At 68.4% G+C, this 40,633-nt stretch carries 39 protein-coding genes and 3 pseudogenes; 16 read left to right on the top strand and 26 right to left on the bottom strand.

Annotation, left to right across the window (positions count from 1 at the left end; translation table 11 throughout):
* Window positions 1-259 precede the first annotated feature (259 nt).
* Window positions 260-859 (bottom strand): TetR/AcrR family transcriptional regulator, encoded by a 600-nt coding sequence (locus JWP83_RS23110; protein ID WP_297735348.1) that lies wholly within the window; start codon window positions 857-859, stop codon window positions 260-262.
* 85 nt (window positions 860-944) lie between these two features.
* Here JWP83_RS23110 and JWP83_RS23105 point away from each other — a divergent pair, with 85 nt between their 5' ends.
* The 11 genes and pseudogenes from JWP83_RS23105 to cydC all read left to right on the top strand — a co-directional run bounded on the left by JWP83_RS23105 (window position 945) and on the right by cydC (window position 12,330).
* Window positions 945-1,673: a GDSL-type esterase/lipase family protein gene (locus JWP83_RS23105; protein WP_297735346.1), complete on the top strand. Its 729-nt coding sequence runs from the start codon at window positions 945-947 to the stop codon at window positions 1,671-1,673.
* A gap of 63 nt (window positions 1,674-1,736) precedes the next feature.
* Window positions 1,737-2,135: a DUF6069 family protein gene (locus JWP83_RS23100; RefSeq protein ID WP_297735343.1), complete on the top strand. Its 399-nt coding sequence runs from the start codon at window positions 1,737-1,739 to the stop codon at window positions 2,133-2,135.
* Window positions 2,136-2,323: 188 nt separating this feature from the next.
* Window positions 2,324-3,427, top strand: a pseudogene (locus tag JWP83_RS23095) (IS1634 family transposase); the annotation flags it as partial.
* A gap of 134 nt (window positions 3,428-3,561) precedes the next feature.
* A complete protein-coding gene (locus tag JWP83_RS23090) occupies window positions 3,562-3,867 on the top strand; it encodes a DUF3303 family protein (protein WP_297735338.1) in 306 nt (101 codons plus the stop codon).
* A gap of 189 nt (window positions 3,868-4,056) precedes the next feature.
* A complete protein-coding gene (locus JWP83_RS23085) occupies window positions 4,057-4,341 on the top strand; it encodes a DUF488 family protein (protein ID WP_297735335.1) in 285 nt (94 codons plus the stop codon).
* A gap of 25 nt (window positions 4,342-4,366) precedes the next feature.
* Window positions 4,367-5,695, top strand: a complete 1,329-nt coding sequence (locus JWP83_RS23080; protein WP_297735332.1) for an adenylate/guanylate cyclase domain-containing protein — start codon at window positions 4,367-4,369, stop codon at window positions 5,693-5,695.
* Window positions 5,696-5,725: 30 nt separating this feature from the next.
* Complete coding sequence (locus JWP83_RS23075) at window positions 5,726-6,322, top strand: HdeD family acid-resistance protein (RefSeq protein ID WP_297735329.1); 597 nt, start codon at window positions 5,726-5,728, stop codon at window positions 6,320-6,322.
* Window positions 6,323-6,414: 92 nt separating this feature from the next.
* Complete coding sequence (locus JWP83_RS23070; protein WP_297735326.1) at window positions 6,415-7,887, top strand: cytochrome ubiquinol oxidase subunit I; 1,473 nt, start codon at window positions 6,415-6,417, stop codon at window positions 7,885-7,887.
* A gap of 25 nt (window positions 7,888-7,912) precedes the next feature.
* On the top strand, window positions 7,913-8,953 hold the full coding sequence (cydB, locus tag JWP83_RS23065; RefSeq protein ID WP_297735323.1) for a cytochrome d ubiquinol oxidase subunit II: 1,041 nt from the start codon (window positions 7,913-7,915) through the stop codon (window positions 8,951-8,953).
* Between the two features lie 62 nt (window positions 8,954-9,015).
* Window positions 9,016-10,629, top strand: a complete 1,614-nt coding sequence (cydD, locus tag JWP83_RS23060; RefSeq protein ID WP_297735363.1) for a thiol reductant ABC exporter subunit CydD — start codon at window positions 9,016-9,018, stop codon at window positions 10,627-10,629.
* A pseudogene (cydC, locus tag JWP83_RS23055) lies at window positions 10,616-12,330 on the top strand (thiol reductant ABC exporter subunit CydC). The gene cydD and the pseudogene cydC overlap by 14 nt, the downstream one beginning before the upstream one ends.
* On the opposite strand, the gene JWP83_RS23050 reads toward cydC, so the two are convergent.
* The 10 genes from JWP83_RS23050 to JWP83_RS23005 form a co-directional block, all read right to left on the bottom strand.
* On the bottom strand, window positions 12,243-13,637 hold the full coding sequence (locus JWP83_RS23050) for a phosphatidylglycerol lysyltransferase domain-containing protein (protein ID WP_297735320.1): 1,395 nt from the start codon (window positions 13,635-13,637) through the stop codon (window positions 12,243-12,245). The pseudogene cydC and the gene JWP83_RS23050 sit on opposite strands and share 88 nt — an antisense overlap.
* A gap of 145 nt (window positions 13,638-13,782) precedes the next feature.
* A complete protein-coding gene (locus tag JWP83_RS23045; protein ID WP_297735317.1) occupies window positions 13,783-14,658 on the bottom strand; it encodes an acyl-CoA thioesterase II in 876 nt (291 codons plus the stop codon).
* Between the two features lie 22 nt (window positions 14,659-14,680).
* Window positions 14,681-16,099: a pyruvate kinase gene (pyk, locus tag JWP83_RS23040; RefSeq protein WP_297735314.1), complete on the bottom strand. Its 1,419-nt coding sequence runs from the start codon at window positions 16,097-16,099 to the stop codon at window positions 14,681-14,683.
* Window positions 16,100-16,162: 63 nt separating this feature from the next.
* Window positions 16,163-16,516 carry a DUF2752 domain-containing protein gene (locus tag JWP83_RS23035; RefSeq protein ID WP_297735360.1) on the bottom strand — a complete coding sequence of 118 codons (354 nt, stop codon included), beginning with the start codon at window positions 16,514-16,516 and terminating at the stop codon, window positions 16,163-16,165.
* A 212-nt stretch (window positions 16,517-16,728) separates the two neighbouring features.
* The gene (locus JWP83_RS23030; RefSeq protein ID WP_297735311.1) at window positions 16,729-18,582 is read right to left on the bottom strand and encodes a prolipoprotein diacylglyceryl transferase; all 1,854 of its coding nucleotides are present in this window, start codon (window positions 18,580-18,582) and stop codon (window positions 16,729-16,731) included.
* Window positions 18,579-19,394: a tryptophan synthase subunit alpha gene (gene trpA / locus JWP83_RS23025; protein WP_297735308.1), complete on the bottom strand. Its 816-nt coding sequence runs from the start codon at window positions 19,392-19,394 to the stop codon at window positions 18,579-18,581. The genes JWP83_RS23030 and trpA overlap by 4 nt, the downstream gene beginning before the upstream one ends.
* Entirely contained in the window at window positions 19,391-20,653 is a 1,263-nt protein-coding gene (gene trpB, locus JWP83_RS23020; RefSeq protein ID WP_297735304.1) for a tryptophan synthase subunit beta, read from the bottom strand. The genes trpA and trpB overlap by 4 nt, the downstream gene beginning before the upstream one ends.
* Window positions 20,654-20,703: 50 nt before the next feature.
* The gene (gene trpC / locus JWP83_RS23015; RefSeq protein WP_297735301.1) at window positions 20,704-21,522 is read right to left on the bottom strand and encodes an indole-3-glycerol phosphate synthase TrpC; all 819 of its coding nucleotides are present in this window, start codon (window positions 21,520-21,522) and stop codon (window positions 20,704-20,706) included.
* Window positions 21,523-21,620: 98 nt separating this feature from the next.
* The gene (locus tag JWP83_RS23010; protein ID WP_297735298.1) at window positions 21,621-22,304 is read right to left on the bottom strand and encodes a TIGR02234 family membrane protein; all 684 of its coding nucleotides are present in this window, start codon (window positions 22,302-22,304) and stop codon (window positions 21,621-21,623) included.
* Window positions 22,297-23,835, bottom strand: a complete 1,539-nt coding sequence (locus tag JWP83_RS23005) for an anthranilate synthase component I (protein ID WP_297735295.1) — start codon at window positions 23,833-23,835, stop codon at window positions 22,297-22,299. The genes JWP83_RS23010 and JWP83_RS23005 overlap by 8 nt, the downstream gene beginning before the upstream one ends.
* Window positions 23,836-23,929: 94 nt before the next feature.
* On the opposite strand from JWP83_RS23005, the gene JWP83_RS23000 reads away from it, so the two are divergent.
* Complete coding sequence (locus JWP83_RS23000; protein WP_297735292.1) at window positions 23,930-24,394, top strand: peroxiredoxin; 465 nt, start codon at window positions 23,930-23,932, stop codon at window positions 24,392-24,394.
* Between the two features lie 82 nt (window positions 24,395-24,476).
* Here JWP83_RS23000 and JWP83_RS22995 read toward each other — a convergent pair whose 3' ends face one another.
* The 3 genes from JWP83_RS22995 to JWP83_RS22985 form a co-directional block, all read right to left on the bottom strand.
* Complete coding sequence (locus JWP83_RS22995) at window positions 24,477-25,586, bottom strand: ionic transporter y4hA (protein WP_297735289.1); 1,110 nt, start codon at window positions 25,584-25,586, stop codon at window positions 24,477-24,479.
* A 65-nt stretch (window positions 25,587-25,651) separates the two neighbouring features.
* Entirely contained in the window at window positions 25,652-26,479 is an 828-nt protein-coding gene (locus JWP83_RS22990; RefSeq protein WP_297735286.1) for an SAM-dependent methyltransferase, read from the bottom strand.
* Between the two features lie 7 nt (window positions 26,480-26,486).
* Window positions 26,487-27,374 (bottom strand): AraC family transcriptional regulator, encoded by an 888-nt coding sequence (locus JWP83_RS22985; RefSeq protein ID WP_297735284.1) that lies wholly within the window; start codon window positions 27,372-27,374, stop codon window positions 26,487-26,489.
* Between the two features lie 60 nt (window positions 27,375-27,434).
* Between JWP83_RS22985 and JWP83_RS22980 the strand changes: the two genes are divergently transcribed.
* Window positions 27,435-28,976, top strand: coding sequence for a serine/threonine-protein kinase (locus JWP83_RS22980; RefSeq protein ID WP_297735281.1), 1,542 nt, complete (start codon window positions 27,435-27,437; stop codon window positions 28,974-28,976).
* Here the strand turns inward: JWP83_RS22980 and hisI are convergent.
* The 8 genes from hisI to hisD all read right to left on the bottom strand — a co-directional run bounded on the left by hisI (window position 28,973) and on the right by hisD (window position 35,478).
* Complete coding sequence (gene hisI, locus JWP83_RS22975; RefSeq protein WP_297735278.1) at window positions 28,973-29,320, bottom strand: phosphoribosyl-AMP cyclohydrolase; 348 nt, start codon at window positions 29,318-29,320, stop codon at window positions 28,973-28,975. The genes JWP83_RS22980 and hisI overlap by 4 nt on opposite strands.
* Window positions 29,317-30,102 (bottom strand): imidazole glycerol phosphate synthase subunit HisF, encoded by a 786-nt coding sequence (gene hisF, locus JWP83_RS22970; RefSeq protein WP_297735357.1) that lies wholly within the window; start codon window positions 30,100-30,102, stop codon window positions 29,317-29,319. The genes hisI and hisF overlap by 4 nt, the downstream gene beginning before the upstream one ends.
* Window position 30,103: 1 nt before the next feature.
* Window positions 30,104-30,916, bottom strand: coding sequence for an inositol monophosphatase (locus JWP83_RS22965; protein ID WP_297735275.1), 813 nt, complete (start codon window positions 30,914-30,916; stop codon window positions 30,104-30,106).
* A 4-nt stretch (window positions 30,917-30,920) separates the two neighbouring features.
* The gene (gene priA / locus JWP83_RS22960; protein ID WP_297735272.1) at window positions 30,921-31,664 is read right to left on the bottom strand and encodes a bifunctional 1-(5-phosphoribosyl)-5-((5-phosphoribosylamino)methylideneamino)imidazole-4-carboxamide isomerase/phosphoribosylanthranilate isomerase PriA; all 744 of its coding nucleotides are present in this window, start codon (window positions 31,662-31,664) and stop codon (window positions 30,921-30,923) included.
* Between the two features lie 82 nt (window positions 31,665-31,746).
* On the bottom strand, window positions 31,747-32,364 hold the full coding sequence (gene hisH / locus JWP83_RS22955) for an imidazole glycerol phosphate synthase subunit HisH (RefSeq protein ID WP_297735269.1): 618 nt from the start codon (window positions 32,362-32,364) through the stop codon (window positions 31,747-31,749).
* The gene (gene hisB, locus JWP83_RS22950) at window positions 32,361-32,984 is read right to left on the bottom strand and encodes an imidazoleglycerol-phosphate dehydratase HisB (protein WP_297735354.1); all 624 of its coding nucleotides are present in this window, start codon (window positions 32,982-32,984) and stop codon (window positions 32,361-32,363) included. The genes hisH and hisB overlap by 4 nt, the downstream gene beginning before the upstream one ends.
* Before the next feature lie 2 nt (window positions 32,985-32,986).
* Entirely contained in the window at window positions 32,987-34,123 is a 1,137-nt protein-coding gene (locus tag JWP83_RS22945; protein WP_297735266.1) for a histidinol-phosphate transaminase, read from the bottom strand.
* Window positions 34,120-35,478, bottom strand: a complete 1,359-nt coding sequence (gene hisD / locus JWP83_RS22940; RefSeq protein WP_297735263.1) for a histidinol dehydrogenase — start codon at window positions 35,476-35,478, stop codon at window positions 34,120-34,122. The genes JWP83_RS22945 and hisD overlap by 4 nt, the downstream gene beginning before the upstream one ends.
* Before the next feature lie 89 nt (window positions 35,479-35,567).
* Here hisD and JWP83_RS22935 point away from each other — a divergent pair, with 89 nt between their 5' ends.
* Complete coding sequence (locus JWP83_RS22935) at window positions 35,568-35,990, top strand: nitroreductase family deazaflavin-dependent oxidoreductase (RefSeq protein WP_297735260.1); 423 nt, start codon at window positions 35,568-35,570, stop codon at window positions 35,988-35,990.
* Window positions 35,991-36,319: 329 nt separating this feature from the next.
* Here JWP83_RS22935 and JWP83_RS22930 read toward each other — a convergent pair whose 3' ends face one another.
* Window positions 36,320-37,348 (bottom strand): alcohol dehydrogenase catalytic domain-containing protein, encoded by a 1,029-nt coding sequence (locus JWP83_RS22930; protein WP_297735257.1) that lies wholly within the window; start codon window positions 37,346-37,348, stop codon window positions 36,320-36,322.
* Window positions 37,349-37,388: 40 nt separating this feature from the next.
* Between JWP83_RS22930 and JWP83_RS22925 the strand changes: the two genes are divergently transcribed.
* Window positions 37,389-37,955: a TetR/AcrR family transcriptional regulator gene (locus JWP83_RS22925; protein ID WP_297735253.1), complete on the top strand. Its 567-nt coding sequence runs from the start codon at window positions 37,389-37,391 to the stop codon at window positions 37,953-37,955.
* Here the strand turns inward: JWP83_RS22925 and JWP83_RS22920 are convergent.
* Window positions 37,938-38,357 (bottom strand): SRPBCC family protein, encoded by a 420-nt coding sequence (locus JWP83_RS22920; protein WP_297735250.1) that lies wholly within the window; start codon window positions 38,355-38,357, stop codon window positions 37,938-37,940. The genes JWP83_RS22925 and JWP83_RS22920 overlap by 18 nt on opposite strands.
* A gap of 84 nt (window positions 38,358-38,441) precedes the next feature.
* Between JWP83_RS22920 and JWP83_RS22915 the strand changes: the two genes are divergently transcribed.
* A complete protein-coding gene (locus tag JWP83_RS22915) occupies window positions 38,442-39,308 on the top strand; it encodes a helix-turn-helix transcriptional regulator (RefSeq protein WP_297735247.1) in 867 nt (288 codons plus the stop codon).
* A 78-nt stretch (window positions 39,309-39,386) separates the two neighbouring features.
* Here the strand turns inward: JWP83_RS22915 and nadC are convergent, their stop codons facing one another.
* Window positions 39,387-40,241, bottom strand: a complete 855-nt coding sequence (gene nadC / locus JWP83_RS22910; protein WP_297735351.1) for a carboxylating nicotinate-nucleotide diphosphorylase — start codon at window positions 40,239-40,241, stop codon at window positions 39,387-39,389.
* 2 nt (window positions 40,242-40,243) lie between these two features.
* Window positions 40,244-40,633, bottom strand: a pseudogene (locus tag JWP83_RS22905) (L-aspartate oxidase); the annotation flags it as partial.

Below are 40,633 nucleotides of genomic sequence, written 5' to 3'. Positions count from 1 at the left end.
ACCGCCGCTGCTTGACAATCAACTTCCAGGGATGTCTTGGCTCACGTTTCGCGTTCTGGCGTGGCTGTGCGTGGTGGACCTGCGCATTCGTGTTCTGATTCGGTGGAATTTGAACACTAAATTCGGGCCGTAAGCTGCGTGGCCCCGAAAAGCGATTCCGAGCGTCAGTTCGCCAATTTTGGGGTCAGTGTTGATGGACTGGATCGGTTATTTGTGAGTGCTGATGTCCATTCGGCGGTTGTTGGGCAGCGGTGGCGGGCTACGACGGCGCGGCGAGCCCGCTAAGCAGGGTTTGAGTGAGTGCAATTGCGGTGCGGCCGCGAGTTTCGTCGTCCATCGGTGTATCGGCGAAGCGGCTCAGGAACGCCTGCTGGAAGCACGCGCCGAGCAGGAGGTCTGCAGCGGCGCGGGGGTCGGCGTCGGCGCGTAGGCGACCGAGGCTCTGTTCGGAGGCGACGTAGTTGGCGACGGCGTCGCTGACGTGGTGTGGGCCGGCGTTGCGTTCCTGCACCGCGGCGCGGTGGGCTGCTAGCAGGTGCGGTTCAGAGAAGACCGCCGCTGCCATCACGAAGGTTTCGTGATAGAAGCCCAGTGCTGCTAGCGAGATGTCCTGAAGTGTCTCTGTCACCGAACGCTCGCCGACGCAGTGCTCGAGGCGACCCAACACAGCACCCAACGTGCTCGGCACACGTTCGGTGAGTACGGCCAGAAAGATGTCGGTTTTGTCGCGAAAGTGCTTGTATAGGGCGGCTTCTGAGTAGCCGGCTTCCTTGGCGATCTCCTTGGTGGTCGCCCGGGCTAGTCCCCGCGTGCGCATAACGTGCGCGGCGGCGTCGAGCATGCGGTCCCTGGTGCTCACACTGACCTCCATCTTGACAAGTTAGTGAGTGCTCACCAATCATAGTGGTTGGTGAGCACTCACTAACCGTCGAGAGGGATGCACGATGCCCCCATCCGCTGCGCGACACGTCGTCTGCCTCGGTGACAGCCTTACGCGCGGGCAGGTCAGCGTTGACTTCGTCAAGATGCTGCGCTCACGCGATATCGGCCAGCAGGTACGCGTGACCAATGCAGGCGTCAACGGCGACCTTGCCTACAACGTGCTGCAACGACTCGACTCGGTGGTCGAGCTACGACCCGATGTGGTGTCGGTGCTCATCGGCACCAACGACGCCAACGCCAGCCTGTCGGAAAAGAACGTCCGAATGATGACGCGGATGAAAAATCTGCCCAGCCGACCGACGATCGAGTGGTACCAGGAGAACCTCACGGCGATCGTCGAGCGGCTCATGCGAGAGACCCTTGCGGAAATCGCCCTGATGTCACTTCCGGTCCTCGGCGAAGAACTCGGCTCACCGTCCGTGCTACGGGCCGCGGACTACAGCGCTGTGGTCAAAGACGTCGCCGAAACACACAACGTGGCCTATCTGTGTCTGTACGAACGCCAGATCGCCTACCTGACCGCCGCAGGATTCACACCCGGGATCCGGTTTCGTGACGGTCGCGTCCTGTCCGCCAGCGCCGCGATACAACACTTCGTGCTGCGTCGCTCACTGGACAGTATCTCGCGTCGTCGTGGTCTGCGGCTCACCACCGACCTGATCCACCAAAACACCACGGGCGCAACCATCATCGCCGACCTCATCGAGGAGTTTCTCGCGCAAAGGGCCTGACCAATGCCGAACCGACCACCAGAGCCCACCCAACCGATCTGCACTCGAAAGCTAGGAGCCACCATGCCTGACCTCGCCACGTCACCGGTTCGACTGGCGGTCCGCCGTTGCACCGCCATCATCGTTGCCGGCCTTGCCACCGCTGTGATCTGGGTGATCGGCCGTTTCGCCCACACCAGCTACATCGCCGTGACACCGCTCGGTACCCGCGAGGTCACCCTGCTGCTCACTGTGGCTGCAACCGTGACAGCCGGATCAGCCGGATGGCTCGTCCTGGCAATCCTGGAGCGCTACTGGGCAGATCCACGCCGGCCCTGGATCGCACTGGCACTCGTCGTACTCGCGCTGTCGATAGTCCCGGTCTTCATCACGCCCGCAGCTATTAGCACGCAGGTGGTACTGACCATCCAGCACTGCGTCGCTGCCGCCGTGCTCATCCCCGGCCTGCTCCGTAGACACTGACCCGCCCACACGCCCGACGACCGCGCCACTCCGATCGAATGACCCCAACATTCACGAACAACGTAGCTCGTTTCCACCTACCGACGACGTCCAAATATCGGGGATAACGGCCGCCAAGACTCGCGTTCAAAGCCAGCGCGCCCGTGGCCTACGTGCGTACCGTGAAGACCGCCTGTGGGGCGACGGCGGTGCAGATCGTGTGGTCTTGGCGGCGGGGCTCACGTTCGATCGAACACATCGGCTCGGCGCACGACGAGATCGAATTGGCCGCGCTGAAGACCGCGGCTGCTGCGCGGCTGGCCGGCGAGCAAACGGAATTGGACCTCGGGCTGTCCCAAGGGGTTCGGCCCGACACGTTGCCGATCACCTCCTTGCGGATGACCCACCTGTGGGAAGCATTGTGCACGGCCTACCGGGTGTTGGGGTTCGAGTCGGTCACCAAGGGTGACAGTGTGTTTCGCGATCTCGTCCTCGCCCGCATCATCGAACCCACCAGCAAGATCGACGCGGCTCGGGTGCTGGGCGAAGTCGGCGTCGAAGCAGCCTCCTATGCCACCCTTAAGCGCCGGCTGCCGGCCTATGCCACACCTTCCTGGCGGCAACCGCTGGCCGCAGCAACGGCCCGGCACGCCCGGCTGGGGCCAGCATCTTTGGTGCTCTACGACGTATCGACGCTGTACTTCGAAACCGATGCCGGTGACGGGTTCCGGGAGCCGGGATTCTCCAAGGAACGCCGCCTGGAACCCCCGATCACCATCGGTTGCTGACCGATGCGACCGGATTCCCGCTCGCCCTGGAAGCGTTCGAGGGCAACAAGGCCGAGACCGCCACCGTGCTGCCGGTGATCAACGCCTTCAAGAAGGCCCACCAGTTGACCGACGTGACCGTCGTGGCGGACGCGGGGATGATCCCCGAAGCGAACCAGGTCGCGATCCAGGCGGCGGGGTTGTCGTTCATCCTCGGCACTAGGGTCCCGTTTCTGCCCGGCGTGGTCGGCGAGTGGCGCGCCAAGCACCCCGATGAGGCCATTCCCGATCAGCTGGTGCTCACCCAGCCGTGGCCTTCCAGCAGCAGCGAGCGGGTCCGCGGCATCCCCGATCGGGTCGTGCACTACCAATTCCGTCACGACCGGGCCCGGCGCACGCCACGTGGCATCGACGAGCAGATCGCCAAAGCCCAACGCGCCGTGGACGGTAAGGCCCCGGGTAAAACGCAACCGGTTCATCACCTTGACCGGGGAGACCAAGACGGTCAACCGGGACCTAGAGGCCAAGGCCCGAGGGTTGGCCGGAGGTACAGCACCAGTTGGTTGACTTCCAATCCATTGACTGCTGCTCAGGGTCCTTTGGCACTAGCGTGCAGCAGCAGTCGGGTCTTGGCTTGCCTTTGGCTAGACAGTCACAACGCACAAACAAAGGAGATTTTCATGAAGTACGTCTTGGAGTGGCGCGTTCGTCCGGGTATCGGCGGTCAGCAGGCCGAAGCCGACACGCAGCGCGCATACGACCTCTACTCGAAGTGGCAGCCCAAGGTGACGATCCTGCAGTTCGTCGGCCGCATCGATGCCGAGGGCGGGTTCATGGTCTGCGAGGCAGACAACCCGGCCGACATCCTCGAAGGCACGTCCAAGCTGGCGAACTACGTCCAATACAAGTGTCACCCCGTGGTCGATGTGGCCGAATGGGTGCAGGCGGGTCAGGAAGGCATCGGGTTCCGCAGCAGCATCAGCTGATCCTCGTCAAAAACGCCGCCAAATCCGCTGGGCGGCGTTTTTGCATTTGCGCTGGCAGAGCGATAGTCATGACCGATCAGCCCGACGACTGGCTGGCAGCCGCGCGCGAGCGCAACGGCTGCGCGACCCACTGCAGCTAATTACCTCGGCCCTGTGAAGTCAAAAGCATCGGGGTTTTAAGCACCGTGGTTGCCGCGCAAGGCGCCGGGCCGGCCGCGGTGCGTTAGGCGCTCGCATACCCGCACGCCGGCCTTCCAGGCGGCCTACCAGCGGCTGCTGCACGATGCCGATGCCGGCAACGTGGCCGTGATGTGTGGCGAACCGACCTGGTGGCGCTGTCATCGGCTTATGATCGCCGACCTGGCCCCGCGCGACGGACACCGGGTGCAGCACATCATGCCCAACGGCTCGCTGGCGCCACACCACCCGTCGGACTGCCTCACCCGCGATCTTGACCAGGCAGCCGACAAATGACGAGGTCAACGGTTACGCTTTGAACGTGGTGGCGAAGAAATGCGGAGCCCCACCTCGCTCGGATGGCTCGTCGAATCGCCCGGACTGCGTAGCCGCGGTGCGGGCGCAAACCCGCGACCGCAATCAGCACTACGCCGCCAGCGCGGCGCGCCGGGCTCGGATCCTCACCATCACCGCGTGGCTGGCCGTGATGGTGAGCGCGAGCTTCGTGCTCGTGCAAATCCTCACCGGTTCCTGGTCGTGGCAGGTCAGCTCGATCAACGTCGCCGCCGCGATGGTCTTCGCCTTCGTTCCCTGGCTGCAGCGATTCGGGGAACTGGTTGCGCCGCTTACCTTTCTCGGCGCGGCCTACGTCTCGATATTCGCCAGCTGCCTTGACGTCGGCACCGCTTCCGGATCGCAGTTCTTCTTTCTGGTCGGCGCCTGCATCGTCGTGCTGCTGCTGGGGATCGAGCACATCGTGTTGGCGTCCGCGCTGGCGGCCGTGGCCGCCGGCCTGATCATCACGGTCGAGTTCCTGGTCCCACGCAACACCGGGCTGCAACCGGCCTGGGCCACGTCGACGGGCTTCGTCATCACCGCCGTCTCCAGCGTCGTGATGGTGGTCGTGACGGTGTGGTTCGCCCTGCGCGATACCGCCCGCGCCGAGGCGGTCATGGAGGCCCAGTACGAGCGGTCGGAGACGCTGCTGGAAAACATGTTGCCCGCCAGCATCGCCGAGCGCCTCAAGGAGCCCGGCCGCAGCGTCATCGCCGACAAGTACGACGACGCCTCGGTTTTGTTCGCCGACATCGTGGGATTCACAGAACGCGCCAGTGGCACCCCGCCCGCCGACCTGGTGCGCTTCCTCGACCGTTTGTACGGGGCGTTCGACGCCCTCGTAGACAAGCACGGCCTCGAAAAAATCAAGGTCAGCGGCGACTCGTACATGGTGGTCAGCGGCGTCCCGCGCCCGCGGCCCGACCATGCCCGCGCGCTCGCGGATTTCGCGCTCGACATAGCCAATGTCGCAGCGGGACTGAAGGATCCGCACGGCGAGCCAATCCCGCTGCGGGTGGGCATGGCCTGCGGGCCGGTGGTCGCGGGTGTCGTCGGTTCTCGCCGGTTCTTCTACGACGTCTGGGGCGACGCGGTCAACGTCGCCTCCCGGATGGAATCCACCGACTCGGTGGGCCGCATCCAGGTGCCCGAGGCGATGTACGCGCGCCTCAAAGACGAGTTCGTGCTGCAGGAGCGGGGCAGCATCGACATCAAGGGCAAGGGCCCCATGCGAACCTGGTATCTGATCGGCCGCAAAGCAACCGAGGAGCCCACCGACGTGCGTGCCGAGGAACCGCGCACCGCGCGCGTCTGAGCCGAAAGTCCCTATCCCCGAGACCGCCGATTGTGTCAGACTGCGGCCATGCAAACCACTCCTGGAACCGCCCCCGTTCCAAGCCTGTTGCCGCACTTGTGGAAATCCGCGCTGGTATCGGGAATTCTGTCGGTGATCGTCGGCGCCGTGATCCTGGCGTGGCCCGGAATTTCCATCCTGGTCGCCGCCGTCGCGTTCGGTGTTTATCTGTTGATCACCGGTGCCGCGCAGGTGGTCTTCGCGTTCAGCCTGCATGTTTCGGCGGGAAGCCGGATCTTGTTGTTCATCGGCGGTGCCGCGTCACTCATCCTGGCGGTCTTGGCCTTTCGTCATTTCGGTCAGGGATACGCAGTCCTGTTGCTGGCCATCTGGATTGGCATCGGGTTCATCTTCCGTGGGGTGGCCACGACGATTTCGGCCATCAGCGATCCGGTCCTGCCGGGGCGGGGCTGGTCGATTTTCATCGGCGTGATCAGCCTGCTCGCCGGGATCATCGTCCTGGCGTCGCCGTTCCCCTCGATCGTCACCCTGGCGATTGTGGTCGGCGTCTGGTTCGTGGTCATCGGCGTACTCGAGATCGTATCGTCGTTCGGCATCCGCAAGGCGTCCAAAACACTCAGCGGTTGAGGCCGCACGATATTGCCGGTAGCGCGGGCCCAAGCCGTTCTACTACACTCTGTCGTAGCTGTTGAATCAGCTCCGCAGTAGGGAGATGGCAGATGAATGTCGTCGATATTTCGCGGTGGCAGTTCGGCATTACGACCGTCTACCACTTCATCTTCGTGCCGCTCACCATCGGCCTGGCTCCCCTGCTAGCGATCATGCAGACGGTGTGGGTGGCGACGGGCAACGCCACCTGGTATCGGCTGACCAAGTTTTTCGGCAAGTTGTTCCTGATCAACTTCGCCATCGGGGTGGCGACCGGGATCGTCCAGGAATTTCAATTCGGGATGAACTGGAGCGAGTACTCGCGGTTCGTCGGCGACATCTTCGGCGCGCCGCTGGCGATGGAGGGCCTGGCCGCCTTCTTCTTCGAATCCACCTTCATCGGGCTGTGGATCTTCGGCTGGAGCCGGCTGCCGCGGCTGGTGCACCTGGCGTGCATCTGGATCGTCGCCATCAGTGTCAACGTGTCCGCGTTCTTCATCATCGCGGCCAACTCGTTCATGCAGCACCCGGTCGGCGCGCACTACAACCCGGCGACCCGGCGCGCCGAGCTGAACAGCATTGCCGCGCTGCTCTCCAATAATACTGCGCTGGCAGCGTTTTCACACACGGTAAACGGCGCCTTGCTGACCGCCGCGACATTCGTTGCCGCGGTCAGCGCGTGGTGGCTGGTCCGTTCCCGCCATCCCGCCGCCGCCGCACCCGCCGCCGAGTCGGACACCCGCACCATGTTTCGCCCGGCCGCCATCCTGGGGTGCTGGGTCGCGCTGGCCGCCGCCGTCGGCCTGTTCTTCACCGGCGACCATCAGGGCAAGCTCATGTTCGTGCAGCAGCCGATGAAAATGGCGTCGGCGGAATCCCTGTGCGACACCCAAACCGATCCGGATTTCTCCATCCTGACGGTCGGAAGGCAGAACAACTGCGACGGCCTCTACCGTGTCATCGAGGTGCCCTACGTGCTGCCGTTCCTCGCCAAAGGCCGAACCAGCGGCGTCACGTTGCAGGGCGTGCGCAACCTGCAGCAGGACTACCAACAGCGATTCGGGCCAAACGACTACCGCCCCAACCTCTTTGTCACCTACTGGTCGTTTCGCGCCATGATCGGGTTCCTGGCCATTCCGGTGCTGTTCGCGCTGGCGACGTTGTGGTTCACCCGGGGCGGCCGGCTACCCAACCAGCGATGGTTCCCCTGGCTGGCGCTGCTAACCATTCCCACACCATTCCTGGGCAACATCTCCGGGTGGGTGTTCACCGAGATGGGCCGCCAGCCGTGGATCGTCGTCCCGAACCCGACCGGCGACCAGCAGGTTCGGCTCACCGTCCGCCAGGGCGTGTCTGATCACGCCGTCGGCATGGTCGCCACCTCCCTGGTGACCTTCACCCTCGTCTACGCGGTGCTCGCGGTCATCTGGTTCTGCCTGCTCAGGCGCTACGTCGTCGCGGGACCGCAGGAACACGACGCCGAACCGGCACCGCCCCGCGCGCCCAGCGACGACGAGGTGGCGCCGCTTTCGTTCGCCTATTAGGGCCAACCTGGAAAGGAGCTGACCGATGGGAGGGCAGCAGTTGTGGTTCGGCATCATCGGGATGCTGTTCCTCGGTTTCTTCATCCTCGAGGGCTTCGACTTCGGGGTCGGCATGCTGATGGAACCGTTCGCCCGCGTCGGCATGGGCGAACCGGAACTGCATCGCCGCACGGTGCTCAATACCATCGGGCCGGTGTGGGACGGGAACGAGGTCTGGCTGATCACCGGCGCCGCGGCGATGTTCGCCACGTTTCCCGGCTGGTACGCCACCATGTTCTCGGCGCTGTATCTGCCGCTGCTGGCGATCCTGTTCGGCATGATCCTGCGCGCCGTGGCGATCGAATGGCGTGGCAAGGTCGACGACACAAAATGGCGCGGCTGGGCCGATTTCGGGATCGCCGCCGGGTCGTGGCTGCCCGCCGTGTTGTGGGGCGTGGCGTTTGCCATCCTGGTCCGCGGGCTGCCGGTGGACGCCGGCGGCCACGTCCACCCGTCGATCACCGACGTGCTCAACGCCTACACGCTGCTGGGCGGTCTGGTCACCGCCGGGCTGTTTTTGATGTACGGCGCGGTGTTCGTCGGCCTGAAGACCTCGGGCACGATCCGCGACGACGCCCACCGATTCGCGGTGTGGCTATCGCTGCCGGTGACCGGACTGGTTGCGGCATTTGGGCTTTGGACGCAGCTGGCGCACGGCAAGGGCTGGACCTGGGTGGTGCTGGGGGTCGCGGTCGCCGCGCAGCTGGCGGCGGTGTCGTTGGTGTGGCGGCGCGCGTCCGACGGCTGGGCTTTTGCCTGCACCGCCTTGGTGGTCGCGGCCGTGGTGATTCTGTTGTTCGGCGTGCTGTATCCCAACCTGGTGCCCTCGACGCTGAACAGCCAGTGGAGCGTGACGATCTACAACGCCTCGTCGACCCCATACACCCTCAAGATCATGACCTGGGTGACGGCCATCATGGCTCCGCTGACGGTCGCATACCAGGCGTGGACGTATTGGGTGTTCCGGCAACGGATCTCGGCCGAACGGATACCGCCGGCCATCGGCCTGGCGAGGCGTGCGTCCTGACCGGGAAGGACGCGGCAAGGCGGGCGCCCCTGGACCCGCGACTGTGGCGGGCATCGACCGCGTTGCGTCGCTACCTGCTCGCCGCGGTGGGCTGCGGAGTGATCATCTCGGGCTGCGCGGTCGGCTCCGCGATCGTGCTGGCCAGCGTGGTGGCGCGCGTCGTCGGCGAGCCCTCGGCGCGTCACTTGGGCAGCTGGCTGGGGCCCCTGTCAATCCTGTTGGCGCTGTGGGTCGTTCGCACGGTCACGCACTGGCTCCAGGCCCGCCTGGGTCAGCGCGGGGCCAGCGCGGTCATCGCCGACCTCAACGGTCAGGTGCTGGCCGCCGTGACGGCCCGGCAGCCAACAGAACTCGCCGCGCAGCGTGATGCCGCCGCCGCCGTGGTCACCCGCGGCCTGGACGGGTTGCGCCCCTACTTCACCGGGTACCTGCCCACCCTGCTGCTCGCGGCGATCCTGACCCCGGCGACCGTCGCCGTGATCGCGGTCTACGACCCCGAATCGATGGTGATCGTGGTGATCACCCTGCCGCTGATACCGGTCTTCATGGTGTTGATCGGGCTCGCGACGGCCGACCGATCGGCGGCGGCGCTCGATGCGATGACGACCCTGCAGGCCCGGATCCTGGACCTGATCGCCGGCATCCCGACGCTGCGCGCGCTGGGCCGCGGGCGCGGTCCGGAACACCGGATCGCCGAACTCGCTGCCGCCCACCGACGATCGGCGATGGCGACGCTGCGGATCGCGTTCCTGTCGGCGCTGGTGCTCGAATTGCTCGCCACGCTCGGCGTGGCACTGATCGCGGTCGGCATCGGCCTTCGCCTGGTGTTCGGCGAGATGACCCTGGCCACCGGCCTGACGGTGCTGCTGCTGGCGCCTGACGTCTACTGGCCGCTGCGCCGCATCGGCATGGAATTCCATGCCGCCCAGGACGGCAGGACCGCCGCGGACAAGGCGTTCGCCCTCATCGGGGAGCCGGCCGCGCCACCGGCGCGAAGCCAGGCCGTGCACTCCCGCGGCAAACGGATCCGCCTGGAACACCTCAGCGTGCTGGGCAGAGACGGCCACGCGCCCCGCGATCTCACCGCGACGATCGAACCCGGCCGGGTCACGGTGCTGACCGGGCCCAACGGCGCCGGCAAGAGCACCACGCTGCAGGCCATCGCCGGGCTCACCGCGCCGTCCTGCGGCCGGATCACCGTGGCCGGAGCCGACGTCGCCGACCTGGACCGCACCGCGTGGTGGCGGCAGCTGTCCTGGCTCCCGCAACGTCCGGTCCTGGTCCCGGGCACCGTCCGTGACAACCTGACGCTGCTGGGAAAGCTCGACGATCTCGACGAGGCCTGTGCCGCATCGGGTTTCGACGCGGTGCTGGCCGAGCTGCCCGACGGGATGGAAACCGTGCTCGGCCGCGGGGGCGTCGGGCTGTCGCTGGGCCAGCGCCAACGGCTCGGCCTCGCCCGGGCGCTCGGCTCGGCGGCCCCGGTGCTGCTGCTGGACGAGCCGACCGCGCATCTGGAAGCGCGCACCGAGCGGCGGGTGTTGCGTGCCATCGTCGAGCGCGCGCGCTCCGGCGCGACGGTGGTCGTCGTCGGCCACCGCGAGCCCGTCGTCGCCATCGGTGACGGGGTGGTGGAAGTGGCCGCCGACGCGGAGGTCCGTCATGCCACGGTCTGATCCGCCGTCAGACGCGTTCACGCTGCTGCGCCCGCGGGTGCCGCGGATGCTCGCGGCCGTCGCGCTGGGCGTGCTGTCGCTGGGCAGCGCACTGGCCCTGGCCGGGTTTTCGGCGTGGCTGATCACCCGGGCCTGGGAAATGCCGCCCGTGGTGGACCTGTCCGTCGCGGTCGTCGCGGTGCGCACGTTCGCGATTTCGCGGGGCGTGCTGCACTACTGCGAGCGCCTGGCCACCCACGACACCGCGCTGCGAGCGGCCGGCACCGCCAGGGCGCAGATCTATCACCGCCTCGCCCGCGGGTCCGCGGCGACGGCCTTGCGCCTGCACAGCGGTGAGCTGGTGGCGAGGGTGGGCGCCGACGTCGACGAGCTGGCCAACGTGCTGGTGCGCGCCGTGGTGCCGATCGCCGTCGCGGCGGTGCTCGCGCTGGCGGCAACCGCAGTTGTCGCGGCCATTTCGCCGCCGGCCGCCGCGGTGCTGGCGGTCTGCCTGCTGATCGCGGGCTATGTGGCCCCCCGGCTCGCCGGTAGAGCCGCCGTGACGCTGGAAGAGGTTGCCCGCCAACACCATTCCGACCGCGACACGTCGGCGATGATCGCCCTCGAACACGCGCCGGAGCTGCGCGTCGCGGGCGCGCTGCCCGGCGTCATCGCCGATTCGCAACGCCGCCAACGCGCCTGGGTCGACGCCCTCGACGCCGCCGCCAGGCCGGCGGCGATCGCCGAGGCGATGCCGACCGCGGCGATCGGGGCCAGCGTGCTGGGCGCGGTGGCCGCCGGGATCGGCCTGGCGCACACGGTTGCGCCCACCACGCTGGCCGTCCTGATGTTGTTGCCGCTGTCCGCTTTCGAGGCGACGACGGCGTTGCCGGCCGCCGCCGTCCAGCTGACGCGGTCGCGCATCGCGGCGCGTCGCCTGCTCGACCTGGCTCCCCCGGACCGCCCGAAGGGCCCCGGCGAGCCGGCACCCGCCGGAACCGTCCGGCTCAGCGCCGATGTCCGTTCCGGTCACGCGGATTCGGCGCGACCAAATCGGGTGGAGCTCGACCTGCCACCGGGCGCCCGGCTGGCCGTCACCGGCGCCAGCGGTTCGGGCAAAACGACGCTGCTGATGACGCTCGCCGGGCTGATGACGCCGCTGGACGGGCGGGTGCTGCTGGACGGAACCGACGTCGGCCGCTTTGACGAAGACGAATTGCACAGGGCGGTCGGCTTTTTCGCCGAGGACGCGCACGTCTTCGCCACCACGGTCCGCGACAACCTGCTGGTCGCCCGCGGCGACTGCCACGACGACGAGCTGACCGCGGCGCTGGATGCGGTCGGCCTCGGCGGGTGGGTCGCGAGTCTGCCCGAAGGCCTGTCAACGGTGTTGACCGGCGGCGCTCACGCGGTCTCGGCGGGCCAGCGCAGGAGGCTGCTGCTGGCCCGCGCCGTGATCTCCCCCGCCCGAATCGTGCTGCTCGACGAGCCCACCGAGCATCTCGAAGCGACCGACGCCGAGCGGATCCTGCGCGACCTGTTGGGCCCGAAGCCGCGGCTGCTGTCCGCGGACCGGACCGTGGTGGTGGCGACGCACCATCTGCCCAACGGGATTGGCTGCCGCGAACTGCCGCTCAGAGGTGTCGCCGGCGCGGCATGAACTCCAGCGTCAACAACACGAACACCAATGGGACCAGCTGGGTCATCGAAATCACCGCGTAGCGCCGGGCGTCCATCGCGTGGAACTTGCGCACGTAGCGGTACAGCGACTCGAGCGCGATCAGCGGGTCGAGGATATGGATCAACCGGTAGAAGACGCGCTGGACCCGACCGCGATCCTTGTCCTCGAAGATCTCGGGGAACGCCGCGAACGAGAGCGATACACGCTGTGCGCCCGCTTCTTTAGCGGCCATGATCATGTCGACGCTGAGCCGCTCGTCGATCCCGTTGGGGGCCCCGCGGCGACGCCACGGGACGTCAAGGCTGACGTCGCTGCCGCGGCCGGCGGTCGCGTACCGATGGAAGCCCTGCACCCGCCCCGAGGCGTCTCGGGCGACGATCAGCCGTATTCCGGGGATCCGCCCCTCCAGCACGCCGTCGAGGTTCATGTAGAAGCCGCGATCATGGTGGGCGCCGCTGGGCGAGGCCCGCACCACGTCCGTCAGCTCGGCAAGCAGTGTCTCGTCGAGTCCCTGCTCGTCCACGATCTCGGTGGTGATGCCGAAGTTGTGGGTGCGCTTCACGGCCTGCCGCAGGTTGCGGAACTTGCGGCCCACCATCTCGAAGCCGGCCACGTCGACGACGACGTCGCGGCCGATCGGTATCGCCCGCAGCGATTGTCCGATCACCGCCGGGTCCTTCCACAACCCGAGTCGGCGTTCGCTGCAACCCACCACCGCGATCCGCCAGCCGTGTGCACGGCACATCACGGCGAAGTCGGCGACCAGCTCCGGGAACTTCTCCTCGTCCCCGACGGGGTCGCCGCCGACCGCGGCGTATCCGAGCCGGGTCCGATACGCCAGCCCGGCGGTGCCGTCCGCGGTGAAGTGGTAGCACTTGCCCGTCTGCATGGCGAAGGGGGCCAGCGGGTCGTCGGCGCTGGCATCGATCAACGCCCAAATGCGGGGCAGGTTCTCGGGTCGCGGATGCGCCGTCGTCGGCCACATCAGCACCGCCCCGGAGCCGACGATCAGCAAATCACCGAGCAGGTCGAAGGACAGCACGTGCGCGCCCAGCCCCGCCACCACGAAAAGCGCCGCGGCGGCGGCGTGCATGGCCGTCACCGGACGGCCCAGGAAGATGCCGCGTGCGATGAACGCCACAGCGCCCAGGACCGTCAGCGACCAACCCAGCCGGTCGGCGTAGTGCCAGTACGGCTGTTGGTGGTGGCGGGCCAGTATGACGATCAGCCAGCCCGCCGCGCAGAGCAGGGCCAACGCCCCGATCCAGCGGGCTGCCAGTGAATCGACGTGGACAACGACGCGTTCGCGCGCGGGGGGCTTGGCTGCGAGGTCGACCGGTCCGTTCACTCTCACCTCCCGATGCGATCAGTCCGACTGGGCGGCGTAGTCACCGCCACTCGCACCGAATACCCGGCTGATCTCAACCTACGCCCGATCACGGCCCTGTCTGACCGAAATCGGACGGTTGTCCGGCGGGTATCCCGTCACCTGTCTATCGGCGCGAGGGCGGAAAGTATTTCACCAGGCCTTCCTGCACCACCGTGGCGATGACCTGGCCGGAGTGGTCGAAAAAGTGCCCGGTGCCGAGCCCGCGCGAATCCGCGGCCACCGGCGACGACGTCGAGTACAACACCCAGTTGTTGAAGTCGACCTGCCGGTGAAACCACACGGAATGGTTGGCGGACGCCGCGAAGATCCGGTCGTAACCCCACGACAGGCCGTGGGTGGTGATGACCGAGTCCAGCACCGTGGTGTCCGAGGAGTAGACCATCGTCGCGGTGTGCAGCACGGGGTCGTCGGGGACCGCGCCCAGCGCCTTGACCCAGACCCTGTTGTGGGGCAACCGCTCGCCCTTGTCGCGCATCACCCAGGACGGGTCGTTGGTGTAGCGCCATTCGATGGGCTGCAGGGCGTTGACGAAGTGCGGGACGGTCTCCTCGTAGCCGCGCAACAACTCGCCGATAGATGGCTGCGTGTGCGGCGGCGCCACCCGCGGCGGATCGACGGAGTGCTCGAGGCCGCGGCCGCCCGACATGTAAGAGATCAGCGCAGACGACAACAGGACGCCGTCCTGCACCGCGTCGACGCGCCGGTTGGCGAAGCGCCGCTCGTCGCGCAGCCGCACCACGTGGAATTCGATGTCCTTGGCGGTGTCTCCGCCGTTGACGAAGTGCACCGACAGCGCGCTGGGCGGGAGACCGTCCCGGACCAGCGTGCGGCTGCTGGCAACGAACGATTGCGCCATGAGCTGGCCGCCGAAGGTCCGCATCGGGTTCTTGCTGGGATGGGATCCGGCGAACCGATCGTCGGAGATGCGGTTCAGGTCGAGTATCGCCAGCAGTTCCTCGAAATCGTTGCCAGCCGGCACGGGCCTGCGCTCCCCCTGTCGATTAGACGTCGTCCTCCCCGATCCGGTGCACATGGATCAGGTTGGTCGACCCTACTGTGCCAGGTGGCGCGCCCGCGACGATGACCACCAGGTCGCCGCGCTTGTAGCGACCGAGCTCGAGCAGCGACTTGTCGACCTGGCGGATCATGCCGTCGGTCGACGTCATCATCGGGACGATGAACGTCTCGGTGCCCCACGTCATGGCGAGCTGGCTGCGCACCTCGGGCCAGGCGGTGAAGGCGAGCAGCGGCAGCGGGGTATGCAGGCGCGCCAACCGCTTCACCGTGTCGCCGGACTGGGTGAACGCGACGAGTGCCTTGGCGTCGAGACGCTCACCGATGTCGCGGGCGGCATAGGAGATCACTCCGCGCTTGGTGCGCGGCACGTGCGTCAGCGGCGGGGCGGCCGTCGAGTTCTCCTCCACCGCGCACACGATTCGCGACATCGTCCGGACGGCGGCCAGCGGATACTTCCCCACCGAGGTCTCCCCGGACAGCATCAGCGCGTCGGCGCCGTCGAGCACGGCGTTGGCGACATCGGACGCCTCGGCGCGTGTCGGCCGCGAGTTCTCGATCATCGAGTCCAGCATCTGGGTCGCCACGATGACCGGCTTGGCGTTCTCCCTGGCGATCTGGATGGCCCGCTTCTGCACCAGCGGAACCTCTTCCAGCGGCAGCTCGACGCCCAGGTCGCCGCGGGCCACCATGATGGCGTCGAAAGCCAGCACGATGGCTTCCAGGTTGTCGACGGCGTCGGGCTTCTCCAGCTTGGCGATCACCGGTACCCGCCGCCCGATCGGATCCATCACCTCATGCACCAGCTCGACGTCGGACGGCGAGCGCACGAACGACAGTGCGACCAGGTCGACGCCCAGGTTCAGGGCGAAGGTCAGATCCTCGATGTCCTTGTCGGATAAGGCGGGGGCGGAGACGTTCATGCCGGGCAGCGAGATGCCCTTGTTGTTGCTGACCGGGCCGCCCTCGACGACGGTGCAGACCACGTCGTCGCCCTCGATGGCGTCGACCACCAGGCCCACCTTGCCGTCGTCGACCAGGACGCGGTCACCGACCGTGGCGTCCTTGGCCAACGTCTTGTAGGTGGTCGAGACCCGGTCGTGGCTGCCTTCGCAATCGTCGACGGTGATCCGCACCGTTTCGCCGTCGGCCCAGTACGTCGACCCCGTCGCGAAACGCCCGAGCCTGATCTTCGGGCCCTGCAGGTCGGCGAGCACACCGACCGCGCGGCCGGTGGTGTCGGAGGCGGCCCGCACGCGGTCGTAGGCGGCCTTGTGATCGGCGTAGTCGCCGTGACTGAAGTTCATTCGGGCGACGTCCATTCCGGCCTCCACCAGCGCCAGAATCATCTCGTCAGAGTTGGTTGCAGGGCCAAGGGTGCAGACGATCTTCCCGCGTCTACTCACGGCGCCCCAGCATAGTCGTGCGGCGCGGCGGCAGCCCGAGTTAACCGATTCGACGGACGGCGGCTACCCGCTGAGGACGGTCGGGACCAACGGAAAACCGGGAAGGTTACGCAGCACCGTCCAGGCGATCGCCGCGACCATGACGGTCACCACCGCCGGGATCGGCAGGACCGACCGGCCGTTGTGGCGGCGAACCAGGATCCATCCGGCCAGCATCGGGATGCCGACCAGTAGGAAGACGTTGTCGTTGACGGTGGCCATCAGGTCACCGTGCAGCAGGTCATGCGTCATCCGGAGGCCACCGCACAGGGGGCAATTCCAGCCGGTAAGCAACTTGAACGGGCACAGCGGATACACCGAATTCACGTTGTGCGGGTCGACCAGGCCGACGTAACCGAGCGCGCCGGCCAGCAACACTCCGGTGCCCGCCGCGACGGAAGTGCGATGACGGTGCCGGCCGTGCTGACGACTCAGCCCCGGCGTCCCCGACGAAGGATTAGGTTCCATCGCGCAGCTGGTCAGTCACGTTTTCAGCATGCCAGATCCCGTGCTAGTCCGCCGAACGTCGACTAGTTGCGTGCAAAACCGCAGATTTCGCACAACGAGTCGACGTTGGACGAGTTGGCCCGCTATTGGCCCCGTCTGTTCCTCAGCCGGAAGCTCAATCTCCGCCTGGTTGAGCCGGCGTCATCGGCGGAGGTTGCTTCGGCGGCCTCGTCGGTGTCGGCATCTGGCTTTGCCTCCGGCTCCGCTTCCGCGTGGTCGTCCTCGTCGCCGTCTGGTGCGGACTCTTCCGCGACTTCCGGCTCCGGAGACTCCGATTCGGCCTCCGCCGCAGCAGCCTCCGCGTCGGCGACCTCGGGCTCGGGTTGGAGCTCTTCGGCTTCAGGCTCGGCGGCTTCAGCCTCCGCAACCTCCGTCGCGACGGCCTCAGCCTCCGCCGCCTCGGGCTCCGCAGATTCAGTTTCGACGGCCTCCGCCGCAGCAGCCTCCGCGTCCGCGACCTCGGGCTCGGGTTCGAGCTCTTCGGCTTCGGGCTCGGCGGCTTCAGCCTCCGCAGCCTCCGTCGCGACGGCCTCAGCCTCCGCCGCCTCGGGCTCCGCAGATTCACTTTCGACGGCCTCCGCCACAGCGGCCTCCGCGTCCGCGACCTCGGGCTCGTCGGACTCCTCGGCCTCGGCTTCCGCGGCTTCGGCCTCGTCGGTTTCGGGCGCTTCGGCTTGGGCCTCGACGGTTTCGGGCGTTTCGGCGACGACCTCGGCAGTTTCGGGCTCCGCGACCTCGGGCTCCGCGACCTTGGCAGTTTCGGGCTCCGCGACCTCGGCCTCAGCGACCTCGGCCTCAGCGACCTCGGCCTCGACGGTTTCCGGCTCGTCGGCCGTCGGCTCAGCGACCTCCGCCTCAGCGGCCTTCGCTTTTACGGTCTCGGCCTCCGAGGCTTCCGCCCCCGCGGACTCCACCGGACCCGACCGCATCCGCGGTATCAGCCTTTTCGCCGTCTTCCCTGCCGCCAAAACCGCGGCCACCCCGGCCGCGGCCGCAACCGAAGCGCCGGTTATCGGCTCGGGTTGCGGCTCGGCTTCTGCCTTGGACTCCGGCGCTTCCTCGGCACCGTAATCGGTGCCGTGCAGGCTCGCGGGGTCTTCGCGGCCCTTCGGCGCCAGGATGACGTACACCACGGCCCCGATGAACACGAACGTCGATGTGAAGACGTTGATCCGGATTCCGGCGATCTGTGTGGCCGTGTCATTGCGCAGCAGCTCGACGCCGAAGCGCCCGACGCAGTAGGCGGCAACATAGAGCGCAAAGAGTCGCCCGTGGCCGAAGTTGAACCGTCGGTCCACGTAGATCAATGCGACGAAAATCAGGACGTTCCAGATCAATTCGTAGAGGAACGTGGGTTGCACGACGAACGCGACCTGACCCGTCGAGACGCCGTCGAGCGAATGCGGGTCGACGTATCCGGAGGGGTCGCGCCGGTAGAAGATCTCCAAACCCCACGGCAGCGTGGTTTCCCGACCGTAGAGCTCCTGGTTGAAATAGTTCCCCAGCCGACCGATCGCCTGCGCCAAGACGATTCCCGGTGCAATCGCGTCGGCGAAGGCCGGCAACGGAATTCCGCGACGCCGGCAGCCGATCCACGCGCCGACGCCGCCGAGGGCCACCGCGCCCCAGATGCCCAGGCCGCCATCCCAGATGCGCAGCGCCGCGCCGGACCCGGCGCCACCCGGGCCCCAATAGGTCCGCCAGTCCGTGGCCAGGTGATAGAGCCTGCCGCCCACCAATCCGAACGGCACCGCCCAGAGCGCGATGTCGTAAATCACGCCGCGCTGCCCGCCGCGGGCCTCCCAGCGCCGGTCGCCGATCACCAGCGCGACCACGATGCCGGTGATGATGAACAACGCATAGGCGCGAATCGGTAACGGCCCGAGGTGCCACACCCCCTGCGGCGGGCTGGGGAAATAGGCGAGCACCTTCGTCACGAGGCGGCCGCCCTCTGCCGCACACCGACGGCCAGTTCCTCGGTCAGTGCGCGCAATGCCCGCAATCCGCCGTCGCCCAGCGCCGACACCAGCGCGGACCCGACGATGACTCCGTCGGCGTAGCTGCCGATCTGAGCGGCCTGCTCTCGCGACCGCACCCCGAGGCCGACGCCGACGGGTATGTCGGACACCGCCTTTACCCTGGCCACCAATTCGGGCGCGGCCTGCGATACCGCGTCGCGCGCCCCGGTCACGCCCATCGTCGAGGCCGCGTAGACGAATCCGCGCGACGCCTCGACGGTGGTGACCAACCGCTGGGGCGTCGAGGACGGCGCCACCAGGAAGATGCGATCCAGCCGATGTTCCTGCGACGCCGTCAGCCACTGCCCGGCTTCGTCGGGAATGAGGTCGGGAGTGATCAGGCCGTGCCCGCCAGCCGCCGCCAGGTCCCGCGCGAAAGCGTCAACGCCGTAGTGCAGCACCGGATTCCAGTACGTCATCACCACCGCGCGCCCGCCGGCCGCGCTGATCGCCTCGACCGCGGCCAGCGTGTCCCGGACCCGCACTCCCCCGTGCAGCGCGGCCTCCGTGGCCCTTGCGATGGTCGGGCCATCCATGCCCGGATCCGAATACGGCACGCCGACTTCGATGATGTCGCAACCGGATTCGACGAGCGCGATCATCGCCTGCACCGAGGTGGGCACGTCGGGGTAACCGGTGGGCAGGTAACCGATCAGCGCCGCGCGATTGTCCTTGCGGCAGGAATCGAAGGTCGGCCCCAGCCTGCTCGCTTCGCTCTGTTCGACGGTCACTTCTCGCCGGACCCCAACAGTCCGAACCACTTCGCGGCCGTCTCGACGTCCTTGTCGCCGCGCCCCGAGAGATTCACGACGATGACGGCGCCCTTGCCCAACTCAGCGCCGAGCTTGACGGCGCCGGCCACCGCGTGCGCGGATTCGATGGCCGGGATGATGCCCTCCGTACGGCACAACAGGCGGAATGCGTCCATCGCCTCGACGTCGGTGATGGGCCGATATTCGGCGCGTGCGGTTTCCCGGAGCCAGGCGTGTTCGGGGCCCACGCCCGGGTAATCCAGACCGGCTGAGATCGAATGGGATTCAATGGTCTGGCCGTCCTCGTCCTGCAGCAGGTAGGAGAACGATCCCTGGAAGGCCCCAGGTGAACCGCCGGTGAATGTCGCCGCGTGCCGGCCGGTCTCGACGCCGTCGCCGGCCGCCTCGAATCCCACCAGGCGCACGCCGGGATCATCGATGAAGGGGTGGAAGATCCCGATCGCGTTGGATCCGCCGCCCACGCAGGCCGTGACCGCATCGGGCAACCGGCCGGCCTGCGCCTGGATCTGAACCCGGGTCTCCAGGCCGACGATGCGCTGAAAGTCACGCACCATGGTCGGAAACGGGTGCGGGCCCGCCGCGGTGCCGAAGCAGTAGTACGTGTTGTCGGCGTTGGTGACCCAGTCCCGGAACGCCTCGTTGATGGCGTCCTTGAGCGTTTGCGAACCGCTCTCGACGGAGACGACCTCGGAGCCCAGCAGCCGCATCCGGGCCACGTTGAGCGCCTGGCGCGCGGTGTCGACCGCGCCCATATAGACCACGCAATCCAGCCCGAGCAGTGCGCACGCGGTGGCCGTGGCCACGCCGTGCTGGCCGGCTCCGGTCTCGGCGATCACCCGGGTCTTGCCCATTCTCTTGGCCAGCAGGGCCTGGCCGAGCACATTGTTGATCTTATGAGAACCGGTGTGGTTCAAGTCTTCTCGTTTGAGGAAGATTCGCGCCGAGCCGGCGTGCTCGCCGAGCCGGGTGGCCTCGTACAGCGGTGACGGCCGGCCCGCATAGTTGGCCTGCAGCTCGTCGAGGGTGTCCAGGAAGTCCGGGTTGACGCGTTCCTTTTCGTAGGCGGCGGTGACTTCCTCGATCACCGCCATCAGGGCCTCGGCGACATAGCGGCCGCCGAACACACCGAAATGGCCACCCGCGTCGGGGTCGTGGCGGGTGGGTTCGGCGACGGCCGCACTCGAAAGCGGAAGCTCCGGGCGGGATAGACCTACCATCACCAATGCTCAACGAGGGGACGGCTCATCGGGTTCAACGTTTCGAACGTTTAGCGAGCCGGTTTCGGACAGGACGGATGGGTGCCCGCGGTCACCAGATCGGCGACCGCCGCGCGTGGGTCACCGCTTTTGACCAGACCTTCACCGACCAGTACGGCGTCGGCGCCGGCGCCGGCGTACGCCAGCAGGTCCCCGGTGCCGCGGACACCGGATTCGGCGATCCTGATCACCTTGCTGGGCAGCCCCGGAGCGATGCGCGCGAAGCAATCCCGGTCCACCTCCAGCGTCGTGAGATCGCGTGCATTGACGCCGATCACTTTGGCCCCGGCCTTCAGTGCCCGGTCGGCTTCTTCCTCGGTGTGCACTTCGACGAGCGCTGTCATACCAAGCGATTCGGTGCGGTCCAGCATCGCCGCCAGCGCCGACTGTTCCAACGCGGCGACGATCAGCAGCAGCATGTCGGCGCCGTGTGCGCGCGCCTCATGGATCTGATATGGCTGCACCACAAAGTCTTTGCGCAACAGCGGAATTGAGACGGCGGCCCGCACCGCATCGAGGTCGTCGAGCGAGCCGTTGAAACGTCGTTCCTCGGTCAGGACGCTGATGATGCGGGCGCCACCGTCTTCGTAGGCCTTGGCCAGCTTTGCCGGATCGGCAATTGGCGCCAGTGAACCCGCCGACGGGCTGGCGCGCTTGACCTCGGCGATGACGCCGATGCCGGGCTCGCGCAACGCGGCCATGACGTCCAACGGTGGCGGCGCTGCCGCGGCGGCCGCCTTGATCTCGGTCAGGCTGACAACGGCTTCGCGCGCGGCAACGTCGGCTCGGACTCCCTCGAGGATGGAGTCAAGCACGGATGCCGGACTCATGCCTGTCGTTCCTTCCCACTGCCATCCCAATGTCGCTCGGTTACTCAGCCGATTTCGATGACGTCAATGAAGGGTAGCGACCGTCGCCTCGCGGCCCGTCACCGACCCTCGATGTCAGACTCGCGGGCCCCATCTGTCGGGTCACGTCCCTCGTCAAGCGCATCCCAAATCATCCGCTCCGACATCTCCGCCTTATCCGGCGTTTGCCCCTCCAGCATCGCCCCGTGATCGCTTTCGCGTAGCGCATTCGATCGACGGGTCGCGGGCGCCGCGTATTTCGTTACGCTCTCGCGCGCCGAGCTGGGCTCCGAAGCCGACCGCATCAACAAGACGGCCGCGGTCAGCGTGCACGCCGCGGCGGCCACGGCGACGCCGGCCCCCCAGTAGTGCCGTTCGCTTCCGACCAGGAACATCACCGAGATATGCGCCAGTTCGGCGCCGCGCGCGGCCACGTCCGGAACCACCCACAAACTGATCCCCAGGTAGCCGACCGCGAGGCTGGCCGCGGCCAGCAGACCCGCCAGCACCCGCAGCCGCCAGCCGCGCACCGCGAGTGCCGCGACGGCGGTGGCCAGTATGAGGAGCGCCAGCGGCAGCAGCGCCGTCGACCAGGAACCGCCGGACAGGGTCACCTGCTTCGGGGGGCCAAGCCCGTCGAACGAGCGGATCACCACCCACGGCAGCCGCGACGCCACCCACAACCCCCCCGCGGCCACCACCAGCAGCAGTTGGGCTATCACGATCGTGAGCCGGCCCGGCCGGGCCCGACGGGAATCAGCCATTGCTGCCCGGGGGCGGAGGTGTCAGCGTCTCGGCGGCCGCGATCGCGTTGAGCACCGCCCGCGCCTTGTTGGAGGCCTCGGTGTATTCGTAGGGGCCGTTGGAGTCGGCCACCACCCCACCACCGGCCTGGACGTAGGCGGTGCCGGCGCGCATCAACGCGGTGCGGATGGCGATCGCGAAGTCGGCGTTGCCGGCGAAGTCGAGGTAACCGACCACGCCGCCGTAGAGGCCGCGGCGCGTCTTCTCCACCTCCTCGATCAGCTCCATCGCCCGCACCTTGGGTGCGCCCGAGAGCGTGCCGGCCGGGAAGCAGGCCGTCACCGCATCCAGCGCCGTGCGGCCCTCGCCGAGCCTCCCGGTCACCGTCGACACCAGGTGCATGACGTGGCTGTAGCGCTCGATGTGGCTGTAGTCGTCGACGCGCACGGTGCCGGGAGTGCAGACGCGGCCGAGGTCGTTGCGGCCCAGGTCGACCAGCATCAGATGCTCGGCGCGTTCCTTGTCGTCGGCCAGCAATTCCTTTTCCAGCAGCTGGTCCTCTTCGTCGGTCTGCCCGCGCCAGCGGGTTCCGGCGATCGGGTGCGTAGTGGCCCAGCCGTCGGCGACGGTGACCAGCGCCTCCGGGCTGGATCCGACGATCGAAAAGTCCGTTGTCCCATCGCTATTCGGCACGTGCAACAGATACATGTAGGGGCTCGGATTGGTTGCCCGCAGCATCCGGTACACGTCGATGGGATCGACGTCGGTGTCCATCTCGAAGCGCTGCGAGGGCACCACCTGAAACGCCTCGCCCGCCGCGATCTGCTCGACGAGGTAGTCGACGATCTTGCCGTATTCCTCGACGGTGCGCTGCGACCGGTGCCGGGGCTCGGGCCGGCCGAACGTGGCGACGGTCGACGGCAGCGGCTGGCCCAGCGCGGTGGTCATCACGTCCAGCCGGGCCATCGCGTCGTCGTAGGCCTCGTCGACCCGCTCGTCGGTGCCGTTCCAGTTCACGGCGTTGGCGATCAGCGTGATGGTGCCCTCGTGGTGGTCGACGGCCGCCAGGTCGGTGGCCAGCAGCAGCAACATGTCGGGCAGCTGCAGGTCGTCGACGGCCAGTTGGGGCAGGCGTTCCAGGCGCCGCACCAGGTCGTAGGCGAAGAAGCCCACCATGCCGCCCGACAGCGGTGGCAGCCCCGGCACGGCGGCGGTGGCCAGCAGCTCAAGAGTGGCCCGCAATACCCGCAGCGGGTCGCCTCCCGTCGGCGCGTCCTGCGGCACGGCGCCCAGCCACACCGCTTCGCCGTCGCGCACGGTCAGCGCCGACGGTGCCCCCGCCCCGATGAAGGACCACCGCGACCAGGACCGGCCGTTCTCGGCGGACTCCAGCAGAAACGTGCCGGGCCGGTCGGCGGCGAGTTTGCGGTAGGCCGACAGCGGGGTCTCGCTGTCGGCCAAGACCTTGCGGGTCACCGGGACCACACGATGCTCCGCGGCGAGCTGGCGGAACTCCTCCCGTGAGGTGCCGGCGGCGAGGTGGGTGTGCACCGACCCATCTTCCCAGACGTGGGTCGGCGGCTCGCGAGCGTAACGTGACTGCGCTTTTCCGCACCGAAATTCGCAGTGGCGTTACGCTCGCGGAATGAAAACTGGTGACACCGTGGCCGACTTCGAGCTCCCCGACCAGACGGGAACGCCGCGCACGCTCAGCGCCCTGCTGGCCGACGGGCCCGTGGTGCTGTTCTTCTACCCCGCGGCGATGACGCCCGGCTGCACCAAGGAGGCCTGCCACTTCCGCGACCTGGCCTCCGAATTCACCGCCGTCGGCGCCAACCGGGTCGGCATCAGCGCCGACCCCGTCGAGAAGCAGGCCGAGTTCGCCGACCTGCGGAAGTTCGACTACCCGCTGCTGTCGGACACCGAGGGAACCGTCGCCACACAGTTCGGCGTCAAGCGCGGTCTGCTCGGCAAGCTGATGCCGGTCAAGCGCACAACGTTCGTCATCGACACCGATCGCACGGTCCTCGACGTGATCTCCAGCGAATTCAGCATGGACACCCACGCCGACAAGGCATTGGAGACCCTGCGGGCGCGGTCTTCCGCATAGCGCCTCCGCCCTGCGCGAGCAGACACAAAAGCGCCCAAAATTGCACGATTTTGGGCGCTTTTGCGTCTGCTCGCGGTATCCGTCAGGGGATGATCGCCAAAAACACGTAGGCGGCGAGCAACACCAGATGCACCTCGCCCTGCAGCCGGGTCGCCCGCCCGGGCACCACGGTCAGCATGCTGATCACAACGGTCAGCGCAAACAGCACCAGCTGGGTCGGACCCAGGCCGAGCACCAGCGGTCCTTTCAGCCACACGCTCGCCAGCGCGATGGCCGGGATGGTCAGCCCGATGCTGGCCATCGCCGAGCCGTAGGCCAGGTTCAGGCTGGTCTGGATGCGACCCCGGCGCGCCGCACGCACCGCGGCGAGCGTCTCGGGCAGCAACACCAGCATCGCGATCACCACGCCGACGAACGTCTGCGGGAATCCGGCCGCCCTCACCAGGCGTTCGACGGCCGGCGATTCTTGTTCGGCCAGACCCACCACCGCAACCAGGGCGACGAGCAGCAGCACGAGGCTGATCAGCGCCGACGGGGCGCTCGGCGGATCGGCGTGGCTTTCGTCCTCCTCGAACAGCCGCTTTTGGCCCTTCTGCGCGATCGGCAGGAAAAAGTCGCGATGCCGAACGGTCTGGGTGAACACGAACAGCAGGTAGAGCAGGAGCGAGGCGACCGCGGCGAAGATGAGCTGACCGGGCGAGAACTCCTTGCCCGGGTGGCTGGTGGTGAACGCGGGCAACACCAGGCTCAGCGTCGCCAGCGTCGTGAGCGTGGCCAGCGCGGCCCCGCTGCCCTCGGCGTTGAACAGCGTCACGCCGTAGCGCCGGGAACCCCACGACAGCGACAAACCCGCGATCCCGTTGGTGGTGATCATCAGCGCGGCGAACGCGGTGTCGCGGGCCAGGGTCGCCGCCTCGCTGCCGCCGGACGCCATCAGCTCGACGATGAGGGCCACCTCGATGACCGTCACCGCGCCCGCGAGCACCAGCGACCCGAACGGCTCGCCCACGCGGTGCGCGACCACCTCCGCGTGTTGGACCGCGGCGAGCACTGCACCGATCAACAGCACGGCCTGCAGGGCGATCAGTGCCGGTCCGAGGTGCTCGCCCCAGGTGGCCGTCAGCACGACGACGGCAATCACCGGCACCTCTGTGGTCCAGGACATCCGCGACAGCCGTTGCCGTTTTAGCATCGCCCGCCATTCTCACCGAAGACGTGCGCCGGCGCCCGACGGGCGACCCTCGACTCAGGCCCTATTCAGACCTTTGTCGCTGCCACGAAGTAGCCGCGCGGCACGCCCGGCACGTCCAGCGGAACGACCGGGTGCTCCCACCGGTGCCACCGACTGCCCGGTTCGGCCACATCGGTGACCACGGTGGTCCAGCCGCGGCCATCGACTAGCGCGGCGGGCGTGTCGGTGCCGAACGTCCACGGCGCCCCGAGCCGCCGCATGAATTGCTGCGTCGACTGCAGGAACGGTGCCTCCAGGAGCGAGCGTCCGATCACGTTGTACAACAGCAAATCCCCCGGGGCAGACAACGCGTCGATGCGCGCAAACAGGGTGTCGACGGCCGGCGCCTCGATGTACTGCAGCAATCCCTCGACCAACCACGCCGTCTTCGCCGATGAGGTAAACCCTTGCGAGCGAAGCGCTTTCGGCCAGTCCTCGGACAAGTCGATGCCGACCGCGACGCGCCGGCAGCGGGGCTGCGCATCGCCCAGTCGCTCGTCCTTGGCCGCGATCACCTGCGGCTGGTCCACTTCGTAGACCGTCGTGGCCGGCCGCCACGGCAGGCGATACGCACGCGCGTCCATGCCCGCGGCCAGAATCACCACCTGCGACAAGCCGTCGCGCTGCGCTTCGAGGAGCGCCTCGTCGAAAAAGCGCGTGCGGATGGCGATCTCGGCGGGTGACTGTCCGGTCGCGGCGACCGAGTCGGCCAGCAACCGTCGGCCGTCGTCGCCGGCCAGCCGTTCGGCGAACGGGTCGGCGAAAAGTGGGTCGTCGCGGTCGGCTTCCGCGGCGCGCACCGCCGCGGCCAGCAATCCGGTGGCCGCTACCGCTTGTTTGGTTTTGTCGTCCATGCGTCGATCATGACGCCGCGGCCGCCGGCGGTATTGGATTTTTGTGCCGCTCGACCGGGACGTGGCTGGGCAACACGAGCCGCTGCCGACCGTATTGCGTCGGAGTCAACGCGGTGAACGATCGGAACTCGCGGACGAAGTGCGCCTGATCGAAATAGCCGGTGTCGGCCGCGATGCGCGCACCGCCGGCCGCGCCCGCGTCGAGGTGGCGCAGCGCCGCCTGCAGCCGACGCACCCGCGCATACGCCTTGGGCGCCAGGCCCACCTCGGCCCGAAACAGCGCGATCATCCTCTTGGTCGACAATCCCGTCAGGCGACGCACGTCCGCCATTTGAACGGAGGGGTTGGCTTCGACCGCCGCCAGCGCGGCGGCGACGTCGGGGTCGCGACCAACGGAGAACCGCGCCCGCGACAGCAGAAAGTCTTCGAGGATGCCGAACCGGGCGGCCACCGACGGGGCCGCGATCAAGCGCTCGTGCACCTCCCGCCCGCTGCTCCCCCAGATTTCATCGAGGCCGACGGCCACGTCTTGCAAGTCGCCGAGCGGAATTCCGAGAAACGGGAACGCGCCCCCGGGCCGGAAGTGAATCGCCATGGCGGGCTCGTCGGCCGCGATGTCGGTGACGTACGACGCGCGATGCGGTCCGGTCACGACCGCGGGCGGAACCGTCAAACGGGTGTGGCCGTCGGCGGTGTAGAAGTCCAGTTGCTGCCGCCGCCCGACGTCGAAGACGATGGTCACCGCGCCGCGCGGCAGCGCTCGGCTTCGATAGTTGGACCCGCTGTGTCGCCAATGCCCGAAGAATTCGACGTGGTCGCCCAGGGGCGGCGGCGGTCTATACAGCGAGGGCCGGTAGTGACCCCCGCGCGCCAATTCCGGTTGACCCAACACCACGGGCAAGTCCTTCCCCGTTAATCCCACAAGATGCGGCCGCGGCCTCAGTAACATGCTCACATGCCAGAAAGCGGCGGCCGTCGCGAAGACCTGACCGAGGGGCAGGTTTTCGCTGGATACACGATCATTCGGCGTCTGGGGACAGGCGGCATGGGCCAGGTGTATCTGGCGCAGCACCCGCGGCTGCCCCGCCGCGATGCCCTCAAGATCTTGCCCGGCGAGCTGACCGCGAACGACGAATTTCGCCGACGCTTCAACCGAGAGGCCGACCTGGCGGCGAGCCTGTACAACGAACACATCGTCGGCATCCACGACCGCGGTGAATACGACGGGCAACTGTGGATCTCGATGGACTACGTCGAGGGAACCGACGCCGCGAAACTGCTGCGCACCAGGTACCCGTCCGGGATGCCGAAAGCCGATGTGGTCGAGATCATTTCGGCCGTCGCCGACGCGCTCGACTACGCCCATTCGCGCGGGCTGCTGCATCGCGACGTCAAACCGGCCAACATCCTGCTGACCGAGGCCGGCCCGCGGCGACGGATCCTGCTCGCCGACTTCGGCATCGCCCGCGAACTGGGTGACATCAGCGGCCTGACCGCGACCAACATGCTGGTGGGCACCACCGCGTACTGCGCACCCGAACAGCTGCAGGGTCTCGATGTGGACGGGCGGGCCGACCAATACGCGCTCGGCTGCACCGCGTTCGACCTGCTGGCCGGGTCCGCCCCGTTCCGCCACTCCAACCCGGCGGTGGTCATCACGCAGCATCTGTCCGCGCCGCCGCCGAACATCAGCGAGCGCCGGCCCGAACTGGCCGACCTCGACGGCCCCATTGCCAAAGCGCTGGCCAAAAAACCCGACGACCGCTACCCGACGTGCACCGATTTCGCGGCGGCGCTCGGCAGCCGGCTCAACACCGCCCGGTCGGAGGTCCCCGAGATGACCGCGGGCCCGACGGAGGTCATCCCGGCACCGACGGCCGCGATCTCGAAGCCCAAAAGCGCAGCGCCTCCCAAGGCGGGCGGCGGCGGGCGGGGACCGGCCATCGCGATCGCGGCGCTCGTCGCCATCGCCATGATCGCGGCGGGCGCCTACTTCGGCATCCGCACCCTCGGCGGCCGGTCCAGGCAGCAGCACCACACCAGCGCGCCTTCGGCGTCGGTGGCGCCGTTGCCGCCCGGCAATGCCGCTGCGCCCCCGTCGACCGCGGCGATCAAGCTGACCGGCCAGATCACCGATCAGCCGGCCGTGCTCGGCCCCCTCGAGTACGACGCGGTGAACCGAGCGCTCACCAATCTCTACAACGGGCGCGGCACCCGGCTCTGGGTGGTGTACGTCAGAAACTTCGACGGCCTCAAACCGTTCAAGTGGGCCGAAAACGCCATGGTCGCCAACAATTTCACCGACAGCGACGCCATCCTGGCCGTCGCCACCGATGAGCCCGCTTTTTCTTTCCGGGTGCCCAACGCGATACTCACCGGAAAGGCCATCGATTTGGAGATCATCCGCCGTGACCGCATCTCGCCGGCCGTGTTCCGCCACGAATGGGCGCGCGCGGCGGTAGCCGCGGCCAACGGGTTGGACGTCGCGCCGAGTTAGCTTTCGGGTTCCAGCAGCACGTCGGCGTCGAAGCAGCTGTGGTCGCCGGTGTGGCACGCGCCGCCGACCTGGTCGACGGTCAGCAGCACGGTGTCGCCGTCGCAGTCCAGGCGCACCGAGTGGACGTGCTGGGTGTGACCGGACGTCGCCCCCTTGATCCACTGTTGCCCGCGGGATCGCGAATAGTACGTGGCCTCATGGGTTTCCAGGGTGCGGGCCAGTGCCTCGTCGTCCATCCAGGCGACCATGAGGACGTCGCCGCTGCCGCGTTCCTGCACGACGGCGGTGACGAGTCCCTCGGCGTTGCGCTTCAGGCGCGCGGCGATGTTCGGGTCGAGCGTCATCGCACGGTGATCCCTTCCGCGGCCATGGCGGCCTTCACCTGCCCGATGGTCAGCTCTCGGAAGTGAAAGACGCTGGCCGCCAAAACCGCATCGGCGCCGGCGGCGACCGCCGGCGCGAAGTGCCCAACCGCCCCGGCGCCGCCGCTGGCGATCACCGGCACCGTCACCGCCGCGCGGACCGCATGCAGCATCGGCAGGTCGAACCCCGCCTTGGTGCCGTCGGCGTCCATCGAGTTGAGCAGGATCTCCCCGACCCCGAGGTCGGCACCGCGGGCCGCCCATTCGACGGCGTCGATGCCGGTGCCGCGGCGCCCCCCGTGGGTGGTGACCTCCCAGCCCGACGGCGTCGGCGCCGACCCGGCGGGCACCGTGCGGGCATCGACGGACAACACGATGCACTGCGAGCCGAAGTGCGTTGCCATTTCCGCGAGTAGGTCGGGCCGGGCGATCGCCGCGGTGTTGACCGAGACCTTGTCGGCCCCCGCGCGCAACAACGTGTCGACGTCGGCCACGGTGCGCACCCCGCCACCGACCGTGAGCGGGATGAACACCTGCTCGGCGGTGCGGCGCACCACTTCCAGCATGGTCGCCCTGCCCGACGACGACGCCGTCACGTCCAGGAAGGTCAGCTCGTCGGCGCCTTCGGCGTCGTAGGCCGCCGCCAGCTCCACCGGATCACCGGCGTCGCGGAGGTTTTCGAAATTGACCCCCTTGACCACCCGCCCGCCATCCACATCCAGGCACGGGATCACGCGCACGGCAAGGCCGGTGCCCGAGTACATCTCAGTAGTCATCCGGATCGCCTACGGCGCGCAGGATCTCGAGGACTTCGCCGTGGGCGCCCGGCGCCGCGGCCAGCACTGAATCCGACGCGGGGGTCCACGGCTTGCCGGCCAGGTCGGTGACGATGCCGCCCGCGGACCTCACCTGGGCCACGCCGGCGGCGTGGTCCCACACGTGGCCGCCGAAACTTATTGCCGCACCGAGGATTCCGTCGGCGACATAGACGAGGTCAATCCCGGTGGAGCCGTGCATGCGCAACCGGGACGATACCCGGCTCAGGTTCTCCAGCAGCGCGATGCGGTATCGACCCGGGAATCGGCCGCGCGAGTCGGCGCTGAACGTTCCCACCGCGACGAGGCTGTCGGCCAGCTCCGTGGTTTGCAACGACGGTTGCGGCGCACCGTTTTTGATCAGCGGGCCACCCGCGACGGCCGTGTAGCGGTCGCCGATGAACGGCAACCAGGTCAGGCCCGCCAGCGGCTCGCCGTCGTGCAGCAGGGCCAGCAGGATCGCGGCCATCGGGGATCCGGCGGCGTAGTTGAACGTGCCGTCGATGGGGTCCACCACCCACACCCACGTCGAGTCCACGTCGGTGCCGCCGAATTCCTCGCCGTGCACCCCGATCCCGGTGGTGGCTTGCAGCGCGGTGACGACCTGTCGCTCGATCGCGAGGTCGATTTCGGTGGCAAAGTCGTTGCCCTTCTTGGGAACCGCCGATTCGGCGCGGTGGCCCTCCACGAACCGGGGCACGGCGGCGTCGAGGATTATGGATGCCTTGTCCACCAAGGGGGACACCATTGCGTTCAGGTCCATGCGACTACGCTCTCACCGCGGCCAGGGCCTGCGGCAGGGTGAACCGCCCGGCGTAGAGGGCCTTGCCGACGATGGCGCCCTCGACCCCGCGGTCGGTGAGGTTGGCGATGGCGCGCAGGTCGTCCAGGCTCGACACCCCGCCCGACGCGATCACCGGGGCCTCGGTGCGATCGGCCACACTGGCCAGCAGTTCGAGATTGGGGCCGCCCAGGGTCCCGTCCTTGGTGACGTCGGTGACCACGAATCGCGAACACCCTTGACCGTCAAGGCGTTCCAGGACTTGCCATAGGTCGCCGCCGTCGGTTTCCCAGCCGCGTCCGCGCAGCCGGTGCTCGCCGTCCGGATTGTTTTTGTCGATCTGCACGTCGAGCCCGACGGCGACCTTGTCGCCGTTCTCGCCGATCGCCCGCGCGCACCATTGCGGGTTCTCCAGGGCCGCCGTTCCGAGGTTGACACGCGCGCACCCGGTGGCCAACGCCGCGGCCAGGGAATCGTCGTCGCGGATCCCGCCGGACAGCTCCACCCGCACGTCGAGCTTGCCCACCACCTCGGCGAGCAGCTCACGGTTGGAGCCACGTCCGAACGCGGCGTCCAGGTCGACGAGATGGATCCATTCGGCCCCGTCGCGCTGCCAGCCCAGCGCGGCGTCGAGCGCCGAGCCGTACTCCGTTTCGCTGCCGGCCTTGCCTTGCACCAGGCGCACGGCGCGGCCCTCGACCACGTCGACGGCCGGTAGCAGAATCAGCACAGTTCCTCCCGCACGCCGAAAGTGCAACTGGCGACGCCTCTTCCCGGCATTTGCGTCGCTAGTCGCACCCTCGCGAAGTCGTTCACAGTCCCTCAACCCAATTGCTCAGCACGGCCGCGCCGGCGTCCCCGCTCTTTTCCGGGTGGAATTGCGTGGCGGCTAAAGGCCCCTCCTCTACGGCGGCCAGGAACGGCACCTCGTGGGTCGCCCACGTCAGCGCCGCCTCCGGCGAGCCCTCCCAGCGCTGCGCGGCGTAGGAGTGCACGAAGTGAAACCGGGCGTCGGCGTCCAGCCCCTTGAACAGCGCGCTCCCGGGCGCCGGATACACGACGTTCCAGCCCATGTGCGGGATCACCGGGGCATCCAGCCGGGTGACGGCCCCCGGCCACTGCCCGCAGCCTTTGGTCTCCACCCCGAATTCCACCCCGCGGGCGAACAGGATCTGCATGCCGACACACACACCCAGCACCGGGCGTCCGGTGGCGACCCGCTCGGCGATGATGCGATCTCCCCCGACTTTTCGCAGGCCCGTCATGCACGCCTCGAAGGCGCCGACCCCCGGCACCACCAGGCCGTCGGCGACCGCAGCGGCGCCCGCGTCGGCGGTCACCTCGACCGACGCTCCCACCCGCTGCAGCGCGCGTTGCGCCGACCGCAGGTTGCCCGAGCCGTAGTCGAGCACCACAACCGATTTAGTCACAGAACACCTTTGGTGGACGGCACGCCCGACACCCGGGGATCGGGCTCGACCGCCTGGCGCAGCGCGCGGGCCACCGCCTTGTATTGGGCCTCGGTGATGTGGTGCGGGTCGCGCCCGTACAGGACGCGCACGTGCAGCGCGATGCGGGCGTTGGAGGCCAGTGTTTCGAACACGTGCCGGTTGACGACGGTGTGATAGGGCACCGAGCTGCCGGTAATCGTGGTGTGCTGCAGGTGATCCGGCTCGCCGGTGTGCACGCAGTAGGGCCGGCCGGACACGTCGACCGCGGCGTGGGCCAGCGTCTCGTCCATCGGGATGAACGCGTCCCCGAAGCGGCGGATGCCCTTCTTGTCGCCCAGCGCCTGCCCGAGTGCCTGGCCCAGCGCGATGGCGGTGTCCTCGATGGTGTGATGCCCCTCGATCTCGACATCGCCCTTGGTGCGCACGGTCAGGTCGAAGCTGGCGTGACTGCCCAGCGCCGTCAGCATGTGATCGTAGAACGGCACACCGGTGTCGACGTGCACCTGTCCCGTGCCGTCGAGATCGATCTCGACGACGATGTCGGATTCCTTGGTGCGCCGCTCAATACGCGCGCGGCGGGTTGCTTTCCCTGTTTCGATGGTCACGGGGCTCCTACTGAGGTGGCTGGGGCCAGTTCGGTGGCCGCGATCCGGGCGCTGGCCCGCAGGAACGCGTCGTTCTCCTCGGCCAGCCCCGTCGTCGCGCGCAGGTAGCCGGGGACCCCGACGTCGCGGATCAGGATGCCGGCGTCCAGGTAGCGCTGCCAGGTGGCCGGGGCATCGGCGAATTCGCCGAACAGCACGAAGTTAGCGTCGCTCGGGATCACCCGAAAACCCATGCCGCTCAGGGCCGTTGTGACGCGTTCGCGTTCGGCGATCAGAGTGGCGACGCTGCCCAGGGTGTCGTCGGCGTGCCGCAGCGCGGCCCGGGCCGCGGCCTGGGTGACCGACGACAGGTGATACGGCAGCCGCACCAGGAGCATCGCGTCGATCATCGCCGGTGTGGCGACCAGGTACCCGAGCCGCCCGCCGGCGAACGCGAACGCCTTGCTCATGGTGCGGGTGACGACGAGCTTGGTCGGATACTCCTGCACCAACGCCACCGCGCTGGGCTGCGAGGAGAACTCGCCGTAGGCCTCGTCGACGATGAGGATTCCCGGCACCACGTCGAGCAGCCGCCGCAGGTCCGGCAGCGAAACGCTTTGCCCGGACGGGTTGTTCGGGCTGGCGATGAAGATGACGTCGGGCTCGCGATCGCCGATGACCGCTACGGCGGCATCGAGGTCGAGGCTGAAATCGTCGGCGCGCGCGGCCTCGAGCCACTCGGTGCGGGTGCCCTCGGCGATGATCGGGTGCATCGAGTAGGACGGGACGAACCCGATCGCCCTGCGGCCCGGCCCGCCGAACGCCTGCAGCAGCTGCTGCAGGATCTCGTTGGAACCATTGGCGGCCCAGAGGTTTTCGGCATCGAGCTGGGTCCCGGTTTGCGCGGTGAGGTAGGCGGCCAGGTCGCGGCGCAGGGTCACCGCGTCGCGGTCGGGGTAGCGGTGCAGGTCCACCGCGGCCTGGCCCACCGACCGCACCACGTCGTCGACCAGCGCTTTGGTGGGCGGGTGCGGGTTCTCGTTGGTGTTCAGCCGCACCGGAACCGCCAATTGCGGCGCCCCGTAGGGCGATTTGCCGCGCAGATCGTCGCGCAGCGGCAGGTCGTCCAGCGTGGGTTTTTTGAGTTCGGTCATCGCTCGAACCTCCGCCGTACCGCCTCGCCGTGCGCCGGCAGGTCTTCGGCCTTGGCCAGCGTGATCACGTGCCCGGAAACGTCTTTGAGGGCCGACTCGGTGTAGTCCACGACATGGATGCCGCGCAGGAACGTCTGCACCGACAGGCCGCTGGAATGCCGGGCGCAGCCCGCGGTCGGCAACACGTGGTTGGAACCGGCGCAGTAGTCGCCGAGGCTCACCGGCGAGTACGGACCGACGAAAATGGCTCCGGCCGAACGTATTCGGCCGGCAACCCGCGGAGCGTCGATGGTCTGGATCTCCAGGTGTTCGGCGGCGTAGGCGTTGACGACCTTGACGCCGGCGTCCAGGTCGTCGACCAGGATGATGGCCGATTGGCGCCCGCCCAGCGCGGCGGTCACCCGTTCGCGGTGCATCGTCGTTTGCAGCTGGGCGGCCAATTCGGTGTCGGTGGCGGCGGCCAGCGCCTCGCTCGGGGTGACCAGCACGCTGGCCGCCATCTCGTCATGTTCGGCCTGGCTGATCAGGTCGGCGGCCAGGTGCGCGGGATCGGCGGTGTGGTCGGCGAGGATGGCGATCTCCGTCGGCCCCGCTTCGGCGTCGATGCCGACCCGGGAGCGGCACAGCCGCTTGGCGGCGGTGACGTAGATGTTGCCGGGGCCGGTGATCATGTCGACCGGCGCAAGTTCCGAGCCGTCGGTGTCGGTGCCGCCGTAGGCCAGCAGCGCCACCGCCTGCGCGCCGCCCACGGCCCAAACCTCGTCGACCCCCAGCAGCCGCGCCGCGGCCAGGATCGTCGGATGCGGCAGGCCTTTGGACTGGCCCTGCAGCGTCGCCTGCGGTGGGCTGGCCACCACCAGCGAGTCGACACCGGCGGCCTGCGCCGGCACCACGTTCATCACCACACTGGACGGGTACACCGCATTGCCGCCCGGCACGTACAGGCCGACCCGCTCGACGGGGACCCACCGCTCGGTGACCGTCGCGCCGGGGCCGAGCGTGGTGGTGACGTCGCTGCGGCGCTGGTCGGCGTGCACGGCGCGGGTGCGTTCGATCATCACCCGCAGCGCCTCGGACACGTCCGGGGCCAGATCAGCCAGCGCCTTGTCGAGCGCCGCCACGGGCACCCGGACGGCCGGGGGCCGCACCCGGTCGAAGGACGCGCCGTACTCCAACGCCGCCTCGGCCCCGCGCTCGGCGACGGCCTCCACGATCGGGCGCACCTGGGGCAGCACGCTGTCCACGTCGGCGCCGCCGCGCGGCAGCGCGGCCCGCAGCCGGGCGGCCGTCAGCTCCGCGCCGCGCAGGTCGATGCGGGCGATCGGCGACGGTTGGGTGGGGTTCACGTTCTCCATTCTCCCAGAGCAACTCAAGTCGTTATCCGACCGGTACAGTGCCGATGAAAGGCGATGCAAGGCCCGCAGAGTTTCCGCAAGGAGCCGTTATGTCCGCAAAGGATCACCCGAACAACGCCCCGGGCGTCCCGATGGTATTCCCGCCCTGGTTCGAGCGCTTCCAGATCAAGTACTTCAACCCGGCAGTCAAGCCAATCGCGCGCTTTCTGCCCGGGACCGCGACCATCAAGCACCGCGGCCGCACGTCCGGCAAGCCGTACGAGACCATCATCACCCCCTACCGCAAGGGAAACGTGCTGGCGATCGCGCTGGGCCACGGCAAGACGAACTGGGTCAAGAACGTGCTGGCCGCCGGCGAAGCCGACGTGCAGTTCAGCCGTAATCGCGTGGTGCACATCACCAACCCGCGCATCCTGCCCGCTGGTTCCGACGGCCCCGACGTCCAAGACCTGCCGCGGCTGGCTCGGGCGCAGCTGCGCCGCATCGGGGTGTTCGTCGGCGACATCGCCTGACTTTCGCTTTCGGGGCTGTGCGTGTGCGCTGAGGGCTTTGCGTGTGCACTGAGGGCGGGATTTCGGCGATTTCCCCGCCCAGCACACACACCCCCAAACGCCCGCCCGCAGCGGTTGCGTGTGCGCTGACGGCTTTGCGCGTGCACTGACGGCGGTGCGTGTGCGCTGACGGCTTTGCGTGTGCACTGACGGCGGGATTTCGGCGATTTCCCCGCCCAGCACACACACCCAAAGCCCCAGACGCACACTCAACCCCAAACGCCCGCCCGCAGCCGTCCAGTGTGCGCTGAGGCCACGATTTCGCCGCCCTCGGCGCACACTCAAGCGGTCTATGCCCTGGTGAAGACAGTCTTGCCGGTCATCGTCGGCCAGGCCGAAGGAGCTTCGTCCCATGCGACGACGCGGTCGACGGCCGGCGACAGGTCCAAGCCGGCGGCGAGCAACTCGAGCACCCGCGGGATGACCGTGCGCGCGCTGACGCGCCCTGTGACGAACCGCACACCGCGCGAGTACATCGGCAGCAACGGCATCTCAACCTTGTATTCGGGATAAATCCCCGTGTCGGTGCACACGCCGTCGGGCCAGGTCGCGCGCAATGTCGCCGAAAGCAGCGCCGGATCGCTCGTCGTGTGCACCGTGACCGGATACGGGTCCCAAGACTTGTCGGGCTTGGCGACGTCGTGGACCGCCGCCCCGAGCTTCTCGGCGGCGGCCAGCCGCTGCGGGTCGGTGTCGACGTAGTCGACGTGGGCTCCCAGCGCCACGCCGAAGGCGGCCGAATACAACCCGATCGACAGTCGCCCGAGCACGAGGACGCGGCGATCGGCCGGATCGAGCTTGGCCAGCTCCTCACCGAATGGCCCGACGGTCCGCCAGCCGTCGGGGATGTTGTCCGACAGAGATGCGATCGATATGGGTTCGACGCCGTCGGGAAACGCGATGAGCATCGCGTCTGCGTACGGCACCAGCACCAGATCCGACATGAAGCCGCCGCCGTCCAATCCGCTGATCGGTGCCATCCCGTAGGCCGCCATCCACGGCACCGAGCTGCATGAACCGGTCACGCCGCGTCCGCATTCGCGGCAGGCCCCGCAGCTGATCTGGAATGGCACGACGACCCGGTCGCCGACCCGAACACCCCTGACGTCATCGCCGACCGCGATGACCTCGGCCAATCCTTCATGGCCCACCGCGTACCCCGGCGGCAACGGCAGCCGCCCGTTACATACCGCGACGTCGAGGTCGCAACACGCCACCATCAGCGGCCGGACCAGCGCCTGTTGGGGCGCAGTGATCCGCGGTTCGGGCACCTCGCGCCATGCGTATCGCCCGCTCTCCTCGTACGTCAGCTGCCTCATCTCAGCATTCTTGAGTGATCACTCAAGTAAAGTCAAGACCGTGCCCAGACCAGATCGCAGCCGCGCCGCGCTGATCGACAAAGCCGCCACCCTGTTTCGCCGCCAGGGCTACGCGGCTACCGGTCTCAACCAGATCCTCGAGGAGGCCGGCGTCAAGCCCGGTTCGCTGTATCACCACTTCCCGCAGGGCAAGCAACAGTTGGCGGCGGCGGTCGTCGAGACCGAGGGGACGGGCATCGAGCAGTTGCTGCGCCGGTTCCTGGCGACGGGCCGGCCGGTGGCCGACGTCGTCGACCGGTGGGTGGACCTGCTGGTGGCGGGTTTGGCAGGCGACCGGCGCGACGGTTGCCCCATCGAGCCGATCGCCACCGAATCGGTAAACGGGAGCACGCTGGTGCGCGAGGCGTCGGCGCGCGCCTTCAGGGGCTGGTGCGCGGCGGTCGAGGAGCGGCTGCACTCCGACGGCTGGGCCGCTGCGGAGGCGGAACGGGTTGCGCTCGCGGTGATCGCACTGATCGAGGGGGCGCTGATCCTGTCCCGGATCTCCGGTGATGCCGGCGCGCTCGAGGCGGCCAAGCCCGCGGCGCGGTCACTCCTTGCCCGGTAGTCGGCCGTCTTCGAGCGTGCGCTTGATGATCGGGGCGGCCTCCTGCATGGCGGTGTGCAGCGGTTGCGCCAATTCGTCGGGCAGCACGTCGCGGGACCAGATGAAGCGGCAGCGCCCCGGGCCGTTGGGGACGATCTGCATCACCGCGTTGTCGTGCTCGGGTCGTACGGTGTCGCCGATCAGGGAGTAGACGATCCGGCGCGCGGATTCATCTCGGGCGACGAGGCGTTCGCAGGCGATGTTGCCGTTGGTGAACACGACCACGCGAACATTCCCTTCCGCCCGCGACGACACCACGTGACCATGGGCCATCCCGACGGGGCCGCCCGCCCAATCGCCGATCACTCGCCATACCTGGTCGGCGTCGACGGCGATCTCAAACTCGGTGTGAATAGATGCCATACCGATAGCCTCGCCGGGCGGGACCCGGTCAGGCTTGACGATTCTTGCCAGTTTTTGTCGGACCGACGGGCTAATCTCGCGCCCGTGCTGAAAACGACACCGCTCGTCGTCCGGCCGCATTTCCGCGTGCACGCCTGGACGTGTGAACCGGACGGTCCTGGCTGGTCACCGGTCGAGTGCCCGGCGAACGCGCGGCTTGTGCTGGTCCGGGCCGGTCGGTTTCGGCGGCGTTCCACGGGCGGCTCGGCGGATTTTGATGCGACGCTCGGATATCTCGGTGTGCCGGGCGAGGAGGAGCACTTCGCGCATCCGCACGGCGGGGACGTTTGTACGTCGGTGTGGCTCAGCGCCGCGGCCTGGTCGCAACTGGTGGGCAACCCGCGTCGAATGCGCCGCGCGACGGTGTACGTCGACGCCCGAGTGGAGCTGGCACACCGGCGTCTGCTGGCGGCGGGAGGAACCGATGTCGATTACCTGCTCGCCGAAGAACTGGTGCAACTGTTCGCGCGGGCGGTGCGGGGTGCGGCCGAGCACCGAACGCCGGTGACGGACCGACCGGCGCCGGCCGAGCGTCGACTCGTGGGTCGGGCCCGGTCGGCGATCCACGACGACGACCCCGCGGCGCGCGGGCTGTTTCCGTTGGCGGAGCTGCTGGGCACGTCGCCATACCGGTTGAGTAGGGCGTTCCCGCGGGAGTTGGGTGTGTCGCTCACCCGGTACCGCAACCGCGTCCGGGTGAGCCGAGCGCTCGACCGGCTCGAGCGCGACGAGTCGAGGCTGGCGACCGTCGCCGCGGAACTCGGGTTCGCCGACCAGGCACACTTCACCCGGGTTGTGCGCCAGCAGTTGGGCCAAACGCCGGCGGCGCTCCGCTGCGAGCTGCGGCGGGCTTCGACCGGAGGGCCGAAGTCCACGGACGCGTCGAGTGTGCGCTCACGGCTTTCGGTGTGAAGTGAGGGCGGGATTTCGGCGATTTTTCCGCCGAGGACGCACACGCAAGGCCCAGGAAACACGCTCAGCCGGAAGGCCCTACATGTCGAGGCCGATATCGAGCGCGCGCACCGAGTGCGTCAGCGCGCCGACGGCCAGGTAGTCCACGCCGGTGGCGGCGTAGGTCGCCGCGTTCTCCAGGCTGAGCCCGCCGGACGACTCGAGCAGGACGGCGGGCGCCCGGGCGTCGCGGCGCTGGACGGCGGTCTGCGTCTGCCACACCGGGAAGTTGTCCAGCAGGATCAGCTCGGGCTTTTCGGTCAGCACCTCATCCAGCTGCTCGAGCGAGTCCACCTCCACCTCGCACGGCAGGCCGGGGGCCGCTTCGCGCACCGCCCGCAGCGCTTCGACGACCGATCCCGCGGCCGCGACGTGGTTGTCCTTGATCAGCGCCGCGTCGCCCAGCCCCAGGCGGTGGTTGACGCCCCCGCCGATTCGCACCGCATACTTCTGTAGCACCCGCAGGCCCGGCAGGGTTTTACGGGTGTCGCGGACCTTGGCCTTGGTGCCGTGCACCGCGTCGACCCAGGCCGCGGTCGCGGTGGCGATCCCCGAGAGGTGGCAGATCAGGTTCAGCGCGGTCCGCTCCGCGGTCAGCAGGCCGCGGGTCTCGGCCTGGACCGTCAGCAGCGGCTCGCCCGGCCGCAGCCGGGCGCCGTCCTCGACGCGATCGAGCACGTGATAGCCGCCGGCGCCGAGCACCTCGTCGAGGACCAGCAGCGCGACGTCCACCCCGGCGATCACGCCGGGCTCGCGGGGCACCATCGACGCGGTGGCCACGGCGCCGGCGGCCACCGTGGCCTGTGTGGTGATGTCGGGCCCGTAGCGCAGATCCTCTTGCAGGGCGCGCCGGATGGTGTCTCGAGCGGCGTCGAGTTCGCAGTCCGACAGCATCGTCACCCCACCGCCGCCAGCGCCTCCACCGCCACCGCCACCGAGTTTTGGTCGTCGGCGAGCCGGAGCACGCTGCTGCGGGCTTGCTGGGGCGCGGCATCCGGGTACTCCGCGCGGTGGTGGCAACCGCGGCTTTCGTTGCGCGCCAAGGCCGCCGCGGTCACGGCGCGCGCGGTCAGCGTCAACGCGACGTCCTCGAAATCGCGACGGCCGGCCACGTTGCGGATCGGCGCCCCGGACAGCTTGTCGGACAACCGGTTTAGGCCTGCGGCGTCGCGCACCACCGAGGCGTCGCGGCTCATCGCGCGCTGCAGCCGGCCGCGCTCCGGCGCGGTGTGGGCGATCGGGTCAGGCGCGATCGCGCGGGGACGCCCGGCCGCCACCGCGTGCGC

Origin of the sequence: Mycobacterium sp. (assembly GCF_025965855.1) — a bacterium.
GTDB lineage: Bacteria > Actinomycetota > Actinomycetes > Mycobacteriales > Mycobacteriaceae > Mycobacterium.
This window is presented reverse-complemented; position numbering and strand designations above follow the sequence as displayed.

Excerpts from the sequence above, each read along its gene's own strand:
- JWP83_RS23070 (WP_297735326.1), top strand. The coding sequence starts at position 6,415 with ATGAATGTCGTCGATATTTCGCGGTGGCAGTTCGGCATTACGACCGTC.
- trpB (WP_297735304.1), bottom strand. The coding sequence starts at position 20,653 with ATGGTAGGTCTATCCCGCCCGGAGCTTCCGCTTTCGAGTGCGGCCGTC.
- JWP83_RS23090 (WP_297735338.1), top strand. The coding sequence starts at position 3,562 with ATGAAGTACGTCTTGGAGTGGCGCGTTCGTCCGGGTATCGGCGGTCAG.
- JWP83_RS22945 (WP_297735266.1), bottom strand. The coding sequence starts at position 34,123 with ATGACCGAACTCAAAAAACCCACGCTGGACGACCTGCCGCTGCGCGAC.
- JWP83_RS23010 (WP_297735298.1), bottom strand. The coding sequence starts at position 22,304 with ATGGCTGATTCCCGTCGGGCCCGGCCGGGCCGGCTCACGATCGTGATA.
- hisI (WP_297735278.1), bottom strand. The coding sequence starts at position 29,320 with ATGACGCTCGACCCGAACATCGCCGCGCGCCTGAAGCGCAACGCCGAG.
- hisD (WP_297735263.1), bottom strand. The coding sequence starts at position 35,478 with ATGGAGAACGTGAACCCCACCCAACCGTCGCCGATCGCCCGCATCGAC.
- JWP83_RS23100 (WP_297735343.1), top strand. The coding sequence starts at position 1,737 with ATGCCTGACCTCGCCACGTCACCGGTTCGACTGGCGGTCCGCCGTTGC.
- trpC (WP_297735301.1), bottom strand. The coding sequence starts at position 21,522 with ATGAGTCCGGCATCCGTGCTTGACTCCATCCTCGAGGGAGTCCGAGCC.
- hisF (WP_297735357.1), bottom strand. The coding sequence starts at position 30,102 with ATGTACTCGGGCACCGGCCTTGCCGTGCGCGTGATCCCGTGCCTGGAT.
- JWP83_RS23105 (WP_297735346.1), top strand. The coding sequence starts at position 945 with ATGCCCCCATCCGCTGCGCGACACGTCGTCTGCCTCGGTGACAGCCTT.
- nadC (WP_297735351.1), bottom strand. The coding sequence starts at position 40,241 with ATGCTGTCGGACTGCGAACTCGACGCCGCTCGAGACACCATCCGGCGC.
- JWP83_RS22935 (WP_297735260.1), top strand. The coding sequence starts at position 35,568 with ATGTCCGCAAAGGATCACCCGAACAACGCCCCGGGCGTCCCGATGGTA.
- JWP83_RS23000 (WP_297735292.1), top strand. The coding sequence starts at position 23,930 with ATGAAAACTGGTGACACCGTGGCCGACTTCGAGCTCCCCGACCAGACG.
- JWP83_RS22920 (WP_297735250.1), bottom strand. The coding sequence starts at position 38,357 with ATGGCATCTATTCACACCGAGTTTGAGATCGCCGTCGACGCCGACCAG.
- JWP83_RS22990 (WP_297735286.1), bottom strand. The coding sequence starts at position 26,479 with ATGGACGACAAAACCAAACAAGCGGTAGCGGCCACCGGATTGCTGGCC.
- cydB (WP_297735323.1), top strand. The coding sequence starts at position 7,913 with ATGGGAGGGCAGCAGTTGTGGTTCGGCATCATCGGGATGCTGTTCCTC.
- JWP83_RS22965 (WP_297735275.1), bottom strand. The coding sequence starts at position 30,916 with ATGGACCTGAACGCAATGGTGTCCCCCTTGGTGGACAAGGCATCCATA.
- JWP83_RS22980 (WP_297735281.1), top strand. The coding sequence starts at position 27,435 with ATGCCAGAAAGCGGCGGCCGTCGCGAAGACCTGACCGAGGGGCAGGTT.
- JWP83_RS22930 (WP_297735257.1), bottom strand. The coding sequence starts at position 37,348 with ATGAGGCAGCTGACGTACGAGGAGAGCGGGCGATACGCATGGCGCGAG.
- JWP83_RS22995 (WP_297735289.1), bottom strand. The coding sequence starts at position 25,586 with ATGCTAAAACGGCAACGGCTGTCGCGGATGTCCTGGACCACAGAGGTG.